Source organism: Variovorax sp. 01T432 (genome assembly GCF_056398605.1).
Window position 1 is genome coordinate 1 of the sequence record NZ_JBFTPS010000010.1, and the last position, 57,671, is coordinate 57,671.

Annotated in this window: 51 protein-coding genes (1 of these 51 running past the window's edge); 13 read left to right on the forward strand and 38 right to left on the reverse strand. The window is 63.0% G+C overall.

The genetic code is table 11. The features are described 5' to 3' along the window. Positions 1-427: 427 nt before the first annotated feature. The 7 genes from AC1DNF_RS10255 to AC1DNF_RS10285 form a co-directional block, all read right to left on the reverse strand. A complete protein-coding gene (locus AC1DNF_RS10255) occupies positions 428-1,390 on the reverse strand; it encodes a PDR/VanB family oxidoreductase (RefSeq protein WP_478148473.1) in 963 nt (320 codons plus the stop codon). Continuing rightward, positions 1,387-2,457, reverse strand: a complete 1,071-nt coding sequence (locus AC1DNF_RS10260; RefSeq protein ID WP_478148474.1) for an aromatic ring-hydroxylating dioxygenase subunit alpha — start codon at positions 2,455-2,457, stop codon at positions 1,387-1,389. Before AC1DNF_RS10260 ends, AC1DNF_RS10255 begins: the two co-directional genes overlap by 4 nt. A gap of 22 nt (positions 2,458-2,479) precedes the next feature. Next, positions 2,480-3,235, reverse strand: coding sequence for an ABC transporter ATP-binding protein (locus AC1DNF_RS10265; RefSeq protein WP_478148475.1), 756 nt, complete (start codon positions 3,233-3,235; stop codon positions 2,480-2,482). Continuing rightward, positions 3,222-3,989: an ABC transporter ATP-binding protein gene (locus tag AC1DNF_RS10270; protein WP_478148476.1), complete on the reverse strand. Its 768-nt coding sequence runs from the start codon at positions 3,987-3,989 to the stop codon at positions 3,222-3,224. The genes AC1DNF_RS10265 and AC1DNF_RS10270 overlap by 14 nt, the downstream gene beginning before the upstream one ends. Next, positions 3,986-4,981 carry a branched-chain amino acid ABC transporter permease gene (locus AC1DNF_RS10275; RefSeq protein ID WP_478148477.1) on the reverse strand — a complete coding sequence of 332 codons (996 nt, stop codon included), beginning with the start codon at positions 4,979-4,981 and terminating at the stop codon, positions 3,986-3,988. Before AC1DNF_RS10275 ends, AC1DNF_RS10270 begins: the two co-directional genes overlap by 4 nt. A gap of 5 nt (positions 4,982-4,986) precedes the next feature. After that, a complete protein-coding gene (locus AC1DNF_RS10280) occupies positions 4,987-5,850 on the reverse strand; it encodes a branched-chain amino acid ABC transporter permease (RefSeq protein ID WP_478148478.1) in 864 nt (287 codons plus the stop codon). Between the two features lie 91 nt (positions 5,851-5,941). Continuing rightward, complete coding sequence (locus AC1DNF_RS10285) at positions 5,942-7,123, reverse strand: ABC transporter substrate-binding protein (protein ID WP_478148479.1); 1,182 nt, start codon at positions 7,121-7,123, stop codon at positions 5,942-5,944. Between the two features lie 183 nt (positions 7,124-7,306). Between AC1DNF_RS10285 and AC1DNF_RS10290 the strand changes: the two genes are divergently transcribed. The 3 genes from AC1DNF_RS10290 to AC1DNF_RS10300 all read left to right on the forward strand — a co-directional run bounded on the left by AC1DNF_RS10290 (position 7,307) and on the right by AC1DNF_RS10300 (position 10,549). Beyond that, complete coding sequence (locus AC1DNF_RS10290) at positions 7,307-8,110, forward strand: GntR family transcriptional regulator (protein ID WP_478148480.1); 804 nt, start codon at positions 7,307-7,309, stop codon at positions 8,108-8,110. Positions 8,111-8,194: 84 nt separating this feature from the next. Next, the gene (locus AC1DNF_RS10295; protein ID WP_309974307.1) at positions 8,195-8,986 is read left to right on the forward strand and encodes an alpha/beta fold hydrolase; all 792 of its coding nucleotides are present in this window, start codon (positions 8,195-8,197) and stop codon (positions 8,984-8,986) included. 465 nt (positions 8,987-9,451) lie between these two features. Then, the gene (locus tag AC1DNF_RS10300) at positions 9,452-10,549 is read left to right on the forward strand and encodes a site-specific integrase (protein ID WP_478148481.1); all 1,098 of its coding nucleotides are present in this window, start codon (positions 9,452-9,454) and stop codon (positions 10,547-10,549) included. A 445-nt stretch (positions 10,550-10,994) separates the two neighbouring features. On the opposite strand, the gene AC1DNF_RS10305 is transcribed toward AC1DNF_RS10300, so the two are convergent. From AC1DNF_RS10305 to AC1DNF_RS10320, 4 genes are all read right to left on the reverse strand, one after another. Then, the gene (locus tag AC1DNF_RS10305; protein ID WP_478148482.1) at positions 10,995-11,390 is read right to left on the reverse strand and encodes a helix-turn-helix domain-containing protein; all 396 of its coding nucleotides are present in this window, start codon (positions 11,388-11,390) and stop codon (positions 10,995-10,997) included. A gap of 4 nt (positions 11,391-11,394) precedes the next feature. Beyond that, complete coding sequence (locus AC1DNF_RS10310) at positions 11,395-11,697, reverse strand: type II toxin-antitoxin system HigB family toxin (protein WP_478148483.1); 303 nt, start codon at positions 11,695-11,697, stop codon at positions 11,395-11,397. 88 nt (positions 11,698-11,785) lie between these two features. Further along, entirely contained in the window at positions 11,786-11,923 is a 138-nt protein-coding gene (locus tag AC1DNF_RS10315) for a hypothetical protein (RefSeq protein WP_478148484.1), read from the reverse strand. A 90-nt stretch (positions 11,924-12,013) separates the two neighbouring features. After that, on the reverse strand, positions 12,014-12,298 hold the full coding sequence (locus AC1DNF_RS10320; protein WP_478148485.1) for a hypothetical protein: 285 nt from the start codon (positions 12,296-12,298) through the stop codon (positions 12,014-12,016). Between the two features lie 304 nt (positions 12,299-12,602). On the opposite strand from AC1DNF_RS10320, the gene AC1DNF_RS10325 reads away from it, so the two are divergent. Continuing rightward, positions 12,603-12,896: a hypothetical protein gene (locus AC1DNF_RS10325; RefSeq protein ID WP_478148486.1), complete on the forward strand. Its 294-nt coding sequence runs from the start codon at positions 12,603-12,605 to the stop codon at positions 12,894-12,896. Positions 12,897-12,924: 28 nt separating this feature from the next. Here the strand turns inward: AC1DNF_RS10325 and AC1DNF_RS10330 are convergent, their stop codons facing one another. Further along, a complete protein-coding gene (locus AC1DNF_RS10330; RefSeq protein ID WP_478148487.1) occupies positions 12,925-13,209 on the reverse strand; it encodes a hypothetical protein in 285 nt (94 codons plus the stop codon). Between the two features lie 53 nt (positions 13,210-13,262). Here AC1DNF_RS10330 and AC1DNF_RS10335 point away from each other — a divergent pair, with 53 nt between their 5' ends. From AC1DNF_RS10335 to AC1DNF_RS10350, 4 genes are all read left to right on the forward strand, one after another. Beyond that, on the forward strand, positions 13,263-13,595 hold the full coding sequence (locus tag AC1DNF_RS10335; RefSeq protein WP_478148488.1) for a hypothetical protein: 333 nt from the start codon (positions 13,263-13,265) through the stop codon (positions 13,593-13,595). Continuing rightward, positions 13,592-13,945 carry a hypothetical protein gene (locus AC1DNF_RS10340; RefSeq protein ID WP_478148489.1) on the forward strand — a complete coding sequence of 118 codons (354 nt, stop codon included), beginning with the start codon at positions 13,592-13,594 and terminating at the stop codon, positions 13,943-13,945. Before AC1DNF_RS10335 ends, AC1DNF_RS10340 begins: the two co-directional genes overlap by 4 nt. A 159-nt stretch (positions 13,946-14,104) precedes the next feature. Continuing rightward, positions 14,105-14,422: a hypothetical protein gene (locus tag AC1DNF_RS10345; protein ID WP_478148490.1), complete on the forward strand. Its 318-nt coding sequence runs from the start codon at positions 14,105-14,107 to the stop codon at positions 14,420-14,422. Positions 14,423-14,750: 328 nt separating this feature from the next. Continuing rightward, positions 14,751-15,236 (forward strand): hypothetical protein, encoded by a 486-nt coding sequence (locus AC1DNF_RS10350; RefSeq protein WP_478148491.1) that lies wholly within the window; start codon positions 14,751-14,753, stop codon positions 15,234-15,236. A gap of 607 nt (positions 15,237-15,843) precedes the next feature. Here AC1DNF_RS10350 and AC1DNF_RS10355 read toward each other — a convergent pair. The 13 genes from AC1DNF_RS10355 to AC1DNF_RS10415 form a co-directional block, all read right to left on the reverse strand. Further along, positions 15,844-16,926, reverse strand: coding sequence for a hypothetical protein (locus AC1DNF_RS10355; protein ID WP_478148492.1), 1,083 nt, complete (start codon positions 16,924-16,926; stop codon positions 15,844-15,846). Positions 16,927-17,297: 371 nt separating this feature from the next. Continuing rightward, positions 17,298-17,807, reverse strand: coding sequence for a hypothetical protein (locus tag AC1DNF_RS10360; RefSeq protein WP_478148493.1), 510 nt, complete (start codon positions 17,805-17,807; stop codon positions 17,298-17,300). A 160-nt stretch (positions 17,808-17,967) separates the two neighbouring features. After that, positions 17,968-19,659, reverse strand: a complete 1,692-nt coding sequence (locus AC1DNF_RS10365; protein WP_478148494.1) for a type II secretion system protein — start codon at positions 19,657-19,659, stop codon at positions 17,968-17,970. A gap of 91 nt (positions 19,660-19,750) precedes the next feature. Further along, on the reverse strand, positions 19,751-20,416 hold the full coding sequence (locus AC1DNF_RS10370; RefSeq protein WP_478148495.1) for a type 4 pilus major pilin: 666 nt from the start codon (positions 20,414-20,416) through the stop codon (positions 19,751-19,753). Continuing rightward, the gene (locus AC1DNF_RS10375; RefSeq protein WP_478148496.1) at positions 20,413-21,516 is read right to left on the reverse strand and encodes a hypothetical protein; all 1,104 of its coding nucleotides are present in this window, start codon (positions 21,514-21,516) and stop codon (positions 20,413-20,415) included. Before AC1DNF_RS10375 ends, AC1DNF_RS10370 begins: the two co-directional genes overlap by 4 nt. A gap of 8 nt (positions 21,517-21,524) precedes the next feature. Further along, positions 21,525-23,330 (reverse strand): ATPase, T2SS/T4P/T4SS family, encoded by a 1,806-nt coding sequence (locus AC1DNF_RS10380; protein WP_478148497.1) that lies wholly within the window; start codon positions 23,328-23,330, stop codon positions 21,525-21,527. Between the two features lie 192 nt (positions 23,331-23,522). Continuing rightward, positions 23,523-24,185 (reverse strand): hypothetical protein, encoded by a 663-nt coding sequence (locus AC1DNF_RS10385; RefSeq protein ID WP_478148498.1) that lies wholly within the window; start codon positions 24,183-24,185, stop codon positions 23,523-23,525. A gap of 223 nt (positions 24,186-24,408) precedes the next feature. Further along, positions 24,409-25,857 (reverse strand): hypothetical protein, encoded by a 1,449-nt coding sequence (locus AC1DNF_RS10390; RefSeq protein ID WP_478148499.1) that lies wholly within the window; start codon positions 25,855-25,857, stop codon positions 24,409-24,411. A gap of 60 nt (positions 25,858-25,917) precedes the next feature. Further along, positions 25,918-27,492 carry a hypothetical protein gene (locus AC1DNF_RS10395; RefSeq protein WP_478148500.1) on the reverse strand — a complete coding sequence of 525 codons (1,575 nt, stop codon included), beginning with the start codon at positions 27,490-27,492 and terminating at the stop codon, positions 25,918-25,920. Between the two features lie 27 nt (positions 27,493-27,519). Then, complete coding sequence (locus AC1DNF_RS10400) at positions 27,520-28,080, reverse strand: toxin co-regulated pilus biosynthesis Q family protein (RefSeq protein WP_478148501.1); 561 nt, start codon at positions 28,078-28,080, stop codon at positions 27,520-27,522. Between the two features lie 618 nt (positions 28,081-28,698). Further along, positions 28,699-29,316: a hypothetical protein gene (locus tag AC1DNF_RS10405; RefSeq protein ID WP_478148502.1), complete on the reverse strand. Its 618-nt coding sequence runs from the start codon at positions 29,314-29,316 to the stop codon at positions 28,699-28,701. Between the two features lie 58 nt (positions 29,317-29,374). Beyond that, entirely contained in the window at positions 29,375-29,725 is a 351-nt protein-coding gene (locus tag AC1DNF_RS10410; RefSeq protein WP_478148503.1) for a hypothetical protein, read from the reverse strand. A 105-nt stretch (positions 29,726-29,830) separates the two neighbouring features. After that, the gene (locus AC1DNF_RS10415) at positions 29,831-32,236 is read right to left on the reverse strand and encodes a DotA/TraY family protein (RefSeq protein WP_478148504.1); all 2,406 of its coding nucleotides are present in this window, start codon (positions 32,234-32,236) and stop codon (positions 29,831-29,833) included. Positions 32,237-32,869: 633 nt separating this feature from the next. On the opposite strand from AC1DNF_RS10415, the gene avs3a reads away from it, so the two are divergent. Together avs3a and avs3b are read left to right on the forward strand one after the other, a co-directional pair. Then, positions 32,870-39,235, forward strand: coding sequence for an AVAST type 3 anti-phage nuclease/ATPase Avs3a (avs3a, locus tag AC1DNF_RS10420; protein WP_478148505.1), 6,366 nt, complete (start codon positions 32,870-32,872; stop codon positions 39,233-39,235). Further along, on the forward strand, positions 39,201-39,896 hold the full coding sequence (gene avs3b / locus AC1DNF_RS10425; RefSeq protein ID WP_478148621.1) for an AVAST type 3 anti-phage proein Avs3b: 696 nt from the start codon (positions 39,201-39,203) through the stop codon (positions 39,894-39,896). The genes avs3a and avs3b overlap by 35 nt, the downstream gene beginning before the upstream one ends. 385 nt (positions 39,897-40,281) lie before the next feature. Here the strand turns inward: avs3b and AC1DNF_RS10430 are convergent, their stop codons facing one another. The 12 genes from AC1DNF_RS10430 to AC1DNF_RS10485 form a co-directional block, all read right to left on the reverse strand. Then, positions 40,282-40,773 (reverse strand): hypothetical protein, encoded by a 492-nt coding sequence (locus AC1DNF_RS10430; protein ID WP_478148506.1) that lies wholly within the window; start codon positions 40,771-40,773, stop codon positions 40,282-40,284. 11 nt (positions 40,774-40,784) lie between these two features. After that, positions 40,785-41,438 carry a hypothetical protein gene (locus AC1DNF_RS10435; protein ID WP_478148507.1) on the reverse strand — a complete coding sequence of 218 codons (654 nt, stop codon included), beginning with the start codon at positions 41,436-41,438 and terminating at the stop codon, positions 40,785-40,787. 41 nt (positions 41,439-41,479) lie between these two features. Further along, a complete protein-coding gene (locus tag AC1DNF_RS10440; protein WP_478148508.1) occupies positions 41,480-42,520 on the reverse strand; it encodes a hypothetical protein in 1,041 nt (346 codons plus the stop codon). Further along, positions 42,495-43,646 (reverse strand): hypothetical protein, encoded by a 1,152-nt coding sequence (locus AC1DNF_RS10445; RefSeq protein WP_478148509.1) that lies wholly within the window; start codon positions 43,644-43,646, stop codon positions 42,495-42,497. The genes AC1DNF_RS10440 and AC1DNF_RS10445 overlap by 26 nt, the downstream gene beginning before the upstream one ends. 174 nt (positions 43,647-43,820) lie before the next feature. Continuing rightward, complete coding sequence (locus AC1DNF_RS10450; RefSeq protein ID WP_478148510.1) at positions 43,821-47,051, reverse strand: TraM recognition domain-containing protein; 3,231 nt, start codon at positions 47,049-47,051, stop codon at positions 43,821-43,823. Between the two features lie 55 nt (positions 47,052-47,106). Continuing rightward, the gene (locus AC1DNF_RS10455) at positions 47,107-47,808 is read right to left on the reverse strand and encodes a hypothetical protein (RefSeq protein WP_478148511.1); all 702 of its coding nucleotides are present in this window, start codon (positions 47,806-47,808) and stop codon (positions 47,107-47,109) included. A 39-nt stretch (positions 47,809-47,847) separates the two neighbouring features. Further along, positions 47,848-48,924 (reverse strand): thioredoxin fold domain-containing protein, encoded by a 1,077-nt coding sequence (locus AC1DNF_RS10460; RefSeq protein ID WP_478148512.1) that lies wholly within the window; start codon positions 48,922-48,924, stop codon positions 47,848-47,850. A gap of 44 nt (positions 48,925-48,968) precedes the next feature. Next, positions 48,969-50,498, reverse strand: a complete 1,530-nt coding sequence (locus AC1DNF_RS10465; RefSeq protein ID WP_478148513.1) for a secretion/conjugation apparatus DotM-related subunit — start codon at positions 50,496-50,498, stop codon at positions 48,969-48,971. Further along, positions 50,498-50,995, reverse strand: a complete 498-nt coding sequence (locus AC1DNF_RS10470; protein WP_478148514.1) for a lytic transglycosylase domain-containing protein — start codon at positions 50,993-50,995, stop codon at positions 50,498-50,500. Before AC1DNF_RS10470 ends, AC1DNF_RS10465 begins: the two co-directional genes overlap by 1 nt. Beyond that, positions 50,980-51,474 carry a hypothetical protein gene (locus tag AC1DNF_RS10475; protein ID WP_478148515.1) on the reverse strand — a complete coding sequence of 165 codons (495 nt, stop codon included), beginning with the start codon at positions 51,472-51,474 and terminating at the stop codon, positions 50,980-50,982. Before AC1DNF_RS10475 ends, AC1DNF_RS10470 begins: the two co-directional genes overlap by 16 nt. 90 nt (positions 51,475-51,564) lie before the next feature. Beyond that, positions 51,565-51,978 carry a hypothetical protein gene (locus AC1DNF_RS10480; protein WP_478148516.1) on the reverse strand — a complete coding sequence of 138 codons (414 nt, stop codon included), beginning with the start codon at positions 51,976-51,978 and terminating at the stop codon, positions 51,565-51,567. Between the two features lie 212 nt (positions 51,979-52,190). Continuing rightward, complete coding sequence (locus AC1DNF_RS10485; RefSeq protein WP_478148517.1) at positions 52,191-52,949, reverse strand: bactofilin family protein; 759 nt, start codon at positions 52,947-52,949, stop codon at positions 52,191-52,193. A 493-nt stretch (positions 52,950-53,442) separates the two neighbouring features. On the opposite strand from AC1DNF_RS10485, the gene AC1DNF_RS10490 reads away from it, so the two are divergent. The 3 genes from AC1DNF_RS10490 (at position 53,443) to AC1DNF_RS10500 (ending at position 56,562) form a co-directional block, all read left to right on the forward strand. Next, positions 53,443-54,150, forward strand: coding sequence for a hypothetical protein (locus tag AC1DNF_RS10490; protein WP_478148518.1), 708 nt, complete (start codon positions 53,443-53,445; stop codon positions 54,148-54,150). After that, entirely contained in the window at positions 54,147-54,620 is a 474-nt protein-coding gene (locus AC1DNF_RS10495) for a hypothetical protein (protein ID WP_478148519.1), read from the forward strand. The genes AC1DNF_RS10490 and AC1DNF_RS10495 overlap by 4 nt, the downstream gene beginning before the upstream one ends. Positions 54,621-54,831: 211 nt before the next feature. Then, on the forward strand, positions 54,832-56,562 hold the full coding sequence (locus AC1DNF_RS10500) for a sensor histidine kinase (protein WP_478148520.1): 1,731 nt from the start codon (positions 54,832-54,834) through the stop codon (positions 56,560-56,562). Positions 56,563-56,614: 52 nt separating this feature from the next. Here AC1DNF_RS10500 and AC1DNF_RS10505 read toward each other — a convergent pair whose 3' ends face one another. Next, a protein-coding gene (locus tag AC1DNF_RS10505; RefSeq protein WP_478148521.1) for a hypothetical protein crosses the window boundary here: on the reverse strand, positions 56,615-57,671 show its 3' portion. The gene runs 2,030 nt beyond the window's last position; 1,057 of the gene's 3,087 nt are visible here — the last part of the coding sequence; its start codon lies off the right edge, out of view — the gene reads right to left on this strand; it ends in the stop codon at positions 56,615-56,617.

Below are 57,671 nucleotides of genomic sequence, written 5' to 3' on the forward strand. Positions count from 1 at the left end.
TCGATCGAGCAATGACCAAGGCGCCGAGGCCTCGATTGCCAAACTGGTCGGCGAGCTCGGCTTCGCCCCTGTGTCGCTCGGCAAAATCAACGAAGGCGGCGCTCTGATTGACATGGGAGGACCGCTCATTCTTCAGAACCTCATCAAGCAAGGTTGACGCCGCAGATTTTCTCCCGCCCCAGCGCCTTTGCCTCATCCACCGGGAGTCTTTGCTTCGCGTTGAGCGGCAGTGTCCTGACGCTCGTCTCGCCTGGGCGATGCGGAATACGTGGTTGCAAGTCAAGTCGGCCTCCCGCTCCTGAACGACCGCTTCGGCTTGAGCCGTGTGGCCGATAAGGCCCCGAGGCTGCGAAGGCGGCAGCAGGCTACAGTCGGCCATAAGCGGTCGTCCGCGACAGCTCCCCAATGAGGTCGCTTTGTCGGCTCGTCAGAGGTCCAGAACGAGGACGCTGGATTTCGACCGTGAGCAGCAAGGCAGGAACTTGTCGTTGCGCGCCTGCTCCTCAGGTGTGAGGAACATGTCGCGGTGGTCGGGCTCGCCTCTAATGACACCTGTTACGCAAGTACCGCAAATGCCCTGCTCACAAGAGGTCGGCAACTCTATGCCCGCCTCGGCGAGTGCTTCAACAACTGTCTTCTCCGGGCTAATCCGAATCGTCTTGCCAGAGCTGGCAAGCTGCACGACGAAGGTTTCATCCGACTCCAGCGCCACGACCTCGCCGGCGAAGAACTCGTGATGAATGCACGCATCGGGCCAGCCCTGGTCCTTGGCAGTCCGAATGACTGCGTCCATAAAGCCGCGCGGGCCGCAGACGTACAAGTGCGCGTCTGCCACGGGAGACTGCAGAAGTTGCACGAGGTCCAACTTCTCGCCGTCGGACTCTTCGCTCCAATAGTGAGAGACGGACGGCGCGTATCTGGATGAACCAATCTGTTTCATGAAGGCGGTGCGCGAGCGAGTTCGCGTCGCGTAGTGCATCGAGAACGCCCGGCCGGAGCCCGATAGGCTTTTCGCCATGCTCAAAATGGGCGTGATGCCGATTCCTCCGGCGATGAGCAGGGAACTTCCCTCGCTGGAGAGTTCGAAGTGGTTGCGGGGAGCGCTGATGCGGACTGCATCTCCAACTTTCATTTCGTGGATAGCGCGAGAGCCACCGCGTCCTTGCGGGTCGTGAAGCACACCAATCACGTACCTGTGGCGCTCAGAAGGGTCGTTGCACAGCGAGTACTGCCTCACGACCTTGTTAGTCAGATGGACGTCGATGTGGGCGCCAGCCGTGAAAGGAGGGAGAAGTCCGCCCGCTGGGTCAATTAGTTCGAAGCTGCGGATGTCTTCGGCCTCGTCGACGACGGTCGCCACCCGCACCTCAATCGTCTGCGGAGCGCTCACGCTGTCTCCTTGACTTGCGGCGCTTCCGCCGCCGCACGCTCTACGGTGATGATGCGATTTACCGCGCGCCGCATGTGCACGCGAGCCGCATCGGAGACGATGTCGACCAGGCCAGTCTCTCCCGTGGCCTCGAGAGTCTTCTGCTGTGCTTCGACAATCTGCTTGTCCTCATTGAAGGCAATGCTGATTTCGTTGAACAGGTCCAAGGTTGCCTGAGGCTCGTCCTGGCGGTAACCATTGGCAGTCGACCAGAAGTAGAAGCACGTGCCGTCGGTCTCCGGTGTGAGGCCGTGGAACAGACGCAAGGAGAAGCCGCCCGGCTGGTCGCGGTTGTCCATCGCGTTCTTGCCGGTGTCCAGAGCTCCGGTCCACTGGATGATGTTTCCAGGTGCGATGTATTCGAACTCCTGCCACCGGTCCACGCGTTCGCCAAGCGATGGCGCAGCCCGCTTGTACGTCGGAGGCGGGGGGAAGTCCTGCATCCAGCGGATGTAGTGCAGGCCAGTGGGGTTGGGCGTGACGTTCGTTTTGGCTTCAACGAGAGCTTTCGGATTGCTCCCGCCGATGGTCGACTTGTGGACGTAGGCGAGATGGGTCATGTCCATCAAGTTGTCGACAAGCAGCATGTAGTTGCAGTTGACGTGGTAGACCTCGTGCTTGTGCGGCCACTTCTTGTGGTCGTTGTGGTACGGGTAGTCGATGATGAGCGACTCGTCGGCCTTCTCCGGGTCACCCATCCAAATCCACAGAAACTCATCCTTCTCGGCGAGGGGGTAGGCACGAACCTTGGCTTTGGTCGGAATCTTGGCCTGTCCCGGGATGCGCACACATGCCCCCGCGCAATCGAAGACCAGACCGTGGTAGCCGCACTCCAGGCCGCCGTCGACCACTTGGCCAAAGCGCAATGGCGTACCGCGGTGGCAGCACCGGTCTTCCAGAGCGCCGGCCTTGCCAGACTGTGCATCGCGATACATCACGATGGCCTCGTTGCAAATAGTGCGCGCAAACGGCTTGTCCTTGACCTCGTGGGCCCAGGCGGCGATGTACCAAGCGTTTTTGATGAACATGACTTTCTCCTGTGTGTGTTGACTAGGCGAGTTGAGGGTCGGCAGAGCGCGACGCGGTCGCGGAGGCATTGCTCTTGAGTCCAATCGCGCTTGCGAGTAGTTCTGGGCGCTTCTTGAGTTCTGCGGTCGACCCCCAAAAGGCCGTCCGTCCCCGCTCCAACAGCAGAATCGAGGAGGCAAAGTCAAGGACCAAGCCGACGTGTTGCTCGACCAGCACGCAGCCCAATCCTCGTTGTGACGAGAAGGTCGACAGCGAGGCCGTGAGCTCTTGCGCGACAACAGGTGCGAGGCCTTCAAGCGGCTCGTCGAGCAGCAGGATGTCCGGCTGGCCCATCAGGGCGCGGGCGATGGACAACATCTGCTGTTCGCCACCCGAAAGCTCGTTGCCGAAGTTGTTGCGGCGTTCATGCAGCCTGGGGAACAGCGCGTACGCCTCATCCAGGCGTGAATCTGGCCCGCCCTGTAGACCCGTGCGCAGGTTGTCCCGCACCGTCATCGATTTGAATATGTCGCGCGTCTGTGGCACGTAGCCAAGGCCTCGACGCGACCTCTCCGCGGTCGGCATGTTGCTGACGTCAGCACCATTGAGGAGCACCTGGCCGCGGATTTGCTGCGTGAGACCCATGGCGGTCGCCAGAGTCGTGGTTTTTCCGGCGCCGTTCCGGCCAATGATGCCGACGCGCTCCCCTCGCTTCACCGAAAGGTCGACGTTCTCGAGCACGGTGGCGCCCGCGTAGCCAGCGACAGCGTTGCGCAGCGCAAGTTCAGTGAGCGGCATGCTTATCTCCCAGGTACAGGCGCTGCACGCGCTCATCGGCCTCAACCTGCTGAGGTGTCCCGGTCATGAGGACGCTTCCTGCGACCAGGACTGTGATTTCGTTGGCCAGCCGGAACACCAAGTCCATGTCGTGCTCGATAAGCAGGACGGCGAGGTCAGCTGGCAGTCGCTCTACAGCCTGAACGATGACGTTGCTCTCGCCTTGAGGCACGCCCGCTGCCGGTTCGTCGAGCAGCAGCACGCTCGGGCGCGTTGAAAGCGCGAGAGCAAGCTCCAGCAGGCGTTGTTCGCCGTACGCCAGCGTCGTCACGCCGGCGGATTCGCGGTCGTGCAGACCGACAGTCTTCAGGGCGACAAACACCTGCTCATCCAGGTCGGGTTCGGACCTGGTATCACGCCAAATCCCAAGGCGCCGGCCGCTGCTTTGCAGAATGGCGAGGCGGACGTTGTCGCCGATGGTCATTGGCCTGAAGAGGCGTGTGATTTGGAAGGAGCGCAGCAGTCCGAGTCGTGCCCGCTCGGCCTGCCCCAGCCCGGTGACGTCCTTGCCAAGAAGTTGAATGCGTCCCGATGAGGGGCGCAGCGCGCCGGAGACCAAATTGATAAGAGTCGTCTTACCGGCGCCGTTGGGTCCAATCAGCGCGGCGCGCGCGCCGCGACGAAGGGTGAGGTCGACATTCGAAGTCACATTGAGCGCCCCAAACGACCGGTTAAGTCCCCGCACCGACAGTGCGGTATCTGCCACTGCGTTCATTTCGTGCTTCCCGTGGCGCTGCCGAAATTAGCCAGGCGCACCAGTGCGCCGGTGATGCCGCCGCGCATGAAGAGCACCACAACAAGCAAAAGGCCGCCTATGACGAACATCCAGCGGAATGGGTCGACTGCGGCCGCGAAGTGATGCACGACCATGAAGACGACGGTACCGACCAGCGCGCCATAGAGGCGGCCAGTCCCCCCGAGTACCAGCATCACCAACACTTCCGCTGAATGGGCGAACCCCAGGCTGCTGAGGCCTACGACCTGGGTGATTTGGGCCGACAGTGCGCCGGCGATGCCCGCCAGCGCGCCGCCAATGGCGTAGACGATGGTCAAGTGGCGTTTGACGAGGCACCCCAAGGACGCCATGCGGTCGCGGTCCTCCCGGATGCCGATGTTCGTCAGCCCAAAGGGCGAGCGGACGAGCCTTCGAAGGAAGGCGAAGGCCAGCAGCAGCACGGCGAGGGCGTAGAAAAAGCCGGTCCGCCCCAGGAAATCGAACTCGAACTGTCCGAACAGAGGATTCGTCGAGATGCCCGACAAACCGTCGTCGCCGCCAGTCACAGAGCTCCATTTGCTGGCGACTTCCAAGAGCAGCTGCGCAATGGCCAGCGTAATCATCACGGAGGTGAGTCCGTGGCTGCGCAAGACCAGGAGACCACTCGCGGCCGCGACGGCGGCCCCGGCCGCGGCGCCAACTGCGAGACCGAGCAGCGGGTCACCCGACACGCGCACGGCGAAGATGCCCGCTGCATAGGCCCCGACTCCGAACATTGCGGCGTGGCCGAGCGTCACGATGCCTGCGTAGCCAAGCACCAGGTCGAGCGACAGGGCGAACAGACCGCCGATGAGGATACGGGTGGCGAATCCGAGGTCTTCCGGCATTGCGTAGAACAGAAGCAGCCCGGCCAGAAGCAGGCCAACCTCGGGAAGCAGCGACCCGGAGAACGACAGGCGCTTTCTCTTTTGGGCGATGAGGACGTGTTCCATGGGATTCAGTGCGTGCGCCCGAACAAGCCAGCTGGCCGCCAAGCCAGCACGGCCAGCATCGTGGCGAAGAAGAGGATTGAAGACAGGCTGGGGAGCATGTACTTGGCAGCGGTTTCCACCGTCCCAAGCAGCAGTGCGGAGGCCATCAGGCCCATAGGGCTTCCAACACCGCCAACTGCGACCACCGCGAGCAGGACCACGAGGTACTTCAACGGGTAGTAGGGTTCGAGCGGAAGCAGTTCGGCGCCGATGACACCACCCAGCGCGGCGAGGCCCGCCCCGAGACTGAAGCCCAGGATGTACACGCGCGAGGTGCGGATGCCCAAAGCGCGGGCTGCGCTCGCATCCTCCACAGCCGCACGGGTCTCGATGCCGAAGCGGGTGCGCTCCAGCAGCCATACGAGGCCAACCAGGACCGCGATGCCAACAACGACGGTCGCGATGCGCTGCGTCGGAACAACCCGGAAGCCCACATCTACGGACCCACGCAGCAACTCCGGAAGCGGGAGGGGAGTGATGGCGTTGCCGAACACCACTCCCATGCCTGCAATGCCGACGAAGACCAGGCCGATAGAGAACAGCACTTGGTCAAGGTCGCTGCGCTCCTGCAGTCGGCTGTAGAGCAATCGTTGCAGTGGCCAAGCCACAAGCGCAACCAAGAGGACTGCACCGACAACCGAGAGGCTGTAGCCGAGGCCGAAGGACTTCATCAGCCAGGCGGCGGTGTAACCCCCAGCCATGGCGAAGACGCCGTGGGCAAGGTTCACGAAGCCCATGAGACCTAGGGTGATGGAGAGTCCGATGGAGATGACGAACAGCACCATGCCGTAGGCAACGCTATCGATGAGGATGCTTGCTATAAGGCTCATGCGAGCCTCCTAAGCTCAAAGGGGAGGAAACTGACCGTGGCGTGTTGGCTCGCGACCGAGGAGCCGCGTGCGGCTCACGGTGCGAAGAGACTTACTTCTTCAGCTGCAGGCCGTAGTCCGGCTGGGCGGCATAGGTCTTCGTCTCGCGGTTGACGAAGCGACCGTCGGGCTGCTTTTCGACCACTCGCATGTAGACGTTCTGAATGACGTCGCGCGTCTCGGCGTCAATCTTCATTGGGCCACGCGGGCTTTCCCAGGCCATGCCCTTGACGGCATCTATCGCCCCTTTGCCGTTGGCGGTCCCACCCGTGGCTTCAATCATCTTGTAGAGCACGTGCGTGCCGTCGAAGGCGGCGACAGTGGCAGGGTTCGGCGCCGCCTTGAGCTTTGCGAGGGTGGCGACGAACGTCTTGTTCTGCGCGGACTCGTGCACGCCCGAGTAGTAGTAGCCGGTCTCTAGTTTCAGCGCGGCGTCGCCTAGCGCCTGGAGGTCTGACTCTTGTGTCTCCGAGGTGCCGAGGAAACGAATGCCTGCCGCCTTGAGACCGTTGTCGTCGTAGGCCTTCACGAAGCCGAATGTCGGGGGACCGAACGGCAGGAACGCGAACAAGGCGTCGGGCTTCAGGGCCCGAATCTTCTGAAGAAACGGGCCGAAGTCGGTAGCATTCAGGGGCATGCGGATGGACTCAACTACCTCACCACCGCCCGCCTGGAAGGTCTGGCGGAACGCATTTTCGGCATCGACACCCGGACCGTAGTCGGACACCACGGTAACGACCCGCTTGACCTTGATGTCGAGCGCATATTTGGCTACCGGCACCGTGACCTGTGGAAGCGTGTTCGAGGTCCGGACAAAGTAGTCGGATTTGCTAAGAATCATCGAGGTAGACGCATTGAAGATGACGGTCGGCACTTTGGCGCTCTGGATGAGCGGCGCCACCGCGAGTGCATTCGGCGTGAAGACGAATCCCCCCAAGTACTGCACCTTCTCCTTGACGATGAGTTCCTGCGCCAGCGCCTTGGCGCGTTCGGGATTGGGCGCATCAAGGTCGCGGTAGACGAACTCGACGCGCGTTGCGCCGGCCTTGTCGCCGTTTTGTGCGACGTAGGCCTCGATGCCTTGGCGGAAGGGAGTTCCAAAGGAGGACGCGAAGGGACCGGAAAACGGGCCAACGATGCCGACCTTGACAACTTGCTGGGCCTGGACGGCGGCGCCGCTCGCCAAGGAGGCCGCCAGCACAAAGAGGGAAATTGAGCGATTGCTTCGCGTCATGGGGTGTCTCATCAGTGGTTAAGTCGCCGGGGCGACGGGCGTTTACGTATACGTGAAAATCGGTTGACAGCCGAAATGTAGGTGTTGATGCCGAGGAAGGCCAGCCAAAAATGCGACTTTTGGGGCAAACCAAGGGTAAGCACGTATACTTGACGTATACGTGCTCGGTGAAAGATGCCAAAAATGGCAGACAATCAAGTCATGGCATCTAACTCCCCAACTATGTCGGCCGTTTCCGAGGACGGCGCCCAGTCGCAGACCATCCGAGCGGTCCTTGGCCTACGGGGTCTCATCATTGAAGGCGCGCTGCAGCCGGGCGCGCGCGTGCTCGAGCAGATGCTGGTTGAACGCCTGGGCGTATCGCGCACGCCTGCGCGCGTTGCGATGCTCCGGGTGTGCGAAGAAGGGTTGCTGGAGGAGTTGCCCTCAGGCGGCTACGCCGTAGCGCGCTTTTCGGAAGACGATGTGTTCGACGCCATTGCTATTCGAGGAAACCTCGAAGGCATGGCGGCACGATTGGCCGCCGAGCGCGGGGTGTCGCCGAACCTGTTGAGCAAGATGCATCGCTGCGTGGAGGAACTGGACGGAGTCATCGAGCGCCTGGAGATGTCCAATGACCTCACGGACTACGTTCGCCTGAACGACCGCTTTCACGACCTCCTGTACGAAGCAGCGCAGAGTCCCATGCTGAAGCGCTCACTCGAGCGACTGGTGGTTCTGCCTTTCGCTGCGCCAAATGCGTTTGTGAGCGTGACACAGTCCGACAGCGCTGCCGTCCGCAGCGTCCTGGTGGTCTCTCAGGAACAACACCGCAGCATTGTGGATGCCATCGAGCGTCGCGAAGGCACCCGTGCAGAGTCCATCACCATCGAGCACTCGCGCTCCGCGTGGAAGTACCTGCGCCTTATCTTGAGTACGGACACCAATGCTCTGCGCCTATCCGGCATGAATTTGGTCGTCGCAGACAAGGTGTCGGGAACGCGCTAACGCAGCCGCAACCGGCCAATTCTGCAAGTCGCGCGGTCGAAGCGACCGCGTCCTCACCCGATTCCCTATCCCTTCGGAAGTCCTATGCCTCAGCTTTCATTAAAAGGTGCTCGTCACTACTACCGCCTCGAAGGCATCCCGTCGCGGGCACCCCTTGTGCTCGTGCATCCCATCGGTGCCGACCTTTCATTCTGGGACTTGGCGGTGCCATGTTTGCTTCCCCAATTCCAGGTGCTGCGATATGACTTGCGCGGCCATGGTGGCAGCGAGGCAACGCCAGGCGACTACTCAATCGACCTCTTGGCAGAGGACCTGCTCGACATTGCCGCCGCCGTAGGGTGGAAAGAGTTCTCCGCCTGCGGCGTCTCGGTTGGAGCGATGACCGCAGCAAGAGCCGCGGCGCTGTCGCCAGAGCGGGTGAAAAGCCTGGTCATCTGCAGCGCTGCTCCCCACATGCACGCGCCACCAGGAGGCTGGGATGCACGGGCTGAGACTGCGCGCACTGGCGGCATGAAGGCGCTGGCCGGGCCCATGGTCGAGCGAATGTTCTCGGCGGCGTTCCGCGAAACCGGAAACCCTCACATCGAAACGCTGCGAACTGTCTTTCTCTCGACCGCGCCTGAGGGGTATGCGTCGACCGTTGCCGTCCTGCGCGATGCCGACCTAGCGGATTCGCTTCCCAGCGTCACAGCCTCTACCGTGGTTGTCACGGGCACCGCTGACCCCTTGGTTCCTGCGGCGGCGAGTGCGGCGTTCACGGAGGGCATTGCAGGGGCGACGCACGTCGAAATCGATGCGGGACATTTTCCGCCCGTCGAAGCGCCTGAACGATTCGCCCAACTGCTGACTGAACAAGCAACCTCGTCCGCTAGTTAAAAAAGCTGCGGCGACTCGCGGCTTAGTTCAACCGAGGCGCGTTGCGGTTTGTCGACTTCCGTCACTCTGGGAGCGGCTAACCGGGATTTCGACGCACTAAGCGGGGGAGATGTGCGCGAAGTTGGCTGCGCTCTTGGAGCGGGTGATAGTCGGCAATCAACGTCCGCTCTTTGGGACAACCCAATGCCGGCTTTGGGCCCAAAACGGCTATTCACGCCGTGGCCGCCGAGGGCGCCAGCCCCCGCGTGGACGGGAAAATTCAGCGTATGGTGAAAGACCTCCGGACGATTCAAACTATGTTGAAAAACCAGTTCAACGTGGTTTGGTAAATCTGCACGCAATGCCTTGATTTGCATGTGCGGCCGATTCAGCCCTTGTCGCGCATCGACAGTCGCTTTGTCGCAACGCGGAAATGCGTGATTGGGGCGGCGCGCGCCCGCGACGCCCTTATCCTCCGTGCAGCCCATGTCCCGCACCATTACCGTCTCCGCTGACCGCAGCCTGCCATGGCTGCAAAACCCGCTCCAGGCCCACAAGGAATGGCGCTCGACTTTGAGCTGGAAGCGCGCCGAGGACGACGGCAGCGCGGATGCGCCGCTCTATACGGATCACAGCAACAAGCTCTACCAGTCCTTCTGGGGCAAGTTCTGCCGCTGGTTCGCCAGCCAGTCGCTGCGCCTCGATCAGGTCAAACAGGCGCACATCGAGACCTTCCTCGAATCGCTCCGAGGCCGGAAGAATGCCCCAGCCAGCGTTCGCACCATGCGCACCTACCTGGCCGAGATCAACCGAGTCTTCACGCACCTGCAGGCCATCGGCATCCTTCGCTCCAACCCAGCGGCGGTCGTGCTCGAGCTCAAACGCAGCAAGGCCGAGACTCGCTTCGAAAACGATCCGCCGCTCCCTCCAGGTCCGACATTCTTGGCCGCCTACGAGAAGATGGCAGCCAAGATGTACGTGGAGGAGCGCGCCCTGCTCCGCCGCGGTTGGACGCCGGCGCGCAACCTTGCGCTGCGCCTGATCATCGCGGAATGCGGGCTGAAGCTGTCGGAGGTCTGCAAGCTCGTCCCGCGCAACGTGGCCATCAAGGAAGACGGCACGGTCGTGATCCGCACTCCTGGGCATCGCCAGGTCGCCGCGCGAACGCTCCTCGGGAAACGACGCCTGGCCGCCGCGCTCAAGCGCTGGATCGAGCAGCGCGCCAAGCTGCGCATCGTCCGCTCGCGCCGCGCGATCGAGGAAGGGGCCCGGGCCTCGAATCGCCTGTTCCTTGGCCAGGCCGACATCGCGCCCGCAGCGGATCTGATCGGCGGCGGCCTGGGCGCGGCGCGCAGTCCCATCGCGCCGGACCTGGCCGAGCGCGTCGTCACCAGCTGCGTCAAGCGCACGCTCGAGGAGCTCGGGCACCAGGCGGCATTCCATGGGCCGCAGTTCGTGCGGAACGCTTACGCGGCGCGGCTGATACTGGGCGGCATGAACGACGCCGACCTGTCGGACCAGCTCGGGATGAGGACGACGTTCACGGCACGGACGATTCGGGAAAAGCTCCAGCCAACGATCTGAAATGCAAGCGGTTGCGGGTACGCGACTCTCGCACTGGCCCAAAAGGCGCTCAGCGAGCGCTTAGACATCGAACGGGATGAACGCAACAAGCCGTATGGTTGCTGGTAAAAGTCACGCGCACAGGGGCTCTCCGTACCTCACCTGAACGAACAAGAGTCCGTGTGTCTTGTCGATTGCTGAGTAGCACCTCAGGAACCTGCGGCCCGCCGGCCTCATGCGATCGATGCAAGGTTTCCTCGATCAGGCTCGCCTCCAGCCTGGCCATGGACGCCAAAGCACCCCCGCGAGCGTTTGGCTCGACAAGGTAAGGGTCGTGAGCGCCACGCAGCCGCTTTCGCCGCCGAGGGCCCCGCCAGACGGTTTCGAGGCTGCCAGCAACTCGCTCTTGCAGACCACTGGCTCGGAATCAACTACATCAACGGCTACGCCATACCATTGCTGATTCTCAGCGCTGCGCTGCGAGCTCGAACCTCTCGTCGTCGCTGGCATGAATCAAGACCTCGGCCGGGATCCCAAGGCCACTGTGGATCTTGCGGATCATGCGCAGCGTCAAAGGCCGCTTGTGATTCAAGACCTCATACACCCGATTGAGTTGGCCGATGTACGGTTCCAGATCTTTCACTGAGAGGCCCTGCTGCTCCATCCGAAACTTGATTGCCTCGACGGCATCGGGCGGATCGATCGGGTAGTTCTTTGCCTCGTAGACCTGGATCAGCGCGAGCATCACCTCGAATCGATCGGCGTCTTCGGTCCCGGCCGCAGGCTCTTGGTCGAAAAATGGCGCAACCGCCTTCAGAGCGGCTTTGTAATCGGCTTCGGTTCGGATGGGTCGGATGTCCATGCAGCTACTCCACTTCAACGGTGAGGGCGTCAATTCGGTCGTATTCGGAGTGGGTGCCGATGAATTTGATGTAGATCGCCTCGAATCGGTAGGCCACGGCGGTGATCAAGCGGTAGTCGTTGCCCTTGATGTTGAAAACAACCCGGTTGTTTCCGACGAAGCTGGCATTGCGATATCGGTCTTTGATTTCTTGCGGCGTTTTCCAGACCGCGGACTTCGCCTCTTCGTGCCAGGCCTTCAGCGGCTGCTCCGCATCGGGGTTGAGTACCCAAAAGTCCCTCAGGTACTTCACCGAGATGATCCGCATTCTTGTATTTTAGTCCCAATTTGGGACTAAGGCAACAACGAGCATTCGCGAGGCTGGTCACTGCGGCCTAGAGTTCAGGCCTGGCATTTCACTTCCGGTCGAGTTCGCGCCTCACCTGGTGGGCAGAGAAAGCTCTCTCTTCACCCATGTGCATGCGCTCCACCGTCGCGGCAGCCATGGAGTAGCGCTCGAGATCGGCCAGCCTCCGGTCGACCAACTCACGCAAGTGGTCAGCCTTGGTGCGGCTGGCTAGCGAGGGCGGAACCTTGGGCTCACGGAGCACCGGAGGACTGCGTCAGGACGTCTGACGGCCCCGTCACCCTCGCGGCCTGATCCCGACGTCTGGGTCCGCGTCGTAAGGCCACCCCAGTTCGTAGCTGCCCAGCGGCGCAGGCGCCGAGTCGTTGGCCGCGCGCCGGTCGCCCGCCCTGCGCACGATCGGAAGGTACGACTCCCACTGCGTCGCCGTCAGCACGAGTTCGTCGATCTTCTCGCGGCTCGCGCTCGCCGGGACTGACAGCTTGAATCGTTCAAGTGTCCGGCCATCCATCACCCGCGAGTCGGACATCTTCAGGAACGCGGCGTCCGCGTCCTCCGCCATGGGAAACCAGCATGCCGGCATGCCCGATGGCGAACGTGGGTCAATCGCAACGCAGTGCATCACTTTGCTGGCTGAAGCGGCCAGCGACTCCGGGCGATCGCGCGGCTTGGGGAGCGGCGAACCGCTGGTATTGGGGGAGACAGGAAGGGGCTCCTTAGAACATTGACACACTTACATTCGTATTGGTATCTTGGTGTGACTCAATCATTTTTTCGCATTTGTTTGATATCGTGCAGAATTGATTGCCACTAGGCCAGAAGGACCCGAGAGGGTCCGGGACCCTCCGTTTGGATCGAACCAAACCATGACCCTTAGCAAACTCACCGGCAGCATGGACCTGATCTGCGCCGCCATCAGCATGGTCGGTAGCCTGCTCGTGTCCCGCTACGACCGATGGTCCTACCTTGGCTGGCTCTGCTGGCTGGTGGCCAATGTGCTGTGGATCACCTGGGCCTTCACGTCGACCGCTTCACCGGTCTGGGGTGTCGCCCTGCAGAACGCCTTCTTCTTCTGGACGTCCGTGAGGGGCTACCTCGCATGCCGTGCGACGACGAAGGCCGATGCAACGTCCACCGGCGCGCCCATTCGTGCCGCATGAGCCTCTCTGAAACCGCACGCTGCAATTACTACCCCATCTCTACCTTCCCTACCCGATGAACACGCGTTTCAACCCCGATCAAATCCCGGCACCGAAAGTGGAGGCCCTGCGAGACGCCTACGAGGCGGCGCTCAGGACCACGGTCTTCAGCCAGGTCGATCCAGCCAGCCGCGCGAAGCTGCTTGCTCGCGCGGGCGCCGGATACGTCGAAGGGCACATCGATGCGGCCTGGAACGGGTTCCAATGGGGCGGCGAGCATGTTCGCTCTCTGGTCCGCGACGCTCTTCAGCACCTGGATCACGGCGATGCGCAAGTGCGTCGACTTGGAACGCGCCGGCGGATGCAGCGCGCCCCAACGCCGAGCGGGTGGCAGCCTCCTATCACCCGCGGAAGAAGGACGAGTCGATCGATTGGTCTTTGCCCCCGTTCGACAGTGACGGGTATCCGCACCTGCTCGTCGACTTGGGCGCGATCCAGGTCGTGACGAAGCATTCGTTCGCATACGTCGTCTGGAATCGAGCCACGCTGGAGATGGTGAACAACCCACATCCTGAAGAGCTCCGGATTGGGAACACGCCCATGGCGCACAAGGAGCGTCAGCGCCGACGGGAGCTCGGTGCGGCCCTTTTTGCCGATCTGCACGCACGCGCGGGGACAGCTCCTGCGGACGACGAGCCGAGCGATCGGCCCCGCGGATGATGGGTGCCTCGGAGATTCCCGCCTTTGGCATGTTCCTGGGGGCAATCATCATCGGCGCGCTCGTCGGCGCCGCGATCGTCGTCGAATCCCTGCGCAGAGGCAGACTTGAGGTGCGAACCGTCGAGTTGCCGCGCCAGGTCTATGCCGTCGACGGTCTCAATATCGACCTCGAACTGAACACGACTGACGGCCAGGTCGTCGCGGTCGCCAGCCACCACATCAACATGGAGGTTCTCCGCGCGAGTGCCGTCCAGACATGGCTCGATCAGCACGGGTTGATCGCGCAACCCAAAGGTCGCGACTTCAAGGTTCCTGCCCGGGGCGCCGAGACGCAGAACATGGGCCTTTGAGCGTGCCTCGTAAGGCGAGCTTTGCACATGACGGCCGCCACGGGGCACACGCGCGTGCACGTCACGCTGCACCCCATGGACTCGCTCCACATCGGCAACCTCGCCCGAGCGCGCATCGGTGCGGCCATGCGATAGCAGCCCGACGTCAGCTGGCTCGTGGTGAACCTCGACGAGTCCAGCTACGCGGCGAGATTCGATGCCCGCGAATTCGTCGACCCCGAGAAACGCTGCAGAGCCTGGCTCGCCGAGCGCGCGAACCCGACACATGCGCTGCACGGCCGCCTGGCAGGCGCACACCCCAAGCGGGTGGAGATCTGGCCCGATTACCAGGCGCTTAGTGCCGCTGGTGCGCGCTTCATGAATTGGGGATTGCTCCAGCTGAATGCGAGCGGACACCGCAGCCTGCTCACGCGGATGCTCGGCGGCCAGGCGGCTCCGCAGGCGCTCGCATCGATCCTCTTTCCTGCGCCCACTTGAGACCTTGAATCCGATGGCGCTAGACGAGCGCCTTCTCGAACATTCTGGGGAGCGCGTTCATCGGCAATCCTGCGCGGAGGGCGAAGGATCTAGAACGTGCCCGCTGTCCTGGACGCGAAGCCACTTGGAGCCAGCCATCCCTGACGCGCGCCGCCGGGATGTGCCGCAAACGCAACACCCACGATGCTGCCGCCTTCGAGGAGCCGCCAAAAGATGACCACTCGAACTGCATTTAATTCGCTAGAGTAGGCTGCTACGACTTTTATAGCCCGACCATCGGAGCGCCCTACGCCACGGGTTGTTCAGGCGCGTCGCCCAAGGAATTGCGATGACCCCCATCCGCCTGTTTGAAGACACCCCCACAGCTGACATCCCACCAGCTGCCGCCCCTCCATCCTTTCCGGCATCGATCACCGCCACCGCAAGCGGCCAGCCGCCCGAGTGGGGTCCCTACGCGCTGGACATCGTCTTCGCAGGGCGCAAGGGATACCGCAAGACCGTTGTCGGAGCCGCCGCCGCGGAGCTGGTGCGCGCCTTGTGGACCTATGCCTTGGCGCGCCACGAGGCACTGCTCGCCAGGAAGTCGGCGCAGACCGCTGCCGCGTCGCTGGCTGGCCACCGGATGCTTCACGACAAACTGGACAGCGCACTGCGGCTGATCGAGTCGCACGGAATCGAAGTGCACGACATCCCCGCCGCGCGCCAGTTCGAGGCGCTGCTCGACCTGCGCGGGCTTGCCGGCGACTCGCCGTTCCCTGAACGGCCTTCTATGGACTCCGCGGCGACGATCGACCACCTGACGGGGGCCGCGTGATGGAACGCATGCGCCAGCACGAGCTCGCCGGCCTGCGCGCGTGGCTGCGATACGGGCGCGGTGTTCTCGGAGATCTCCGACCGCGCCGGCGCAGCAGCCAACACTTTTGCAAACATGGCGTTCAGTACCGCGAGCCTGACCGCACCCGCTTTCCAGCGCGCGATCCGGGTATACGACCAGGCCAGCGACGAGCCGTTCGGCGAATATGTAGGGCCTCGCGGCTGACACACCAGGAGCGCACGATTCACCACCACAGGAGCCCTAAGCAGATGAGCACATCGACCGCCCAGCATCACGGATACATGGAACATGAGGTCGATCCCACGGGCACCCGTTTCACCTTCAAACCGTCCGGATCCGAGTACGCTGGCATGGGAGGAACGTACCTCCGCTCGTGCTTTGGGTGCGGCAGACACAAGGCCGCCAGCAAGGGATTCTTTCGAACCCTCGCAGGCAAGCCTCAGTTCCTCTGCAGCGATGCCTGCGAAACGGGGCTCGGCCTGAAGCCTCGCTCGCCCGCCCTGCCAAGTTGACCCGTTCGCGCGCCGAGGGCCGCAAACGAAAAAGGCTCCCGAGGGAGCCTTTTCTCTGCTGGCATCGCCGGGCGTCAGCCGCCGGTGCCGGTCGTGAAGACGAACGTCCGAGTGAACGCCGTGGGACCGTTCGTACCTGCGATCGACACGTTGTAGTCCGTGCTCGGCGTAAGTGCCGCATCGGGAATGATCAGGGCCTGGTTCGCCGTGAGCGCGCCGTTCGGGTCCGTATCTTTCGTCATTGCCGCACGCAGGGCGACCGGGACATTGCCAGAAACCGTTGCCATTGATGCCGAGCTGATCGTCAGGACCTGGCCGGTACGGAGCGCTACAAGGATGCCCGGGCCAATCGGGCTGGCGAGCAAGTCGCGGCCCGGGATCGGGTTGGGCGATTCGTTCGTAACTCGATAGTTCACGCCGGTGGTGCCAGAGCAGGGGTAGGTCAAGATAGCGTCGCTGGCGGGCTCTTGCTTGCCGGCAGCGGCGGTGTAAGCCAGATCGTATTGCTGGACAGTGCGCGGCGCGGCCACGCCGACGTCGGTGCTGCTACGCACGGAAACGCCAATCTCGCGATAGGCACCGGTCAGGCCCACCAGGTGGTAGGGCGCCGAAAGCAGAGTACGGATGCTGGCCGCGCCTTGTCCCACGTTCGAGGCGCTGCCGATGATCGTGGTGAGCTCGTCCGTGATCCCTTGTGCGACATAGCCAGCCGCTGCGGCGCGATCGATCGCGGCGATGCCAGTGAAGCCCGGCGTACCCGCCGTCTGGAAGTGCCCGATCGTCGCATTGATGAGCTGCCAATCAGCGTGCCCTTTGGCGGCCGTGTCCAGAAGCGCGTTCTGCGCAGCCATCCCAAAGCCGCACTTCGAGCGCTGGTCGTTGAGCAGAGCAAAGGCCAGCGATTCCTCGGACGCGCCGGTGTAGGTTGGCGGGGGCACGGAGTCCACCACGGTCGCCGCTTGGACCACGGTAGAGCCGCCGCTGTTCGAGCCACCACCCGACGCACCCGAGGAGCCGCTGCCCGGAACGGACGTGGCGGCCCCGGCGCCTCCCGAAGAGCCGCCACCGCCGCCGCAGGCCGCGAGAGAGAGAATGCCTGCAATGGCCAAAGACCCGAGCAGAAGCCTGGAAGCGGAAGCGATGACTGTTTGTTTCATACGGTGAGTTTGCTACGAATTAAAGTGAGTCCATCGTATTTGACCGCATGTTCAGCCGTCAATGACACAGATTAGAAGTTCGCCATTGAAGGCATTCCGGTCGCCCAAAACTGCGGGGCATCGGATATCGGCATGCCGCGCGATTTGTTTAGTGCTCGGCGAACCGAACGGTGCGCCAACGTACCGACGGCGGATCGTTCGTCCACCGTCCGGTTTGGCGTCCTCGGCCCCGCGTCATGCGGGACTGCATGCCCGCCTGGAAACCAGTCCGTCGCCGACCATCATCCCCTACCCGAGCGACGCTCGAGTGATCGACGAGTTGGCAATCAGGCGTTGCTTGATCAGGTCACGTCACGTCATGTGACGCGACGTCAGAATACTGTGACCGAGTACGGACCCGAATTTCCGGGGCATTGATTCTGGAAAGTGATTCCGTTCGCGTTGAGCCACGCCCCGACGTTGTATCCCGCCACGCAGAGATACGAAGCGCCATGGCCTCCGCTGTAGTCGTAGCCGGTAAGTGTCGTCATGAATCCGACGCTGTTCTGCGCAGCCGCGTACGCCGCACCCGCAGTCCCTAGGGCCGAAGCCGCCATGCCCTGTGCCCCGTATGCCTGGCCCAGCGCGTAGCTGGCCGTGTCGTACCCGACCGCAGCCAAGTTGTAGGCATTGTTGACCCCGTTGTAGAGGTTATTGATGTTGTTGTTAATCGACGCCTGGTCGATCGTGATCGTAGCCAGGCTGGATGCGCCGGCCGAGCTCGCCGGCACGTAGTACGGATAGTTTGCCTGTGCGTGAGCATCGCCAACGCACAGACCAAGGCTCGCCACGGCGAGAAGCGCAGCCGCGAATAGTGAAAAAGTGTTCTTTTTGGAGTTCATGACTCGGCCGGTCTGTTTCAAAAACAAGGACTCTTTGATCAGGTCGCCTTGAACGTCTCCGCTTTCGACCTGGGTTTGATCTGGAAATATAGTCCGCATTTTAGTTATCTGATGCTTTTTTGATCGTTTCCGGATCGCTTTCCGTACTTTTGCGCCGCAATCAGGGGTAATAGCAGGAAATCACCAGCGTCGCGAGCGCACCCGCCGAGCCAGCCAGCGCGCCGCCCGATCCGTTCAGCAGCTGCACCGTCCAGGTTGCCCCGTTGTCCGTAACAAAGCGCGAGAAGCCTCCGTCGCCGCTGGACTCAACCTTCGGGATCAGTTGTGGTAACGCCACCGGCGCTGCGCCAGCGCCGTTCTGGCACACGGGCTTGGGGACGACCTGGCCATTTCTGACTTCTGTCGACGAGACGAACACGAGGTTTGTTGTGATGTCCTGGAGCCGATTCCACCGAGAAGCCCCTGTGGCCGGATTCATCCGGCACAGGAACGCGTTCTTCGTCCCTGGCGCTCCCGCATAGCCAAGTGTGCCTGGTGCGTACGCACCGCAGCCGCCGCCGTCGACCGCTGCAGGCAGGAAGTCGGACAGGAGCGTCCATCGCAGCTGGAAGCAGTACAGCTGGCGCCCTGCGGGGTCCGTTGCACCCAGGCCCTCCAGATTGCACACGCCGCCAGCGGCCGCAACGGTCACCACTGGGGTCCAGACGCCACTCGTGCAAAGCATGATCGAACCATTCGGCAGGTTAGCGTTCTTGCCGATGGCAGCCGGATCCGCGCAGGCCGTGCCGGGAACAAAGCTGCCGGTCGGCACGAGGCGGTTGCCGGCCATGCGGCCTGACGTGGCCACCTCGGCCTCGCCAAGTGGGTTGACGCTGGTCATGCGCGCGAAATTTCCGTTGGCGCCATTGAACCCCGAGCCCAGGTCGGTAGTGACGACATTTCGATCGGCGACCACGTCCACGGTGCGCACACCACCAGACATGCCCGCCGGCACGTCGTCGGGATTCAAACAATTGAAGCCACCACGCCCATTGGGAAGGAGGCGCACGCAGTTGTTGACGTTCACGGTCCCCGCGTCCACATCCCCGGCAACGGACAAGTTGTTGTTGACCGTGGTCGGGCCGTTCAAGGTCGTGGCTCCCTCTACCGTGAAGTTGCCCTGCAGATTCGGGTCGCGCGTATCTCGCACCCGCACGAATTGCTGGAAGAGCGCCGTGTTGACGGTCGAGCTTCCGCACACGATGCCCGGCACGTTGCCGAAGGGATTTGGCGTGTTGAGGACCGGTCCGCGAATCGTCGCGCCATTCGTCTGCAGCGACTGGCCGCCGATCCCCCTCTGGAGGTCGACCATCACCTGGGCGAGGTCATACCGCACGTTGGCGCTGCCTAGCGTTACGGGCGTTGTGGTGCAAACCAGAGTCTGCAGCGTGCAGTTCGCACCCGGGCAGTTCTGCTTCAGGACGTCGATCCTCACTTCCTGCCGCGTCGGCATGGAGCCGGGTCCGCTCGGGAAGCCGGGATTGAGGCCCATCTTCTCGACGATCAGCTCGGGAATGGTGGGGTGAAGATCGTCGGCCGTCGACGGCACGTCCGTGCCCGCGGCAAGCGCCTCGTAGTTCGTGAGGGCGTGCTGCTCGGCGGCCGCGGCAACCTGCTGGATATAGGTTCCCGAGCCCTGGGCCAGCACCTCTTCCGAGTCGTGCACGATCCGCGCCTGCGCATAGACCGCGATGATGGCGGAGATGCTGAGGACGATGATCAGCTCGACCAACGTGAACCCAGCCTGCGGGCGGCGGCCCGCTCCGCGGCCAGGGAGCCCGGTGAAGCGCACGGATGGGAGAAGCAGATTCACGGAAGTTGTGGATTCAAGTTGTCGCCGCGCGGTGTGACTCAGCCCTTCGGGGTCCGTCGCCGCGGGGGCCGATGCGACGCGGGGACCGCGATCACTGGAACGTGAACACAAACGTGTTCGTATCTCCTGGGGAGCATGCGTTCTGCGCGGTGCCGCCGTTGTAGGCTCCGCCAACCACCTTCACGGCGGTGCCGTTCACCTGGATCACCTCGGCCGCGCGCGAGAGCTGCGTCGCAAGCCCGGGGCACGCCGCGTCGTTCACGTTGTCCAAGGTCACTGCGAACGCGTCGCCGGCCACGGACACCGTCGTGGCCGCCACCGTAACCTGAGAGCCGGTCTGGCCGAGCGGATGCTGCACGGTCGCAGTGGCGCCGCTGTCCGTCACCGAGAGCGCCGACGCCAGCCCGCGCGCTGTGTTCGCGAACACAGCGGTGGCTGCAGAGTTCGAGCCGAGATTGAGGTAGGGTGTCACGCCCTGCCCCGCGAAGTTTCCACGCACCGCGGTCACCGTCTTGTTGATGTCGTTGGCGGTCGGCTCGACCTTGCCGGCGATGATAATGCTTCGGGCATACGGCACGCCGAAGAGCGCGAGCAACGCGGCGATCGCAATCACGATGATCAGCTCGACCAGAGTGAAGCCTGCTTGGGAATTCTTGCGAGAGCGGTTGGTCTCGGTCATATGTGGAAGTTGGTAGTTTCGTGTGGTGGACAGATGCCCGCGAGAGGCGGCATCGGAAGCGAGCGCGGTGAGGTTCATCTCGAGCCGTAGTAAGTCATCATCGTGTCCTTCATTTCATAAATGACGCTCATCTGGGTGCCCAGAACCCCGAGGACGGAGCCCATCGCAAGGAGCAGCAGCGCCCACCGGTAGACCGTCATCCGCTTCAGGATCTGGTCGAGGATCGTGCCCTCGACGTAGCGGCCCGTTGCTTCGAAGCCCTCGGCGAACCCCTTTGATTCGTGCATGTCGACCAGGAAGAAATACATCTCGGGAGACAGCAGGTTCGTGTCGAACGCCGAGGTGCCGATTGCGCCTGTCTGATTGACCCCCTCGTTGATCTCCTGCACTCGCCAGCGCAGCCACGGAGAGCGGATCGAGCGGGCGAAAGTCGTCAAGGCCTTGGAGAGCGTGTACATGGTGTTGCCGCGCCGACGCGTCAACGTCGCCATGGTGGCCAGGAACAGCGCACCCTTGACGTCACGCACCACCCGGTACACAGCGACGTTCCGGTCGAGCCAGTCCCGAATCGGGCCGGTGAGGTTGTTGAAAGTCCAGTGGATGTAGACGGAGGCGACGATCGCTGTCATCGCGAAGTACAAGCCGTATGTTTTTACGTTCCCCGCCCAAGCATTGAAGAACCTCCCGCGCGGGCCCCACTCGTTCAACGGGATGAAGGAGTACATCTCCTGGAGCTTGTTCGAGGCGAACACGGGATAGACGGTCAACATCACCATCGCCACCGATACGCCGACGAACGCGGCGATCAAGGTGCCGATGGACTGGCGCTTCACGCGGTCCGAAAGGCTCGCGATACGCGCTACGTCGCGCAGCGCCGCCAGGAGCGCGCCGGCGCCGGCGGTCTGGGCGACGTCAATGATCGCCACCTCGTCGTCTGGCAACGTCCCGCGCCAGGCATCGGAGAGATTTGCACCGTTCGTCGCGTAGCGCTCGGCCCAGAGCGCCGACAGCACGGCCCGGGAGGTCTTCCCGTGGCGCACGGCGTCCTTCTCGAAGATCTGCAGAATCTTGATGTCGCCGCCACCGGCCTCGAGCAGATCCGCGAGATGTTGGTAGTACGTCGCCCGCTGGCGCCGAAAGTTCGATGCGGCCTGGCGAAGCCAGAACGCTTGCATCATGGCCTGATTCACGTGGACACCCCAGCGTCGGGGCCGCCCGCATCGGGCACGATGATCTGGGATGAGCTCCGCCGCGCCGCCGAGCGCTTCTGCAGCTCTCGCTTCGCCTCAACCGTCTCGAAGCTCATGAAGCGCGGCTCGATCTCGCGCGGATCGATATTTCCGTACATCGCCCCTTCCTCGCCCGCGCCCCTGACGGCCTTGAAGACTGCGCACTCCATCGTTGTCTTGCCGACGAGATTCGTGTCGTCGAAACGCGGCGTCGCGAGCGAACGCCAGTAGCGATCGCGCCCGATGTTGTCCTCGCTGAGGATGAACTCGAGCATCTGCTCATCGGGCTCAACCATCTCGCTCACCACCGTCCGTCCGGCGAAGCCGTTCAACCCTGGAAGCTCTGGCTTCTGGCACATGGGGCAGCCGTTCTGATCGCGCATCCGATAGACGTCGCGCGAGATCCCATAGAGGCGCTCCAGCCGGTCGAAGTAGCGGTGGTGGGATTCGAGCGCCGCGCCGGCCAACTTGAAGGCGTGCGAGTACTCCGATGGTGACTTCGCGCAATGCGGGCAGTTCTTCGGGAGCAGCGCCTGATACACCAGCAACTTGAGAATCCCTGGCGTGGCCAAGACATCCTTGGGCATGCCGATGGCCGGCGACTTGAAGCGATCCGTGATGCCGAGGGCCGAACGGGCGTGGGTGGTCGTATAGACGCTGTGGCCGGACTCCGTCACTTGACGCGCCACGAGGCAGGTCTCCCGGTCGCGGACCTCACCGAGATACAGCACGTCGAGCGCAGAGCGATAGAGCGCCCTCGTGGCTGAATGGAACGCCGTGTCATCGACCGCGCCGACATCGCGCGTGATGGTCTTCTGATAGGCGTAGGGCAGATCGAGTTCGACAGGGTCCTCGAGACTCTGGATCTTGATGTCCGTGGGCAGCATGCGCAACATCTGCACCAGGGACGTCGACTTGCCGGAGCCGACGACGCCGGCGAGGACCACCATGCCACCTTCGGAATGGATCACCCGCTTGATGATGTCCATCTGGGTTGAGACATACCCCGCATCGTCGAGCGACTTGATCATCGCCGACTCGCCCAGCCGCTGGATCCGAGTCGTGACCACGGTCCCCTTGTCGAGAGCCATCCCACTCCAGCGAAGACGCACGCGCGCTCCGTTGGGAATCTGGGGYGACTTCGGCAGATCGATCCGCACGAGCGCCTGTTGCTCGAGCTTCACATCCAACTGCGACGCGTCGCCTCCGCCGGACTTCTGATACGCGATCCCGAGCATCGCCATCACAGTGTCCGTCGGGACAAGGAACTTCTCGGGCCGAATGTAGCGGCCGCCGATCTTGAAGCAGATCTGGCTCTTCGAGGCTTCGAGGTCGACCGCGAAGTCGATGTCGTCGGCGTTGTTCGCGTAGGCCCAGGCAACAATGTCCGTGAATGCGGACATGAGCGCGTTCTTCTGCGGATTCCGCGAAACCTCCCGCTCAAACTGCAGCTTCGTGGCGGTCACGTCGCCCTGCGACAGCGCAAGCACGAGCGTGGACGGGGCGAAGTAGCCTTGAACGGCCTTGTCGGTCAGCTTGTAGCCGCGATTGAGCATCTGCTCGACGACGGCCTGGAGCTCTTCCTTCTTGGCGCGAGACTTGTCCACGAAGACCAGGCAGGCCTTGTCGCTTCCGTTGATGGTCGCGATCGCGACCGAAGCGTAGAGGTGGGCTGCGAGCAATGCGTCCTTGTTGACGATCTGGTGAAAGGTCAGATTGGTCAGGTCCGCGGTTGTCTCAATCGGCGTGGAGGAGAACCGCACGCCTCCCCAGGTCTGCCCACCGCTGGCTTCTGCCTGCGCGGAATTCGGCCCCCCCGCAGGCGCGGCCCGGCGAACGACCCCTGCCTGCTGTGCGTTGGCCGGAGCCGCCGCGCCCCGAGGACCGGCCGCCACGCGAAGACTCGGCGATGCGGGGGCCACTTTTGGCTTTCTGTTGAATAACATTGCTTGCCCTTAGTTCGAGTCTTGTCCCGGCGCTGCACGCCGCATGTCTTGCGCAGGCGCGATCGGCCGCGCAGCCAAGGGGATAGCGGTCTGACCCCGCACGGTCGGCTCCGCCGGCACGAGCTGAACCATGGGCTGAGCGCCGTTCAAAGGAGCCCGGCCAGGCAGCGCCACCGGATCCGCTGAGCTGTACGGCCGTGGCGCGGGAACCTGGTTCACAAGAGGCGAAGGCATCGAGGTGGGTGTCGCTGCGACGAATCCAGAGCGCGGGCCGGCGCCTTGCTGCATCGCGGCGTTGAACGGCGGCTCGCCGGTCCAGATTCCGGTAGGGCATTGCGACGCCGGAAGGCCCTTCACGACGACCTTCAGCTTGACCAGCTTGCCTTGAATCGAATCGATCACGCAGCCGCCAACGCGGGCGCCGACCGTCAATCGCTCGTAGGTCGAGCCGTTGTAGTTCACACTCGTTCGCAGCTGGCCTTCCACGCCAGAAATCGAGTTCACGACGAAGGCCGCTGGGGGAACGACGGCGGCAGCCTTGGCAGCCGTGTCGCGCGTCGTTGTGTCCGGCGGGATAAGGCCGTTGGCCTCGGCATCGCGGCGGGCCTTGAGGCGGGCCGCCGCGTTCTCATTCCTCACGAGCTCGTCCACCGTCACGATGCTGTCGTTCATCGCGTCAGTCGCGGCGGGACGAGTGGTCGAGCGGGCGGCCCCCGCAGGCCCCGCGGCCGGCCCGGCGGCGAAGGAGGCTCCGCTGAGACAAAGGAGGAGAGACGCGGCAGTCGCCGCGACCAACGGACGAAGCGCCGCCGAGCTGACGCTGGGACGAATGGATTGCATTGGGATGAGATCGATTGGGTGGGTAGCGAATGAGGGGCGTCTCGGCTCTCGCCGGTCAGTTCTTTGCATAGATCACCCCCTTCACTTCGGCCGTGATAGACGAGGACTTCAACGTCATCGCCGTGCCAGAGGCGTTTGGCACGAAACCGATCCGGAGCTGCGTCCAGTCCGCCTCGACGCCGACGTCGATCAGTGCATCAACGCTGCGCAACGGGCCTTTTGCGGAGATCTCCCCTGCTTGCAGCTGCGGGACGGAGGCGACGATGGGATATGAGGTGCCGTCGGGCTTCTTGGGCGGCGGAAATGCGACGGAGGAGAACTTGATCGCTCCAATCGTTCCGAACGCGGGCAAGACGTTCTGTAGGCGGCTCACGGTCTCGACCTGGTGAAACGCGACACTGCGCAGGGCCTCGAATTTGAAAAGCTCCGCGGGCTGCTGGACGGACCATGAGGCCACGATCGTGTCGAGGCCTTGGTACTGAACGCTCCAACCTGGGAGAGCAATCTCCCCCATGTCGCGATTCACCCTTCCCGTAGCCGGCCGCAAGTAACGAGCCGCACAGCTCCATGCTCGCGACGCCCCGCTGCTGTTTGTCCCGGCAGCCGCTGATGTTCCTCGCGCGGCCGCACCTTGCGCTGGAACTGCGCTGCAGGTAGCGCTCTCCAGCATCCAGCCGCCCCAAAGGATCGGAGTCCTACCCAGCGCCGCACGCGGAGCGGTCAACCCACCGGAATCCGCCGCAGCGTGATCCGCAGCCCAGCGGCTTGTCACGCGCGCCCAGGCTTGTTCTGGCGGCTCCTCGGGCACCACGTTCATCCGCGCGAGGCGGGCGCGCTCACGATCCTGGTGGATGGTCCACGCCTTGTTCCCGATTCCGACCGCCGCGGCAATCAGCAAGGTGTAAAGGACGGGCTTCGGCAGAATCGACGATGACCTTGGCAGCGGCTCGAGCAGATCGTCGTCGCCGGCGGCCATCATCAACAGGTCGTCGGCGCTCAGCCCATTGACCTTTCCAGCGAGGCCATGGCTCTCGATGTTCGTGTAGACGGTGTAGTGAACCTCGTCTCCGACAGCACTTTCGATCTCTTCCTGAGCCAGATCCAGCACCGTGACGTCGTTGTCCGCATGGATCACGCGGTCGACCGCCGAGGGCTGGCCGCCACGGATCACCGCAAGCCAATAGATGCCGGCCTCGATCCGGATGGCATACAGGCCGTCGCCACCATGCTGGCGCGCCGCCACCTGTGCGGCCGGATGGATCTGACCCACGGCGTCGGCTGGGACGGCGCCATAGCCGTACTGCTGCTGCTTGAAGATGAGATGCGTCGCGCCGGCCGCTCGCGCGACACCCGCAGCTTCGGCCTGCGTCCCGTTGCGGGAAGCGACCGCACGCCAGGTCAACCCGAACGCGAGCGATTTCCCGCCGTCCTCGTCGGCCAGGATGATCAGGGGCGCGCGGCCGGCATTGCTGCGGGGAGCGCTCTTTTTACGTAGGAAGGCCAAGGAGAGGGTCCTCGTTGGATTGGTTTCGCTGATGAGCAGGCGGCCGCGCGCTCCGCGTCCTCAGACGCCCTCTTCCGCAATCGCAGTCACCAGGAGCACCATCCGGGTCTTCTGGTTGCGACCTTGGTCCGATCCGCCGAGCAGCATCGGGAGGCCAGAGCCCATGCGCCTGGAGGTCACTGAGTTGCTGCTCGTCTCGATTCCACCGATGACCACGGTCTGTCCGGAGCGCACCGGCACCTCTTGAATCACCCCCGTTCCATCGATCGTCTTCTGCTGGACCGTCACTGCGGAGGCTCCAGATCCCACGGTGAAAGCCTGCAATGGCTGAGCGCTGGTGACGTCAAAGCTCACGGACAGGAAAATGGTTCCGTCGCTCTTGGCAGTCGGAACCAGCGTCACGAAGGTACCGACGGTCTCTTCCTTCTGGGTCACCGTAGGGGCTTGCGCCTGGGTGCTGATCAATGACGAGCTGATCGCGGTGGCCGCCACCTGGTCGACGTAGTTGAAGGTGGTCCGAATCGCTTGGGTGACCGGACGCCCAGAGGTCGTCGTGAACGGGAAGGTGCGGTGATTGACGACGGTCCCGACTTCGTTGAGCGCCTGAAGAATGACCTCCGAGCCGGTCCCCTTGCCCGTCTTGCGGCCAAGAGCCAGCGAGCCCACTTGCGGACCGACGACGCTCGCCGGTGATGCTGCGCTCGCGGCCGTGCTGGCAGTGGCCAGCAGCAAGTTCCAATCGAGGCCGTGATCGTCGTTGTCCTTGGACGTCACCTCGATGGATTCGATCAAGACTCGCACACGCCGCGACATGAGCTTGTTCTGCTCCTCGACGAATTTGGCGACGCGAGCCAGCGCGGGGGCGGTATCGGTGACGACGAGCGTCTGGCTCTCTTGGCTGATGACTGCCTTCCCGCTCGTGGTCAGGAGAGCGTCGATCGTGTCGCGCATGCCGGTGATCAGGTTCTGATCCTTCGTCGTGAACCCGGTCTTGCTCTGCGACTCGAAGACGTTGTTCGACCCCGCATTTCGCCCGAGTGTCGCGGTGGTCGTAGCAACTTGCGGGATCGCAGCCAGCTGAAATACTCGGGTCTCGACCCGGTAGAACTCCGCGCCGGTGGGCACAGGGCGCCATGACACGTCCGCCTGGCGCGCGATGTCGTCCAGCAGCTGCCACAGCGGCACGTTCGAAGCCTGAAGCTGCACGCGGGCCGGACCCTGGGTCGGGGGATTCGGCGTCGACATCCGTGCGGAGAACGCGCTTGGTGGCAGCAGCGCATCCGGCGTCGCCGTGATGATCAAGCCCGAGGCCTCGGCAACCTGGTTCAACGCGGTCTGCAGATCGACGGTTCCCCGTTGGTACATCGCCGTGACAGGTACCGATCGGCGAAGTGCTGGCGGCATCGTCGTCTCGCGTGCAAGTGGCTCCTGGTTGCCGGCGATGTACGGGCGACTGACATCCTGCGCCGCAATGCGCCGACTCTCGGAGTCCTTGATCGAGTCGACGAGCGGCTGACGCTTGGCAGCGATGTCGATGTTTGCCTTGAAGGCGTCCTCCTTCACGCGTTCTTGGTAAGCGCAGCCCGCAAGCGCGAGCGCGACCATTGGGAGGAGAACGAAATGGTGCTGTTTCATTGGAAGTATCCCGGGGCGTCGAATGGATCAGTTCGCCGTCTTGTCGCAGAGCTCCGCCCTGGGCACCACGCGCAGAACCATGTTCGAGTAGAAGCAAGGTTGAAGCGGAAGATTGGTCAGATCGGTGCTCGACAGCAGCGCACGCACCGCCGTCTTGTAGTTCGGCCCGAGGTCCGCAGAGGACAGGACGGGCAAGTCGAAGCTCACCGTCCAATGCTCCGGCTCGAACGTCCAGCCCGCTCGCTTGGACCAGGCCACCAGCGCCTCCCGGATGGTCTTGTCGCTGCGTGAGATCGTGAAGCTCTGCGCGGCGGCCACGGGCACAGGTGCCGCGGACGACGGCGACGCGACCGGTGCAGGCGACGAGCCCTGTACCGGCGACACAACGACCCCTTGCGCCGATCCGTCAGGCTTCTGCGCTGCGGGAACAGCAGGAGAAGCAGCGGCCTGAGCTTGAGCTGGGCGACTGTCCACAAAGCCCGCCAACGCGCTGCCAGTCGAAGCTGCCAGGACGAGGGCAAAAAGGGCTGCGCGCCGGGCGCTGGTCGTTGGCGGCGCGGAGGCCCGTCTTGATGCGTTCATGAACATTACTTGGAGGAGGAAGGAGGCCGATCGACGGCAGGGTGGATGGGTTGGAGATGAGGACTCAGAGATACGACGCACGGCTGCGGTCAATTGCCGATCGGCCTCGTGGCCTTGGCGGATGCTTTCGTGTACGTTCGAATTCGTTTTTGTTCCTCACAAGAAGCACGCTACGAAGTATTTTATCGATTACAACATGTCGGCTCTTTGCGTTGCAATGAAACGAGCAATGTTGGTGATGCAAATTTGCAAATAGCGCACTTGACCCCGTTGCGAACGCATGGCGCTTAGCGGGCGGCAACCCTCAGACCGGGCGCCGCAGCGTCAGGGAGTCCGCCGCACCCGTCGGGCCGCACATCTGGTCCCCAATCGCCCGCTCGAGCGCGTTTCGCCCGCCGGAGTGGGCGGGCGATTCAACACCCCTGCGTCCAATCGGGGAATCTTTCCTGGCACTGGCGCCAGACAGCGAAGGTGGGCGCAATGAAACCGGGCCGCTCGGCCTCGGAAACGGACTTCAGACACCCCGCGGCGCGGGGCAGTAGCCCGCTGCAGCGGTTCGACCTGAATCAGCCTTCGAAGGAGGCCCCTGGGCCGCGCGGCTCACGCGGTTCCCCGCAGTAAGGACTAACCAGCGGCCAGGCCCTGGAGGTGCTTCCGCGCGTGAACGTCGTCCGGCGCCATCGCAGCAAGATAGGAGCGACGGCTCTCCTCCGGGGGTGACGCCCCCGTGCTATGCCCGAATGCCGCGTAGCCCATGAAGTCGCAGATCTCGGTCACCGCCCGCCCCGTCTCGGCATCGAGCTTCATGTACTTGTGCTTGATGACAGCGATGAACCCACGCCCTGGAAGGTTCCCGCGACGCGGCGCGCCATACTCCAACTGAATCTTGGCCCACCAGGCAGTAATCACTTCGCACGGGCCGGCCTTGTCGAGAAAGCTGTAGACGGTGGCAATGGGGATGCCAGTACGAGGCCTTCCGGCGATCACCGCAGTGCCAAGCAACTCGACGCGATAGACACCTGGCGCCTCGACGATCACCATCCCGGTGCCTTCGGGGACGCAATTGCCGAGCAGGGCGGGAACCGCGATCGGCTCTTTGGCGAAGAGCGCGTGCGCGACCCACCAGTAGTACTTTTGCATCGCACGCGAGACGCGCGTTAGTTCGGAGCCCTTGGGCGTGTGAGAAGTCCAAGCCGCAAAGTCGATTCGGGGCAGAAATGGAATGTTGGCATCGGTGGTCACGAAGCCAGCATACCGAACGGAATCGCGATCCGTAAGGTCGGCGGGGCGAAATGCCGGGCTACGAACGCCCAGGGATTTTGAAGGTGCGCCCGACTTCGCGCACTTGGTCCCAGTCGCCTGTCGCAACAATCGTGTGTTTGGCATGGCGCACGATTCGGTCGCGGAGATCGGCGTCTTGCACGAGCGGATGTGTCGGATCTAGTTTCGCCAAGGCCGTGGCGAGAGCGTAGCGCAGCGCCAGGTTTCCGGCGGTCGAGGCAACAAGATCGTCGTAGTGGCCCCGCAGATCTCGCTTTTCAGCCATCAACTGGGCGACCGTTCGGCGTTGTGTGTCCTCGAGTGCGACGCGCTCTGCGGCAGCGCGATTGCGCTCGATTCCTAGATGCATGTCGGCGTAAAACTCGTCCATTCCAGCCATATATACCTCTAGTCCTATAGAAATCCGGAGGGTCCTGGTGGCCTCAGATAAATGTAGTATCGCCGCGGTTCGACGAACTGCGCTAGGTAGACAGACTCAAAACTTAGGCGGCAGAACAACGGGCGTGTCGGGCGACGTCTGTGAGCTGGGCTTTCCTTCGGATGTTGCTCCCGAACCGCGCGGTTTCATCGCGCCACTCATACCATTCTGACCAAATCGACCAAACGCCATGAACTGCCCGCGTGTGCTCGCCTCCGCCTCGCGTCCGAGGTGCGCACCAATCGCCTTGCCGGCCCACGCAAGCGCCTGATCCGGCAGCATCACAGACAGGTTGCTCAGGGTGGTGACCAGCGTGTGCATCAAGATCCAGAAGATGAACAGGAAGCCGATCACCGAGAAGATGCCTGTGATCGAGTTGCCCTGCACGTTCGACATCACGGACGGGTAGAGCCAGAAGAGGAAGCTGCCCATCACCATCATGAGCGCGGCTGCGGCAACGAAGCCAAGCAGCATCAGGAACGGTCTGAACAGCATGTTGATGATGAACAGATAGCCCGTCTCGGTTCGCTGGCCCATCCCCTCCCCGTTCGCATCCAAGTGGACGAAAGCCCAGATCGGACCCGCTGCAATACCCTCGAAGAAGATCGTCAGGTATTGCACCAGGCCGCCCCACCAGTTCACGAACGGGATCATCGGGATCCACAGGCTCATGATCATCCCCACGATGAACATCCCGCCAACGATCGCGGGGAGCAACGGGCCCAGGGCCTTCAGCGGAGCCAGAACGACGCCGATGGTGCTCCCTGCGAGCTTCTTGATCCCAGTGGAGATGATGTTCGAGGCCACCCCGTCGGCAGGAAGTTCGTTCAGGTAGGAGTAGACGGTGAAGACCGACTCAGCGGCCACCATCATGTAGTCGCCCATGTTCTTCATCGCGATGATCGGGTCGATCAGCCGCAGCCCACCGTTCGAGCTCGCTCCGCCGCCGGCCGTCGAGGACGCTCCACCGGCGCCGGCCGTAGACATGTCGATCAGGTCCATCGCGAACGTCTGGCCCAGGCTGCAGTTCCCGATTGGCCGATAGCCCGGCGGGGAGATCGCGCCGGCGACAATCTTGCAGAGACCCTGCCAGGAGGAGTCCCCCGCCGAAGAGTTCGCATTCGACGCGTCCGACGACGCAGCCGCACTGGAGGTGTCGAGTGCCGTCAGGACCGCTTCCAACGCGGTGTTGTAGCCGCCGTCGCCTTTGCTGAGTCCCATCGGGATCGTCGAGAAGCTGACCGACTGAGCCGCCTGGGCAACCGCCGCGTTCACCTCGGCCAGGGTGGCGTACCAAGCGCCCGCGCCGAACCAGCCGAACTTCTTCATCGAATCGATGGCCTGCGTGGATAGTGCATTCGCTGCTTGTTGTGCCTCCCCAGGCTGCGGCTGGAGTGCCATGTAGTAGGTTGTCGCAATGCCCTGCAGTTCGAGGACCGGAACGACGGGGCGGGCGCCACCCGTCGTTGCATGAGCCGTGTAGTCGTCGTACCAATGGTCGGCGAGCGTCGCGATCTGGTTCACGTACGTGCCGAAGTTTCCCGTCGCACGAGCCTGCATCGCAGAAGCGATGTTTTCGTAGTTGACAGAGGCGATGCGATAGCCTCCCATGGAGCTGCTCGACCGGCTATCGTCCTTCACCGTGGCGGTCACCTTCACGCCGCCGCAGAAGTCCCGACTGTCCGGCTTACCGTACTGCACCCCTGTGATGCCGGCAGGATACGTCGCGCTGATCGTATCGGCGGTCATATCCACGCCGAGCGCCTGCTGCTTGGCGACGTAGTCGTTCTGCGCCCTCATGCAGATTCGCGCCTTGAACAGCGAAAAGGCCGCCTCCTCCAACGAAGCACCGCCTTGCGCCTTGGGGCTCACGAACGAGGGCGAGACGACCGTGGTCATGTTGTTGGTGCCATTCACCATGGCATCGAAGCCAAGATTGGCCGCACCAATCCCCAGCGTGGTCGCGAACACCAGGACGGCCTGGGAAAGCGAGAAGCCGCCAAAGGCCGGGATCAGGCTGGCCACGCCAGTGACCATCCGGATCGGGAGCCACACCTGGGAGAGCTTCTTGCCCATCAGCTGGCCCTCGTGCGCAGTCTGGACGATCGCCACGCCGATTCCGTACGTCGCCCAGATGGTGCCTGCCACCAAGATGAACGTATTGAAGACCAGGAACATGGAACCGAGCAGCGTCGAGGCGCTACCGATCGCAGAAAACGGATTCGTGAAGAAGGTCCCGAGCAGCGCCGTAAAGGCCTGCGTCGACATATCCGTCGACTTGGTTGCGTCCAGGTAGGGCTGCGTTAGCTGCCCTGTCCCCCCGCTCTGCGCCGCGGCGATCTGAGCGAAGAGCACGAACGCCAGGAAAGCAACGAAGCCGCCTAATCGGCGCGGCGGAGTGCCGAATCGCCTCGATTCGGGGTTTGCAGATACTTGGATGGCAGCGTGGGCAAAACGACGCATAGTGGATCCTGACTCGACCATGGCGCCGACCGATGTCGGCTCGCAGCATCTTCGGCGATGACAGAACGCCATGGATGCCGCTGTGAAACCGTCGATTTCCTCCGCAGCATCAGGCTGATACGGACGCCCCGACTCCTTCGCCGATCGTATCAGCACACGCCACATGGGGCCGGAAATTTTTGAGTTTCGTGCGGGGGAAGCGCAACAGCGGCGGCGCGTGCCAGACGAGGGGTGTTAGGCCGACGAGGGGAAACTAGGCCGGCTCGTCGCGGCCGCCGCGTGCGCGCCGCTCGTGGGGAAGGCAGAATGCGGCCAACCGCCGGAATCGGCCAGGTGCAGACGTTCGCCAGCGACTGGTTCGGAGCAGGTTGCCCCGCTTTCTGCGAGCGCGTGGCCGCTCAAGCACAGCCGCCGAGGTGGGATGACCAACTTGGGTGGGTCCCATGGGGGGACATCTTGCACGGCCGGTAACGTGGCAAACTGACTGAAGATACAGCATCAGCCGGGAATCCGAAGTTCGATGCCTGAGCGCGCGCTCAGTCGAATTTGGCAAGATATGCACACCAGCCGTTGTTTCGCTGGGCTGGCTCACACGACGTTTCGCGACGCTCCGAAGGCAATCTCCCCGTCTTCATGAACTCAAAAAAAACTACTGGCAGAACCACCACCACCGACTCTGACTCTGACTTGGTGCGAGCGAGCAGGGACGGGGACCAATTCCACTACCACTGGGCGGCACGTCACTGCCTTTCGCTCCTGCCTGGCGTGAGCGACCTAGTCGCCATCTCCATTGAAGGCGCCTCGGCCGCCGAAGGCCCTGGCTCGGCCAACGAAGGCGACGAACTTATCGACGTGGGGTTCTACTTTGGGAGCGAAGAGCTGGAGGACGCACGCCTGGTCCGCTATGTGCAGTTGAAGCACTCGACGAAGCGCGTGCAGGAGCCCTGGAAGGCCAGCGGCCTGGACAAGACGCTCAAGGGCTTCTCGAAGCGGTTCATGGGGCTGCGCAAGGCGTTCATCTGGGAGGACCTAAAGGACAAGCTGCGCTTCACCTTCACCACTAACCGTCCCATTGACGAGAAAGTGGCTGAGACGCTGGAGGACCTCGCATCTGGAAGCGCCGCAAGACATCCGTCTGTTGCGAAGACGCTCCTTGGGTATGTGAATGGGCTCGGTAGCGAGACGACAAGTTTTTTCAAGCTCTTCTCGATTGAAGCGGGCGAGCCCGACCTCTGGAACCAGCGCAATCTGCTGTTCAAGGACGTCAGCAAATACCTGGCCGAATCTGACTCGGACGCGCCACTTCAGCTCAAGGAGTTGGTGACGAAGAAGGCCACCTCTGAGCACGCTTCGAACCCATCCATTCGTCGCCTTGATGTGCTGCGTGCACTCGAGACCGACGAGGCAGACCTGTGGCCTGCAAAGTGTCTGATTGCTGAACCCACGGAGGGCGCGCTTCCGCGCGAGCAAGAATCTGAGATTCGAGTGATTCTGGAGTCCGCGACCAACCCTGTCGTCTTGCATGCAGAGGGAGGAGTCGGGAAGTCCATCCTTGCGTGGCAGCTCTCCAAGTCTGTCCCCGAAGGTTCCGTCGCGGTGCTCTACGACTGCTTCGGGGACGGGCTGTACAGAAGCGCCCAACACTTCCGGCATCGACAAAAGGACGCTCTTCCGCAGATTGCAAACGAACTCGCTGCGCAGGGGCTGTGTCACCCGTTGATTCCAATCCGCGGAACAGACAGCAAGCAGTACATGCGCGCGTTCGTGGCAAGACTGACTCAGGCTGTTAGCCTGCTCAGGGCCAAAACGCCCGGCGCCAATCTCTACCTGATAGTCGACGCGGCGGACAACGCCGTCATGGCCGCTACGGAGTTTGATGATGCCGCCTTCGTGCCCGACCTCATTCGCACGGGGATGCCCGACGGTGTCAAGCTCGTCTTCAGTTGCCGGACGCATCGGCGGGACTATCTGCAAGCTCCGCCCGACGCGGTGCAAGTCGAACTTCGCCCGTTCAGCCACGCAGAGACGGCCAAGCAGCTCAGGAAATCCTACCCGGACGCGACCGAAACCAACGTTACTGATTTCAACTTCCTGAGCAGCTCCAACCCACGCGTTCAGGCGCTGGCGCTGAGCCGCAAGCTGCCAATAGAGGCCATGTTGAAGGCGCTCGGGCCTTCACCCTCTACCGTTGAGCGTGCCATCGCCGAACTGCTGGCGCATGCCGTCGAACAGCTGAAGTTTCGGGAAGGCCATGTCGAAGCAGAGCAGATTGACCTCATCTGCCAGGGCTTGGCTGTGCTTCGACCTCTCGTGCCAATCGCGGTGCTTGCGGAGGTTTCCGGAACTACTGATAGCGCGGTAAGAAGCTTTGCCTATGATTTGGGACGACCGCTGCTGGTCAAAGGTGGCAGCCTCCACTTCCTGGATGAGCCTTCCGAGACGTGGTTCCGCGAGACCTTTCAGCCAAGCAAGGCAAAGCTCGCGACGTTCCTGGAACGGTTGAAGCCGCTAACAGCCTCCAGCTCCTATGTGGCATCGACGATTCCTCAGCTGCTTCTTGCTGCGGGGCGCATGGATGAGCTTGTGGACTTGGCCCTTTCTGCTGAAGGCCTACCCACGTCGAACCCGCTCGAGCGTCGTGATGTGGAGGTCCAGCGGCTGACCTTCGCGCTGAAGGCGTGCTTGCAGGAGAGGCGCTACGCGCCAGCAGCGAAGCTGGCGCTAAAGGTAGCTGGTGAGCTCGCCGGCGTAGAACGTCAGAACGAACTGATACAGAGCAACACGGACATCTCATCTGCGCTTCTTTCTCCCGACCGCATCGACGAGCTGGTATCTCGGCGGACGTTCGGCGGGAACTGGACGGGCGCGCATCACGCCTTTGAAGCCGGCCTGCTGGCCGGGCGCGCGGAGTTCCTTGCCGAAGCACGCAGCCGTTTGAGGATGGCGATAGATTGGCTGTACTCGTGGGCCCGCATGCCGCACGAGGAGCGCGAGAAAAGAAACGAGCGTGTCGAAACCAGCGACATGGCTGAACTGGCAATGGCCAAGTTGCTTGCGGAAGGACCGGAGAACGCCGTCAGATTTCTAAGGGGGTGGACGCCAAGGTCTCTATCGATGGACGCAGGCGGCATCTTGGCACGCAGGCTAGTAGACCTTGGGCGCCAGGACCTTCTCGACCAACTGGCGGAGCACGGCGCCACGGATGTCTGGCTGATGCTCGGGCTAGCAGCGGAAGCTTGCGACGGCGGCCATTCGCTGCCGGCCAAGCCGGTTGAGACGCTCATGCGTGCGTTGGGTTCACGTCGCATTCAGCTGCAAGACCCGGACGGACCAAGCATGAAGTGGAGCATTCTGAACGGCGTCACGTCTGCGGTGTTGCAAGCACTGCGAGTGCTGCCACGTGATGACGCGGTATGGGCAAAGGTCATACGTCGTTACTTGCCAGAGCATCCGCCCCGAGAGCTGGCGGAGAGGTACGCCTCGGACAGGTCTACGCCACTGAGGGCATACACGCTTGAGGCTGCGCTGCTGAACAAGCAACTCGCACTCATCGACTTGGCTCCAACGAAGGTTCGAGAGGAACTGGAGAAAGAGGAGAACCACCACGGCCGGAGCTTGGAAGCCGAGGCCTTCGACAGAGCGACAGGAGGCGTCTTGCCTTGGTTCGCCTTTAGTGCTGAGCTTGCTTGCGGTAGGACTCCGACAGATTTCGCCGCGGTCGCCCAGGAGGCGCTTAGGGCAACGAACGCCGCCAGGTCGAGGGACTACAGCAACGTCTTTAATCTAGACCAGGTCGTTGCGCTGGAATGGACACGGGCGCTGCGCGACGCGTCGATTTCGGACGGGGCCTCGCTGACCGCATTTCGAACGTGGTTTGAAGAGAAGGCAAGCATTCTCTGGCCCGTTACCATGACAGGCGTCTGTCGCTTGGCAGCCCGTGCAAAGCCACTCGAAAACCTCGCGCTCGAAGTATCCATCAAGGCCTACGAGGCCATCGAACAGCATCGTGAAAGCGCTGAGTCTAGAGTTGAGTCATATCAACGTCTGGCTCGCGCCATTTTCCCGGCCAGCAGAGCCGAAGCTCGCTCCTATTTTGAGCGAGCGGTGGAAGTATCCAGCCGAATCGGGCAGGAGAACACGGACCGATGGGGGGCGCTCCTCGGGTTGGCCGAGGCGAGCGGCAAGGACAGCCCCTCCCGACCCCAGTCGGCCTATCGGTTAGCGCGAGGGGCGGAGTTGGCGTACGACTACATCGATAGGGACAAGCACTTCGACTGGGGTCACACCATTGATGGATTGTTGAGTCTGTGTCCCGCCTCGGCCATAGCCACCCTCAGTCGCTGGAGAGACCGTAGGGTCGGCTACGCAGACAGGCTTTTGAAAATCGCAGTCGACCGCCTGGTTACGCGCGGCTTGCTTCCGCCCATCGCGCCGGTTGCGCTGTGCCCGATTGGCGACGAGTGGGTACGCGACGAAGAACTGGCGAAAGCGGTCGAACATGAGTCGAACAAGGACGTTCAGCGTAAGACTCTGAGCGTCGGCTACCGCTACTTGAGGGTCAGCTCGCCGTCGGAAAGGGAGCTTGAGCGAGTTTCAGCGCTGGCACGCTCCTGCGACTTCGTGGCCCCGGACATAGACAGGCTACTCGCTGCGGCACGGCAGCCCAAGCGTGAGAGTGAAAGTTCATTCCGGCAATACATGCCGGAGACTCCGGAGAAACGCAACGACCCAGACTGGGATGTCTTGTTCAAAGGAGTCGACCTCACAAGCTCCGTCGAGCTTCGTGCGGCATATCTGCACCTGAGGACGTTTGACCCCCCCTATAAGACTGACGAGTTCTATCAAGAGGGGCTGCGCCGATGCGGCTTGGGTGGAGCCGCTGATTTCTGCCTTGCGGTCGCGCATTGGCCAGACATTGGAAACTATGAGCTCAAGCACCTCTTTGACGTGCTAGGAGCGCAAAAGACCAAGCCAATGTCGCTGCGCAAGGCGATGGCCGAGGTGGCACTTTCCGTATGTCGGAGGAGTCCTGAGTGGGGCAGACGGTCGCGGTGGGGAAGCTCGTTCCCGTTCCAGCACCTCATCAGCGAAGGCATCGTAAACGACGACCAGCTAGTGGATGCGACGCTTGAGGGGTTCCTTGCGAAGGTCACGACGCTGAATGCAGGGGAGCTCTTCCAGATGCTGGAGCCGTTGGCCTCTCGTTTGACCAGTGATGAGGCGGACGATGCACTGAACTTCGGGTTGGCACTCCTTGAAAGCGACCTCCGCCCGGAAGATGGCGATGGTCCTTGGAGCGACGACATGAAGCCTCTCGGCAGCTGTGAAGAAGCGCTGGCCGGGTACCTTTGGGCCTTGCTAGGTGCGCCTAGCACCGCTCTGCGTTGGCAGGCCGCGCACGCCGTTCGAGCTGCCGTAGAGCTCGGCTGGGTTCCAGTGCTGACTGCGCTCGCGAAGCTAGCAGCAGTCGGTGCGGGCGCCTTCGTCGACAAGCGCTTCGTCTTCTACGAATGGCACTCGCGCCAGTGGCTCACCATGGCGCTGGCCAGGTGCGCCGCCGAGGAACCGGATATGGTTCGGCTGTTCGGTGATTTTCTCCTGGCGTCAGCCAGAGAGGAGCATGTGCTGTTGCGTCATTTCGCAGCCCTTACCTTGCGTGAACTGCCTGAGCTCTTGGTTGAGTCGACTACGCTGGGCAACCCAGAGATAATCAACGTGGGTGCGCTTCCCATCGTCGAATACAACTCCTACCGGCAGCCTGAGAAGGAGACTGAGCAGCCGACCGACTCATCGGAGGACGGTATAGACAAATATTACTTTGGCATCGACATCGGACCATATTGGTTTAACAGCCTTGGACGTGCCTTCGGTGTGTCGGAGCACGACGTTGCTCGACGTGCAATCCAGGTCATTCGCGCGCGACTGAGTAGCCTCAGTGGCAAATCAGGTGACGATGCTCGATATAAGAGCAACGTATTCCGCCACGAGGAGACTAGCCACTCCCATGGCACCATGCCCCGCGTGGAGGACCTGAGGGCTTACCACGCCTACCACGCGATGATGATAGTGGCGGCGAGGCTGTTGAAGACGCACTCAATCGGTAAGGCGAGCTACAGTCAGGAGAACGATTTTGACGAATGGATTAAACATCGTCTTCTTACTCGCACCGACGGTAAGTGGGCCGCGGATAGACGCGACCCACAGCTCACCAGGGCTGCTCCAGCGGCGGAGCGCCACGGTGACAAGGAGTGGCGCTGGAAGGTAACCGCTGAGCACCTTGATAGCTTGTTAGAAACCGACGAAGGGCTGCACGTCGTCTCCGGGGACTGGACGAGCGGGTCACACGATTCCGAAGAGTCCATCTCCGTGACTAGCGCACTCGTGCCAAAGGTCAGCGCAGCAGCGTTTCTCGCGGCAGCGCAAACAGCCTTGAACGCCCATGACTACTTCTTCCGATTCGATGAAGACCAATTTGATGTGGGCGAGGACGAAGACGAGAATGCCGAAGTAGGCGATTCGGAGCAAGTTTCGGAAGAGCGCCGAGATGGCCAGTTCAAGCTGCGCCGTTGGAAATCTGAACGAGGGGAGAGCTACGGAGTTGACGAATACGACCCCTGGAGCGAGCGAGTGCGTGTTCCTGGCGATGAACCGAACACAGACACCATCTCGGCGATGGGACTTCGCACCGTCGACGACGGGCGCAGATGGATTACCAAGAGCGGGGCTCTGTTGCGAAGTGAGACCTGGACGCAGTCAAACGGATACGGCCGMGAAAAGGAGACGATTCCCGGTACTCGTTTGAGCTCAGACAGAGCGTTTCTCCGAGAACTGCTCGCCGCCAACCCAGAACACTCGCTGGTTGTCGGCCTCACACTGCATCGACGGCGCTCGCGCTACAGCTCGGATGACGATGAGTCAAATTCGTACGCGCCACCCTACGTTCGGTACTACTTGATTGAAGAAGATGGAATCGCTCGAACGCTCAAGCGCAGTCATTGACCTCGGAAAGAGGCTGGTCGCCCAGCTGAAGCTTGGGGACGACATAGCTGCTCAGTGGATGGCACACATGCTCGCTCAGCGCATCCACGATGCGGAGGATGCTTCTCCGGAGGCAAAACCCGCGGCCCAAAGTTCTTGCGCAGAACTGGTCTTTCAGTTGTGGGAGCGAAGGTACGGCCTTCCCTCTCGTCTTCGTCCCTTGAAGAAGCTGGAACCGCTCCTACGGACACTTGACTCACTCGATGCGAGCAACGGCCCGCGATTTCTCTTAATGCAAGAGCCTCCAGGGGACGTGAAAGTCGAAGAAGATGTCAAGGAGATGCTCGACGCGGCCGTAGCAGTGGACAATGTGGCGCGGATTCTTGTGCAGTACTACCTCGCCTCAGCGGCGGAGCAAGCCACAGAAGAGGCGAAGCCTTGGATTCAGGGCGCCCTCGACGCAGGGGCGGATTCGACGCTTGAAGTCCGCGTCGTTCGTTTCGTGGAAGATGGGCTTGACCGTTCCTCCGACGAAGCGAAAGTTGCCCGTGAAGTTCTGAAGAACAAGCTACAAGTGCTCGAGAGTTTTGCATCTCTCGCAGCTTCCCATGTTGCGGACCAAAGAGCAAAGCACGGTCTGCTGACTGATGAGACGGACGAGGCCGAGCCGGATGATGAGTGATTTGAGCCCGTTGGCAATGTGATGCGACGGGCTGAAGTAGACAGCTTTGCAGTAGTCGGGCCCTGGCGCTCTGAAACTATGAACGACCGATGCCGGTCGCCAAAGTCACCCGGCAATGGACCATTCGGGAAGATGAGGGACTCAGCCGGGCGTCGATACGCTGGAGAATGGATGTCAGCTAACGGGCGACCAATCTCGAGCGGCCTGCGTCCGCTGTGGGCCCAACACGGCTGTTCGCGCCTTACGGCGCCCGCCGCTGACGACCAGCCCGCAAGGCCCGGAGAATTCAAAGACAGGTAAGGAGCCCGTCAAGATCCTGGCTCCCCTGCTAACCGAGATGAACCTGCCAAAAAGGATTGGCGCATGACGCGCCAAATGTCTCCACTCAGGCGATGCGCTCGCCCTGGTTCGCCGAGGCTCGAGCATCGTACGCGGCGAGAGCCTGGCTGTTATAGGGCTTGCCGGCCTGCTGGGCCGCACGAATCGCTTGTTCGTGCGCGAGGGCCACGAGGCCCTCGGCGCCCACGGTCATGAGCCGCAGCTCGTCGGCAAATAGGACCATGCACACGTCGCCCAAGCGCATGATCCAGTGCGCGCCTGGCGCATTGCAGACGCCGGCGCTTTGCGCCTCTTCGAGCAGGGCGCGCGCGGCGGTGTTGAGATCGACGTCGATCATCGACGGTGAAGCAAGCTCGATGCGGCCCAGGCCCTCCACATGGGCGAGCAGGCAGTCGCGCAGCCGCTCGAGGTCGCTGTCCAGGAGCGCAACGTGGCGTACCGGCGGGCCTCCCAGCCGGCGCTCCTCCTTGGCCCGAGCGGCCAGGACCAGGGTCTGTCCCTGCGCCTCGTCGGCGCTCATCATCGCGAAATCCTGCATGATCTGTCTCGCTACAGCGTAATCTTGATCTCTCTGTCCTGCCTCACGGCGGCTTCGACCACCTTCTTCGGGTCGGGGCGGAAGGTGATGACGTTCAGCCGCGCCACCACCGCGTCGCGCTTTTCGTTCTTCTCGGCAACCCGCACCGCTGCCGAATGGACGAATGCCTTGACATAGGGCCGCTCGCGCATGAAACGCCAGACGGCCGAAGGGTACCGAACGAGCAGGTGCTCCAAGCTCAGGCCCGCAGCAGCCTGGAACTCCTTCGCGGGGATGCGGCCCTCCAGGTACGACAGGACGATGTCCTTCACCTCTTGTTCGTAGTCAGCACGCAGCCGACCGGACGTAAGGATGCCCGAGCTGCGAACGAGCTCCTCGGTCACAGAGGTCGTCGCTGCTTTCAGGTGGTCAAAGGCCACCCACACGTCCAGCTCGTACAGCAGCTTGCCTTCGTCGATCGATGCCTTGGAGAAATAGATGCTCGCGTCGGCAATCGACCGGGTACCGTGGATTCCCCAAGCAAGGTCCGCAGGCGCGTCCTTCGCATTGAGACCTTCGATCTGCACCAACGTGTCTCGGTAGTTGATGACCGGAGGCCGTTGGTCGGCCAGCAGGAAGGATCGGAAGAAGGTCGCGCCGTGAGCGCGCCCGATGCGCTTCTCCATCTTCGGCGGGAGGACAACAGGTTGCTTCATTTTGGCGCTGATCAGAGTGTGAGGGGGCGGATGGCGAGTTGCAGAGCGGGGTCGCGTGCGGCGGTGCGCGAAGCGCCAGGAACGCGGCCGCGCCGGTTGTACTGCATACCTTCCACAGGCGCCGGTGCGCGCTTCTCCAGATCACCGCCTCGAACTCTGTGAACGAGCGCGGACAGGCTCTCGAGCGTCTCACGTGGATTTGGCATCGACATCACCTTTCGCAGGAGCACGGCAATGACCATGCGGGAAACGCCTTCGGTGCTGTCCATCCAACGGTAGGCCGTCGACGACGAACGGTCCAGCGTGGCGGTGAACCGAACGGAATAGTGGGTCTCAGCGAACGCGCGGTCTTTGTCGGTTGTCCCGAACTTGTCGATCAGTGGCCCATACAACGTCTTGAAGACTTCGTCCGCGCTGTACGGACGCCAAGGCGCCGGCGTAGGGCTCATCTCATACAGGCGGGCGAGCATTTCGACGTCGAACGGGACGACGCGCGACGAGCGCAGCAGCACCGTAAACTGGAACCGGTTCTGCAGGCCGAGCGCCGATGCGAACTCCGAAGCGGTAAGGCCGAAACGCTTGCTCAAGACGTCCAGATCGCGGCCGGTAAAGGGTCGATCCGTCCAGGGCTTCAGGAGATCAGTGTGCTCGAGCTCCATCTCCTTCTTGATGGTGGGAAGACCCGGACGCTTCGGGCGCCCACGCGTTGCCTTCGCCTCTGCCTTGGCCTGCTTGCGGGCCAGGCGCTCGGCGAGCTTCGCCGCTTCGCGTGCCTTCTTCTTTTCTTCTCGCGCCACCTGTCGCGCCATGCGCGCGTCTTCCTTCTCGCGCAGGAGAGCGCTGCGCCGCTCAGCCTTTGCGAGCTCCCTCGTCTCGCGCGCCTGTTGGCGAGCCAGGATCTGCTTTTCCGACAAGGCGCGCGGCTTACTCACGGGCTTTGCCGCAGCTGTGGGCTTGCCCGCCTTTGCCTTGACCGTCGCTTTCGCTCCGGCTCGTGGCTTCATGGCGGTCTTGGCCGGGGCTTTCTTAGCCGCGGGGGCGCTCTTGTTCATGCTCATTGTTCGAAATGGTTGAAATCAGTGAAGCCTTCAGGCGGGCGATCCGCTCAGGACTCGGGCCGTCGGGTGAAGTCTGGAACTCCGGCTCGACGCCGATGGCCATCCCCGCGCGCTCGGCAGGTGTCAGAGCAGGAGGCTCCTGCGGCGACATGTGCTCAAGCCTCGCAGGCCAATCGGGCAGCGCGTCGCCTACCCTCGCGCGATCCGCAATGTCGGCCACGTTCAGGCCCTGCTGCTTGAGCGTCAGGAGGTAGGTCTCGATCTTCCCCTGATGCTCGGCTGCCTTCTCAGCGAGAGCGCTACGCTCCGCATGGAGACGACGGATCTCATCGCCCTGCAGCCCGCCCACATTGGCGCTTGCGAGGACCTGGGCGAGCAACTCATCGGCAAGTTTGCCGCTCACCGCAGCCAAGGCGACCAGCTGGGTCTGAATTTGTTGGTCGAGGGCTCGTGTTTGGGCTTCGGAAAGCACCACCTTGGAAACGTAGTCCCTGAGCAGCGAAACCGCCATGGTGATGACCGCCTTCCTGGGATCCATCTGCTCAAGATTCGGATGCTCTCCCGCGACCCCTGCCAAAACGCCGTGGACCGTGTCCGCGCCCACCGGGAGCTTGGGGCCCTTGTACGATGCCGGGAGTCCGAAGCGTCCCGTCAGTTTCACGGGCGACGGCTTACCCTCGTCGGCGGAAGATGGGACCCTGTCGTCATCCTCGTGCCCACTGGCGGATTCATTACCCCCGTCGGCAGGCCGCGCGGACTCGGCCGGCGAGGACATGATGTTGTTGCGATCAAGACTCCCCGACTTCACTGCCTGTGAATCTGATTGGGTCGAGGCAGTCGGCGACCCGCCTCCGGGGGTGGGCCGAAACGGGCGAGTAATCCACCTGAAGAAGTTCAACAGCATGTCGATGAGAGACTGCAGAGCGGTTGCCGACCCGCGCCAGAGCTTCTCCGCCGTCTCGCGAATGAGACGTTCTGCCTCTTCGAGAGTGATCGAGTCTTCCTTCGCCGCGGCGCCGTGCAGCAAATGCTGCCCATCAACCCGCGCGCCACCGCCGGCGGCAGCCGCGACGGGGGTCATTGCGAACGAAGGATCGGAAGCAGTTGTCGATGTGATCATGGCGAATACGATATGTCAGGCCGGGGTCAGAAACCTTCGATCCCGGATCTTCCAAATTTTCCACGAAATGAGTGCTGCACAAACGAATATATGCAGTACGCCAGATTTTAACAACTGGGACTTCAGCCCAATTCGCCAGGAAGCGACAGAACTACAGCACGATTCGAAACAGGCCTACATGGCTTCGCCCAGGCTTGCCAGGAACTCATCGACGCTCTGCTCCTTCCCATCGGTCGGCAACTCATCCTCCTCGACCGGCGTCACCTGTGCGGCAACGATGCGCTCGGTGATCTGGGCCGCGGCCACGGGATCTGGTCCGCCCAGGGCGGCTTCAACCGAGACCACCAGGTCCCGGGTGCGATCGTCGAAACCGATGGCATCGGGTCCAACCTTCTTGAGCGTCGTTTCCGCGCCCGCCAAGGCATTCGAGACCCACCCCTGGTTCTGACCCAGCGTGGCCGAGGCTGTCACTTTTGGTACTACAACCTCTTCAGCGGCGCCATTATGCGTGTGAACGATCGCCTTTCCGCTCGAAGCCGAATTATATTGTTCGCGCACGACTGTCCCGGTGGACAACATCGCCGCGATCGTCGCCTTCACCGCCGACGACAGAACATCCGGCGCAAAGATGTCCGAAGCGGCTACGAGTGGCTCGCTTGCGGAGTTCGCGTGCGGAGTGGCCTGGCTGGCGGCAGCCGCCCCGTCGAGGTCGGCGAACAGAGCAGCGGGATCGACGGGCGCCGATGTCGGCGCTGTCAATGGTCGAACGGGTTCCACCGTCCCCATGGCGCCGTCGATGAACGCATCCACATCAAACGCATCCGGCTGCCGGCGAATCGGGGCTGGTGCGGGTGCGGGTGCGGGGGCTCCGGACCGCAGGACATTGGCAGGCGGAGCCGGGAAGGCCGGCACAGCCGTCGGGGCGCGGCGCGCCGGTGCGGCCACCTCCTCCACCGGCCGGCGTTCGAAGATCGAAACGTCGAGGTAAGCAAAGGGGTCGTCGCTCGTCTCCGACGCGGCCTCGACAGGCGGCGCGGCCAGGCCGGAGGAGCCAGCCTCTTCCGTCGACGAGAAGGCCAACGGCGCCGTTCGTGCCTCCGCAGGTCTCGTGAACGATGCGAACTCGCCCGAAGACGGGAGACCGACGCTCTCATCCGGATCTCCGGCGGCTGCGGCCTGGCCTGCGGGCACCTCAGCGCCTGGCTGAGCGGTGTTTCCGACGCCGGCATCCGTGTGCGGCCGGTCACCTCCGCCCAACGATCCACCGGCACCCGCTCCGCCGACGATGAGGCCCAAATCCTCCGCCGCCCGGCGCGCGGCGACGTACAGGGCCGCGCCGCGCTCGGCGCCGGTGATGCTCGCAGGCAGGCCTTGCGCCACCATGGACACCCGTCCGATCAACATGTCGTCCTCGACCTGCAGGTTCGGGCTCGTCTTGTAGGTCAGGAGCTCAATGAGCCTCAGGCCGCGCGACACCTTGTCGTCGAGCGCGTCCGCCTTGATCGCATTCGCCTCGACCTCCTGCATCGACACCGGGCGCACCTGAAGGAACCGGTTCAGCCGGAACGTCTTCATCTTGTACCGGTCGAGGTAGTCGCCAACATAGAAGCCAGCGATGCCGAAGGACTTCCCGCGGGTGTTGATCAGGCCCTGCCCGGTCTTCATGCTCTGCATGTCGTCGATGGTCACTCGCTCAACGGTCTCCACCGAGATCGCCTTGTCGCGGCGGAACCCGCCGGCGTTGAGCTCGTACTGGTTGTAGACCGCCACGCGCGCCTTGCCCACGTAGTCGGAGATCAGCTTCTGTGTCTTCTGCGCATCGTCGATCCGCATGAAGTACTTCGCCACGGCGTTGGCCAGCATTGCGCCGGCTTCCGCGGCACGGCTGCCCTCGGTGAGCTTCTCGATGTCCTGCGCCGCGGCGATCATCGACATGCCCAACGACCGGGCCTGCGCGAACATCACTGCGATGCCGTCGGAAAAGTAGTAGCCCAGCTCGTCGAGCGCGACCAGGAACGGGTAGTTCGCCTCGGTGGCCTTCGACTCGAGCACCGTCGATCGGTCGCCTTCGATGTCCGCGCCAAGATTCCGGCCCATCATCACGCGCAGGCACGCGATGGCAAGCTTGCCCAGGTTCTCCGCTTCGGAGGCTGACTTCTCAAGCGACGGGATCATCATCACCAGCACACGATTGTTCAGTGCCACGTCGACCATGTCGATCTCGGAGTACTTCGCGCGGAAGATGTGACCATAGGTCTTGTCCAGCAGGTTGAGCGCCGGCATGAGCTGGCCGATGCGGTAGCCATGCTGGTCGTAGGTCGCCTGGTCTTGCTCGGTCTTTTGCGCAGGCTTTCCGGCCGTGGCTGCCGCGGAGCCGCGGCCGCCCCCCGCTGCGCGATCGGTCGGCAGGCCGGTGCGACTTGCGGAGTTCGGATCAGGCGGGAGGTTGAACTTTGCGATCACGCGATCGACCATGAAGCCGGGGCACCCGCCCGACTCGCAGTAGCTCTTGATGCCGACGAAGCCGTAGGACCACTCGCCCTTGTCGATGTATTCCTTGTAGCCTTCGGCGTACAGTTCCTCGACCTTGGGCAGGCCCATGTAGTCGATGTAGACGCCCACAGAGATCTCGAAGCCTTGGGTGTCCCGCTTGTAGCAAAGCGCGGCCACCAGGGAGCGCCAGAAGTTCAGGGCCTTCTCCTGCCAGCTCTTTCCGTCCCCTTCCGCCTTCGGCAAGAGGTTGGCGCCCATCTGGATCTGCGTGTCGGCGTCGGAGTCCGAGAACGTGTTGATCATGTTCGTGCGCCGGCGGCGCGACGCCCGGATCTTCTCGGGCGAGCTGCCGCCGATCAGGAAGTTGAGCGCGAGAAAGTCATCGTCCGCGCCCAACATACGGCACATGGCCATCAGGTCCAGCGGCATCTTGTTGTCCGCCTTGCCATCGGCCAGGAAGAAGCCCGAGCCCCAGCACAGGGCGTTGTAGAACATGCCCTTGAGCGTCTCGGATTTGCCCGAACCGGTGGAGCCCAGGATCAAGAAGTGCGTGCGCAGATCCGAGTCGGCCATCCACACTTCGCGGAAGTTCTCATACGGGTTGGACGATCGGATATGGCCCACGTACATGATCCCGTCGCCTTCCTTGCCGTTCTCGTCGTGGCCGTCGGGCGGATACCGAAGCGGCAGGATCACGCGGTAGCTCAGGTGCGTGAAGAAGAGGAAGAGGAACGCAACAATCCAGAGGGGCCAAAGCGGCTTGAGAGCGACCATCGCCAGGATGACCCCACCGACGTTGACGGCCAGGAAAGAAGGCTTGGATAGCTTCTCAGCATACTTTTCCCCCCACGAGCGGACGTCCGCAATGTTGCGTGAGAGCTTTACTTCCTGGTGCTGTTCGATGAGGGCCATGTAGGGTCCGATTCAGCGCGGGCGCTGGACGTGAGGGAGTGGGATGCGCAGCGGGTCAGGCCCAGGCGCTGGTCTGGTCGACGCACATGGCAGGCCTCGTGCCCTGCAGCATCTGCGCGATCTGCAGCGCGACGGCCACCGGTCCGACAATCCCCAGGCGAACCATTGCAGCGGCTTGTTCGTCGCTCCCCTTCAGGATGTCCGCGGCGATGTTGCAAAGCACCTCGTTCGCATCCTCAAGGGCCTTCAGGTCGGCAGTGCCAGGACCGGGCTTTTGGCGGTGGAGCGGATGGGCGATCCAGCTGCGGGTGCGCGCCAGCAGCGCGCCGGCCTGGAGCGCTTCGGAATGGTGGGCCCTCTCCACGTCCACGATGGCCGCCATGACGGCGCCCATGACTCCGCGCACGAACTGCTCGCGCATGACATTGTTCGCGGCCGTATGTGCGGCGACAGCGGACACTGCATTGTCCGGCGCGGCGATCTCCACGATCAACGAGGAGATGGTGAGCGTCTCGCGCGACTGCAGCGCCTCGAGCACCCGCTCGACCCTTCGAGGGTTGACCTTGGGCAGCAGCGCTCCGCTTGACCAGGCCTTTGAAGCCGCGCGCACACCGTCGTCGAACGCGGTGACGCAATCGACCACCTCCGGCGATGGTTCGGACGGCTCGTCATCGCCCGCGAGCTCGGGCGCCGACGGCTGGCGATTCACCAACGCGAGAACCCGCGCGAGGAAGCCACTGAAGGAAGATACTGACATGCGAGGGTCCAATGGCGAGGATGGGTCGGTGGGACTCGTTTAGCGGGCGGCCGGCTGAAGAGCGTCCGCCTTCAGGCCGCCGTTCGCCACAAGCCATTTGTTGATGTCGTCAAGCGAGCCGGAGCCCGCCGCGACTTTCCCGGTGGCGGAGACGAGGGTCGGAGTACCCGTGAAGTTCAGCGCCACGAAGGCGCCGTTCGCCTTCGTGACCTTTTCCGCCGCGCCCGCGCAAGCCCCATCGCTCACCGCGTCGCCCCCCGGCTCGTAGGCGCCGATGGCCGCCGACCAGGCAGCGACCGTGTCCTTGGCGCATAGGACGCGCTTCACCAGTTCCTCGGAGCCTGGCTTGAACGACACCGGGACGATCACCGGCACGAAACGCGGATCGACCTGCGAGAGCTTGGGCTCCAGGTCCTTGCACGACGTGCAATTGGGATCGCTGAAGACGACGAAAGGCTGGCCCGACGGGCGCATCTGGATGCCCATCTCGCGCGTCGCGTTGGCCACCACCTGCATCTCGGTAGGCGACAAGGTCTCGCCGAGGGTGCGGTCGCGCAGCTCGGGCGGGACCGCAGCAGCCGCAGCAGCCGAGGCACTCACCTGCGCCGGAGCGCCTGCCGTCTTCCTGCCACTGCACTGCGCGAGCATCGTGACGCACAGCACGATGCCCATGAGCATCAGGAACCAACGCACGAGCGCGAGGAGCGAGCGACCGACAGCTGCCGGGCTGGAGACACGGGTCTTGAGACCGCCGGCCAATCGTGCGAAGCCACCGAGCGGAGCCGTGTACGGCATCTGTTGCTCCTTGTGCGCTCGGAACTGCCCAGCGATCAGCCGAAATGCTCCGGAGCCCTTGAGCGATTCCGGTCCCGCTGCGACATCGGCGCGCCAGATCTCCTTGTCGCCTTGGTACAGAACCATGGAAGACTCCGGCCCGATCCAGACGATCCGCCACACCTCCACTGCGCGGATCGCCACCATCAGGGCCACCACCGCAGTTGACCGGTCCTCCGGCTTCGGCTCTTCACCGTACGTGATGCTGAAGCGGCCGCCAGCCGAGAGATCCAGAATCGGGGCCGACGGCGTTGTCGGCGATTGGGTCCGGTGGCTGTTCATGTGTTTCGATTGCATGTTTCTGGGTGAAGAAGTGACCTGCTCGGTCAGAAGTCGAGAGCGCCCGAGCGCGCGGCACCCTGGCCCGCAACGCCCGTCCGGCCAGCCGCGGCCGCCAGGGCAGCGAAGTCCGCCATGGATTCGCCGGTCCCCATCAAGGACTCGGCGCCCTCACGCGCCTTGCTGTTGAAGCGCCGCGCCGCCTCCTCCCGCTCGGAGCGCGCCTCGTCGTCGAAGCGGGTGTCTGCGTTTGCCGCATGCAGCGCCTCCGACGGCGGCAGCGGAGGCGCTTGCAGCTTCACGTTGTTCGCGCGGCGCCAGATCTGACCCTCCGCCCACCATTTGTCTTCGTCATCGTCCGTGCCATTGACGTGGTGGTTCCACGCTTCGACCATCGCCTCCTCGGCGGGCTGGACCACGATTTGCGGATGGCCTTGGGGACTGACCGGAACGAGACCGGCCTTGGCGGCCTTGCGCTCGAAGTCGAACTGGCACCAGACGGCAGCCGACTCGGTGTGCGGAACCTTCCGTAGCACTGTGTTCAGCACGTAGAAGAGAATTCGATCCTGGGGCTTGAGCCAGATCCACTGCCTATGGGTGACCTTCCCTTGGCGCTTCGCCATGAAGAACAGCGCGTACAGGTACGTGTACTCCCAATGGTGAACAGCGAAGAGGTTCGAGGCCCGCTCATGCAGCCGGTACTTGTCGAAGATCCACTGCGCTACGGTGAGGTTCGGGAGGCCTTCCGGGTGGTTCGTGCACGAGTAGTTGAGCTCGTTCATCGCCCGCTCGTAGTCCTTCTTGCCTTCCTTTCCACCGAAGGCGTGCGCGACAAGCAACGCGTACATGACCTTGCCGGCCGGACTCATGCGGTCCGGGTAGACCACCTTCTTGCCGCGATCGTGCAGGAGCGAGACGAGCTGAATGCCCAGCATGTGGCTCTTGAGCCGGTTCGCTCCCTTGATCAGCTTCGGCTCGCCCTGGAAGTACTGGCGGACCTGGTCGAGGTTGACCTTGTTGTCCGTCAGCATGGGCTTGCCGTTGATCTTGTGCTTCATGAGGACCTCCTCAGGCCATACCTGACGGCGCCACTTGGGGAGCTTGTCCAGAATGAGTTGAGAGCCCAGGTGCATCACCGGGACGACGCCCGAGAACCGGCGCGACAGGATCTGGGTCAGCGTCTCCGGCGTCGGCCTGCGCGCGAGCTTGTTTGCGCTGCGCGTGAACGTCCAGGCCACCGCGCCGACCATGGCGATCGCGGTCAGGACGACCAGGGGAAAGAGGGCCAAGTCGGCGAAACGCAGGAAGTCCGTCAGCGCCACATCCCTGGGCCGCGCGCGGAAAGCGTCGTGCAGGTAGCTCACCCGTCCCCAAGCCTCCCCGCCCCCGGGAATCAGGTTGTAGAGCCAACCGGCGGCCTTGAAGACGGGGGACCAGTAGTAGACGATCCGATTGGAACCCGTAAACCAGAGCGCTGCCCCCAGGATCAGGACCACCAGTCCCATGCCAAGCATCATCTGGATGGCCTGGCTCTCCGCGTTTGCGGCGTTCGAGCTCGCGCTGTTCCCCTTGGCCATCAGAAGGCTCCCCGCTGCAGGATGTCAACGTGCGCTTCCCACACCTTGGCGACGTATTGGCGCTGGAGTTCGAGCGAGTTGGGAGAGTGGTAGCGAGCCGCCGCGCACCACAGGTCTCCATTGCACTGCGCAGATCGCGATTCCTTTCGCAGGATGAACGACTGCGCCATCAGTGCTTGGCAGTTGTCATTGAGAAGCCTCTCCGGGGCGATGCCGTAGTTCTTCATCAAGTAGGGCGCCCACCACTGCGAGTTGATCTGGGAAATGCCCAGGTCGCATCCGCCGCCGGCGTTTCGGCAGTTCACCGCCTGCCGACCCCTTGACTCTCGCTTCACGATGGCCAGAAGCAACATCGCCGGCACGTCATATCGATTGGCCGCCGCTTGGACGCAGTGCGCTGGCAACTGCTCGGGCAGGGAAACCTTGACCTGGCTGGTCTGGGCCGGCTGGCCCATTCCGAGCGACCCGGCCAGGACGGTGATCAGCAGAAAATCCATCGGAAAACGTCAGGCTGGACGAGGAACGTCTTGAAGTTGATGAGGGAGCGCCTCGTGTACTGGAACTCGACCAGAGCCCAGCGGAATGCAGTGGCTGCGCCAATGGCCAGGACCAGGAGGGCCGCAGGGATCAGCAGGAACGCGATCCACATCGGAACCACGAAAATCATGAAGCAGACCAACGCGAAGGAAAGCGCGGTCATCACGATCGAGCCGAACTTGGTGCGGCGCGCCGCCCGTACCTGACTCTTGTGATATTCGGGGTCCCAGTCCATGACCTCGTAGAGGAACTCGAACCGCTCCGATGGATCGGCCGGCAACAGGTGCTCCGTCCCGTCCTGCAGGATGACCGACTTGATCGGGAGCTTCGAATCGAAAAGCAGTCGCCGCCTCGTCTCGCGCGCCGCTTCCAGTGCCTCGCCAATGTTGTGCTTGGACTTGCCGAACTGGCAAAGGGCCAGTCCGACCCCCTTGGGCACCAGTACCGTGTTGGCCACCTCGGCCGCTCGGCGCAACTTGCCACGCGGCGGCGCGCCAGCGGTCTTCTCGCTCTCAGGAGCAGCCATTCCTCATCTCCCACTTGCAGCGGCCGAGCCGCTCTGGTTGTCCATCTCGAGGGCGAAGCGCAATCGCAAGAGCGGCCCGGGCTGGTAAAGGGCGTTGTAGCCAACGATGCGTACCATGGCTTCGGTGTAACGAGTCACCTTCGGCATCAGGCGGCCGACCGCCGGCGCGTTCTCGGCGAACCACTGGACCACCACTCGAAGGTGAGCGCCATGAAGCATCGAGACCCATTGGCGATCGATGGCATGCGCATGCTTGGCGATCACGACCACCGGGGTGTCATGAAACCAGCGCAGGAGTTTGTCGGAGCATTCCTTCTGCTGCGCATCCGTCAGAGGCCCGCGCTGACGCGTCACGTCATCGCCGAACACCAGCTTCGCGAGCTCGCGGTCGAATGTGCCCTTGGGCATGGTCGTCATCGTGGACTGCATCGGCGGCCGTTGAATCTCTGGAAGTCGTGGTAAGGAGCACCTCTGCCGCGCGGCAGGTGCCTATTGCGCGCGCAACCCAGCCGATGCCGCATGGGCAAAGGCTTGGGCCCGATTCGGGGACCACTTGTCCCCAGTGGCTGTGGATAAGTGATCCGAGCCTTCGCTAGCACTTACGTGGCGAAAGCGTGGCATGCAGACCTTCAGGCCGCGTATGCCCGGGCGGTCTCGACCGAGTCGGCGGACTCGTCGGCGTCAAGCTCGACGATCGCTGGGACGAGAGCCATCGCCGGGCGGGGACCTGTGACTGCTGCGCCAACGACGCCAGCGGCGGACGAGGCGGCGGGCGCAGGCGCGGGCGCGGGTGCGGGTGCCTGCTCGACGACCTCCGCGACAAAGGCAGCAGCGTTGGAGACCGTTGAGACCGTTGCTGCGCGGGCAATGGGCGCACGGAGCTCGCGCGCGGCATTTCGGGCGCGCTCGATGGAGGCCCGGTGCTCCTGTGCGCGGCTGAGCTCTTCCTGGAGAAGGGTGTCAATGCGCATCTTCACCTCGGACTCGGAGAGCATGCCCATCTGGGCGCTCATGAAGCCGCCGCGCTCGTAGTTCATGCAGCCGGCGGCCACCGTGACCTCACTGGCTGTGACACGCGAGGTTCCGTGCACCACCAGGTTCGCCGCCAGAATTTCGCCGTCGGGCGCATCCACGACGCCGTGAACTTCCAGGTGCGCCGCGAAGATCGAGCCGATCACCATGCCGGAACTGGCGATAACGACCTTGCCGCCGTGGAAAACGTTGCCTACGACACATCCTTCGATGTACAGGTCCTGGCCTTCACGGATGCTGATGTCGCCCATGAAGTTGGAGTCGGCACCGATCACGGTCCGGGTGGAATCGCCCTGCGACAGGAAAGCCGGAATGCTTGCCGTGTCGTTCCCGTGCGAAATATTGCTTCCGTTCATTCCGAAACCTTCTTTGACGTTATTTACACCGTACTATGATATCGGTGCAAATTATATTCGGTCAATGTTGAGCCCAATATTCTTCAAACAGGCTGAGTCGCTATTGCTACGGACTGCCTGGAGCCGGCCGAGCGCTTGTCGCCCGCCCCCCGTTGCCCAGGGTCGGCGTTCGGGACCGGAACCGAAGAGCTCGTCTACAACCTGAGCGACTGCTCGCTAACACATGCCTGCCAATCCACCGACGAACCCGTCCGATGTGCGAAGTCCGTACGAGCCACCTTCTCGCCCTACCCTGAGAGCTGCGCTGGGGTTCGGGACCCGTCCCGCCGCGGCCGCTGGAGCGAATGGAGCCACGGGGACGAGCGCAACCGCAGGCGGCAGTTCCGGGGCCGCCGGCTCGGCCGGCGCCGAAGACGCGGCGGCAGGCCTGGGCGTCGACGAGTACGTTGACCCGCTCGGAGGCCCGGGTCGGGACGCAAGCCGTCACGCGGACATGAAGCACCTGCCCGGCAACGCCCTCAACATGGTCGAGATGGTTCAACTACGCGAGCGCAACCACGTTCTGATCCAGCAGGCCGCCCGCCGTACGGGCGACCGCCGGACCGTCCGCCTCGATTCGGTCGGCCTGGAGCTGATCCAGCAAATGCAACGCAGCGTGGAGCGGGCGCACTTCAGCCAGGCTGCCACCTCCATCAGAAGCAAGCCCGCGGACGTCTCCGAGGAACGCTTCGCGCTCACCCGCCCCGACGACATCCGGCAGCGCCGAGATGAGCCCCCCGTCGACGTATGGCAGGCAGATGCGCCATTGCCAGACGAGGCCGACGTGCCGCTCGGCTCGGATCCCGATCGACCCATGACCAGCGTGGCCAGCGAACGCGCGGCCCTCCAACGCGAGGCATTGCTCGAGCTGTGCGCGGAGGCGCATGGTGAAGCGATGGCAGCTCTAGCTCTATTGAATCAGGCCGAAGGTCTGAGCTCCAACCTGCGGAGCCGTCAGTCCACGGGTCGCGACGCCGCCACGCCGCTGAACGACAGCGCCTTGGAGCTCCAAGCCGACAGCGCCGAACAGTTCGAGGCTTCCGCACGTCATCAGTTCGAGGTCTCGAACGCACGCGCCGTTCAGCTGGCCGGCGCGGTGCAAGGGCGGCGCATCGGCTTGAACAATATGCTCAAGGACAAGGCTCCGAGGGCGCCCCGATGACCTTGCACATGAGCCATGGCACGCGCGTCGCCTGCGCCTTGTACTCGCCCTACGCGAGCGACTTCACCTTGCCGATCGAGCACCAGCTCCTGCAGGTCGATTGCATCTTCTCGGTGATCAACGTCGACGGCGTGGACCTCGGATGGATCGATGGAATCGACCAGGACGATCCCATCCTGGTACCCGTGCGCTCGATGGAAGGTCACAGCGATCTCGGGACCGTAGAGCAATACCTCAGCGAAGAGTTTCACTCGGGCATCGGCCCCGAGCTGCAGACGCTCTTCCGAATCGCCCGTGAGGAGCAACTAACCGCCACCGTGCTTGTGCGCGCTCTGGCTATCATGCACAACGACGGCACTATCGGTGCGACCGACGCCGTGCAGCAATCCTTCGATTGGGGGTTCACGCTTCTTCGCGCCGGCGTCCTCGACAGGTACACGTTTGGACTGAGCGAGATGCTACGGCGTTAGCGGGTGCCGGAAGAGACCGACGCGGCTTCAAGCGAAGGTGAAATCAAGAGGCACGCGAGATTGATCTGTTTCAGGTGCGCCATGGCCCCGCCAGCATCCAACATCGATCGCCCAAGAGCTAGCCCGCGTCCTTCAAGGACCTCTTGGCCTCATGTTTACTTTCTTGCTATAGAGGCCGAAGTCCGCCAGGCGCCGTAGCCGACGGGTGAGAATGAAGGCTCACTCCCCTGATCTCGTAGGCATGCCGTCCCGCTCTGTAGTCGTCCGCATTCTCTCCGGCCTCGCCGTCCTCGCCGCAATCGCGCTCGCCACCTTCGCCGCCTGGTGGACGACGCTGCCGATCCGTGACGCAGCCCTTGAGAGCGCGCGCCGAGAGACGCAACTCGAAGCCCTGAGCCTCTCAGAGCAGTTCACTGCCGTCACGCGCAGCGCGATTTCAAGCCTGAATGCGATCACGTTGAAACTGCAGGCAGAAGGAGGGCCACGCGGTCAACCTGCCTCAGAACTCGACGCGGAGCTGCGGCGCGTAGCGGGCGATGCAGTAGGCACGCGGGCGATGCTTGTGCTCGATGCGACCGGGACGGTTGTGGCGACGGTCGGCGTGCCTGCGACTCAGGAGGGCCTCTCCGTGCGCCAGCGTCCGGCCATCGCTTATCACCTCGCGCACCCGACGGACCTCGGCATACACGTCGCTCATGCCCACTACTCCGACCTGACCGGGGGGTGGGTTCTGCCCATTTCGCGCATCATTGCGTCGCGCGACGGAAAGATGCTGGGCGCCGTTCTGGTCGGGATCGACCTCTCGTATATGCACAGCTTGTACGAGCAGATGGGGAATCTGCGCGATGCCAACTTCTTGATCGTCGGCCGGGGAAGCGGGGGAATCATCTTTCGGCAACCGTTCATCGACGGATCGATCGGCTTCCTGCCCGTTGGAGATCCTCCCATCTTCCAAGGCGCGGGCACGTACGAGGTGAAGAGCCAGCTGGATGGCATCACGCGAATCATGAGCTATCGACAACTCCGTGACGTCGACGCCGTGATGCTCGTTGGCTATCCTCGAGATCAGGTGCTCGCGCCATGGCGCACCTTCGCGCGCGAGCGCATGATCTGGACCGCGTCATCGCTGAGCCTGTTCTCCCTGATCTGCTACGCAGCCTGGTTTGGGTATCGAAGATATGGCAGGCAGCTGCGCGCTCTGGAGCAGGGCTTCAAGACGAGAGAGAGCGAGCTGCGCCGAGAGGCCGACAACATCGAGAACTTCTCGGTCTCCTTGTCTCAAAGGCTCTCGACGCCGTTCAGCAAATTGCGCGGCATCCTGGAAGCCGACGCCGAGAATCTGCCTGAAATGCGCGAGGATGAACGTCAGGATGTCCTGGCGTCTGCGATCAAGATGGAAGGACTGGCCCAAGACGTTCAGGCGTTGGCGCTTGCTCGAAACACCGCGGTGAAGCGGCAGGACCTTGATGTCACGGTGATGGCGTACGCGATCGCGCGGTCGCTGCGGGGCGGCGACCCGACGCGGACCGTCGAATTCCGCATCCAGGATGGCATGTACGCGACCGCCGACGCCACTCTGCTCAGGGTGGTGCTTGCCAACCTGATGGGGAACGCCTGGAAGTTCACAGCGCAGTCGACGGGGACAATTATCGAAGTGGGGGCGCGCGCAGGATTGGTCGAAACGGTCTTCTACGTGCGTGACAACGGCCCCGGTTTTGATCCCGCCAACGAGCAGTGGATCTTCAAACCTTTTCATCGGCTCAACACGTCGGACGACTTTGAAGGGCAAGGCATCGGCCTCACGGCCGCGCAACGCATCATCGAACGGCACGGCGGCCGCATCTGGGCCAAGGGGCGCGCCGGAATGGGCGCCGCCTTCTTCTTCACGATCCAGCCGCCTCTAAAGATCAATCCGGACACCTTCACCCACGCCGTGAGGTAGTTCCGTTCAAGGCCGGGCCCTACGAAACGGTGCGTGAACAACGAAGAACGGTTCAGACCACCACGGCTTCGTCCGCGCGCTCGTCGACGCCGTCGCTGGAAAGCAGTCCTTCGCTGTGTGCCCGTGCGATCAATCGTGCGGCCACATCCATCGACACCGACTCCTCGGTAACGTCGAACTCGCCCTTCTCGGCCATCAACGCCGCAATCATCGGCTTGGCTGTGCCGGCCGGAAGCATCTTGGCCAGCAAACGGAGCGCCTGCCAGTAACTATCGTCGGTACCGCCCAGCTTCAGCGCGAGCGCCGCGCGGACCGGCGCGTCCGCGGCGTTGGTCGTGAAGGCCCATTTGTCGAGCGGGCTGGCGGTGGTCTTCAACACCTGGGCCAGCACGCCCTCGGTGGTGGCGAAGCGCGCGAAGAGCGTGCCTGGCCGGCGGCAATGCGTGCTGATCGCCTGCATCTCGGCGTCGCTCAGCTTGAACGCCGCCTTCACCCGGTCGGCCATGCTGCCGTCGCCCAGTCCGAACACGTAGAAGTTGGTCGAGTTCGCCATGATCGCCTCCGGAAAGTCGGAGATCAGCTGGCTCATCATCATCGTGATCATGTTGAACTTGCGACCCACGCGCAAGTCCTGCTGCAGCAACATCTGGAACGACTCGGCGCCGGATGCGTAGTGCACCTCGTCGTACTCGAGGAACTTCATCTGCTCCCACATCTTCTCAACGCGATCCTTCTGGTAGCGGCGATATAGCTCCGGGACCAGCGGCGCGATCTCCTCCCAGCGGGCGAAGAAGTTCTTCGCGCCCAGGCGGCGGGCGAACAGGAACATGAGCGCTGAGCGGCGGCGGCCCTCCTCCGACGTCGTCGAACCCACCACCTCCTCGAGGTCGATCGAGATGGCGCGCGCGGAGCCCAGGTTCGCCTGGGTGTAGCTGCTCAGAAGGGTGTAGGTGCCCGTGGACGCCGCGCTCAGGTTGCGCTGGAACACCTTGATCATGGTCTCGACGCCGTTGGCCGCCAGCGCCTCGCCGTACATCAGCATGATGTCCGGCTGCGAAACGACCTTCGACAGGTCCTTCAGGATAGGCATTGCATAGCGCTGTGCGCGC

Coding starts and splice junctions, on each gene's coding strand:
- AC1DNF_RS10435 (WP_478148507.1), bottom strand. CDS start 41,438: ATGGAGAAGCGCATCGGGCGCGCTCACGGCGCGACCTTCTTCCGATCC.
- AC1DNF_RS10265 (WP_478148475.1), bottom strand. CDS start 3,235: ATGCCGCTCACTGAACTTGCGCTGCGCAACGCTGTCGCTGGCTACGCG.
- AC1DNF_RS10310 (WP_478148483.1), bottom strand. CDS start 11,697: ATGCGGATCATCTCGGTGAAGTACCTGAGGGACTTTTGGGTACTCAAC.
- AC1DNF_RS10325 (WP_478148486.1), top strand. CDS start 12,603: ATGACCCTTAGCAAACTCACCGGCAGCATGGACCTGATCTGCGCCGCC.
- avs3b (WP_478148621.1), top strand. CDS start 39,201: ATGGAATCGCTCGAACGCTCAAGCGCAGTCATTGACCTCGGAAAGAGG.
- AC1DNF_RS10430 (WP_478148506.1), bottom strand. CDS start 40,773: ATGCAGGATTTCGCGATGATGAGCGCCGACGAGGCGCAGGGACAGACC.
- AC1DNF_RS10470 (WP_478148514.1), bottom strand. CDS start 50,995: ATGGATTTTCTGCTGATCACCGTCCTGGCCGGGTCGCTCGGAATGGGC.
- AC1DNF_RS10285 (WP_478148479.1), bottom strand. CDS start 7,123: ATGACGCGAAGCAATCGCTCAATTTCCCTCTTTGTGCTGGCGGCCTCC.
- AC1DNF_RS10290 (WP_478148480.1), top strand. CDS start 7,307: ATGGCAGACAATCAAGTCATGGCATCTAACTCCCCAACTATGTCGGCC.
- AC1DNF_RS10300 (WP_478148481.1), top strand. CDS start 9,452: ATGTCCCGCACCATTACCGTCTCCGCTGACCGCAGCCTGCCATGGCTG.
- AC1DNF_RS10500 (WP_478148520.1), top strand. CDS start 54,832: ATGAAGGCTCACTCCCCTGATCTCGTAGGCATGCCGTCCCGCTCTGTA.
- AC1DNF_RS10480 (WP_478148516.1), bottom strand. CDS start 51,978: ATGACGACCATGCCCAAGGGCACATTCGACCGCGAGCTCGCGAAGCTG.
- AC1DNF_RS10320 (WP_478148485.1), bottom strand. CDS start 12,298: ATGGCGGAGGACGCGGACGCCGCGTTCCTGAAGATGTCCGACTCGCGG.
- AC1DNF_RS10370 (WP_478148495.1), bottom strand. CDS start 20,416: ATGAACCTCACCGCGCTCGCTTCCGATGCCGCCTCTCGCGGGCATCTG.
- AC1DNF_RS10440 (WP_478148508.1), bottom strand. CDS start 42,520: ATGAACAAGAGCGCCCCCGCGGCTAAGAAAGCCCCGGCCAAGACCGCC.
- AC1DNF_RS10340 (WP_478148489.1), top strand. CDS start 13,592: ATGATGGGTGCCTCGGAGATTCCCGCCTTTGGCATGTTCCTGGGGGCA.
- AC1DNF_RS10490 (WP_478148518.1), top strand. CDS start 53,443: ATGAAGCACCTGCCCGGCAACGCCCTCAACATGGTCGAGATGGTTCAA.
- AC1DNF_RS10305 (WP_478148482.1), bottom strand. CDS start 11,390: ATGGACATCCGACCCATCCGAACCGAAGCCGATTACAAAGCCGCTCTG.
- AC1DNF_RS10410 (WP_478148503.1), bottom strand. CDS start 29,725: ATGGACGAGTTTTACGCCGACATGCATCTAGGAATCGAGCGCAATCGC.
- AC1DNF_RS10275 (WP_478148477.1), bottom strand. CDS start 4,981: ATGGAACACGTCCTCATCGCCCAAAAGAGAAAGCGCCTGTCGTTCTCC.
- AC1DNF_RS10395 (WP_478148500.1), bottom strand. CDS start 27,492: ATGAAACAGCACCATTTCGTTCTCCTCCCAATGGTCGCGCTCGCGCTT.
- AC1DNF_RS10280 (WP_478148478.1), bottom strand. CDS start 5,850: ATGAGCCTTATAGCAAGCATCCTCATCGATAGCGTTGCCTACGGCATG.
- AC1DNF_RS10360 (WP_478148493.1), bottom strand. CDS start 17,807: ATGAACTCCAAAAAGAACACTTTTTCACTATTCGCGGCTGCGCTTCTC.
- AC1DNF_RS10450 (WP_478148510.1), bottom strand. CDS start 47,051: ATGGCCCTCATCGAACAGCACCAGGAAGTAAAGCTCTCACGCAACATT.
- AC1DNF_RS10355 (WP_478148492.1), bottom strand. CDS start 16,926: ATGAAACAAACAGTCATCGCTTCCGCTTCCAGGCTTCTGCTCGGGTCT.
- AC1DNF_RS10495 (WP_478148519.1), top strand. CDS start 54,147: ATGACCTTGCACATGAGCCATGGCACGCGCGTCGCCTGCGCCTTGTAC.
- AC1DNF_RS10485 (WP_478148517.1), bottom strand. CDS start 52,949: ATGAACGGAAGCAATATTTCGCACGGGAACGACACGGCAAGCATTCCG.
- AC1DNF_RS10465 (WP_478148513.1), bottom strand. CDS start 50,498: ATGGCCAAGGGGAACAGCGCGAGCTCGAACGCCGCAAACGCGGAGAGC.
- AC1DNF_RS10415 (WP_478148504.1), bottom strand. CDS start 32,236: ATGCGTCGTTTTGCCCACGCTGCCATCCAAGTATCTGCAAACCCCGAA.
- AC1DNF_RS10455 (WP_478148511.1), bottom strand. CDS start 47,808: ATGTCAGTATCTTCCTTCAGTGGCTTCCTCGCGCGGGTTCTCGCGTTG.
- AC1DNF_RS10385 (WP_478148498.1), bottom strand. CDS start 24,185: ATGAACGACAGCATCGTGACGGTGGACGAGCTCGTGAGGAATGAGAAC.
- AC1DNF_RS10460 (WP_478148512.1), bottom strand. CDS start 48,924: ATGAACAGCCACCGGACCCAATCGCCGACAACGCCGTCGGCCCCGATT.
- AC1DNF_RS10295 (WP_309974307.1), top strand. CDS start 8,195: ATGCCTCAGCTTTCATTAAAAGGTGCTCGTCACTACTACCGCCTCGAA.
- AC1DNF_RS10400 (WP_478148501.1), bottom strand. CDS start 28,080: ATGTTCATGAACGCATCAAGACGGGCCTCCGCGCCGCCAACGACCAGC.
- AC1DNF_RS10375 (WP_478148496.1), bottom strand. CDS start 21,516: ATGATGCAAGCGTTCTGGCTTCGCCAGGCCGCATCGAACTTTCGGCGC.
- AC1DNF_RS10260 (WP_478148474.1), bottom strand. CDS start 2,457: ATGTTCATCAAAAACGCTTGGTACATCGCCGCCTGGGCCCACGAGGTC.
- AC1DNF_RS10350 (WP_478148491.1), top strand. CDS start 14,751: ATGACCCCCATCCGCCTGTTTGAAGACACCCCCACAGCTGACATCCCA.
- AC1DNF_RS10445 (WP_478148509.1), bottom strand. CDS start 43,646: ATGATCACATCGACAACTGCTTCCGATCCTTCGTTCGCAATGACCCCC.
- AC1DNF_RS10270 (WP_478148476.1), bottom strand. CDS start 3,989: ATGAACGCAGTGGCAGATACCGCACTGTCGGTGCGGGGACTTAACCGG.